Below are 57,671 nucleotides of genomic sequence, written 5' to 3'. Positions count from 1 at the left end.
TTGTTCAGCAATGACTGCCTGGTGTGTTCGTCGATTATCGAAGCGATCTTGATCACCTTCCGTCGACGGTTCAGCCGAACTGAAAATCCTTAGCCCACAAAGCTTCAGTGCACCGGCTTCGCTCTGCGGCGCGAGCTCACGCCGCCGTCTGCGTGGATGGTAGATCCGGATCTTCAGCCCATCCCCTTCCATAGCCGGTGAACTTGCTTCTTGTTCACCGCCATGCCTGATCGCTCAGGTGCGGCTAGGCGCGACGAAGACCGCGCAATGGATGCGAGCGGGCAACTTGTGCAGCGCCGCGTCAGAGTCGGCGGGTGTTTCGGCTGTCGGGGTATGCGCGGAGGTAGAGCGGGCTAGCCCAAGTGCTGAGCAGGCCAGACGTTTCGACATCGAGTCGAGCGGCATACGCCGACGGCCAGGCGGTGACTCGATCCCGTGACGGGGTATATTCTTCTGGCCGAGAGGCGTTGCAACGGGTCCGGTCCCCCGGTATCCGCCACGCTCGGCGAGTTAAGGACGCCTTCCGCGATGGAAGGAACCACGTGAGCTCCTTTGTGCCGAACATCCGCCCGGACTGCGCCGACGAGCTAACGGCTGCTCTCCACCGGCGGATCGTAGTGATCGACGGCGCGATGGGAACCGCGATCCAGCGGGACCGGCCGGACGAGGACGGCTACCGCGGCGAGCGGTTCGCGGAGTGGCCCACGGCTCTCCAGGGCAACAACGACCTGCTCACCCTGACGCAGCCGCGAATCATCGAGGGGATCCACCGCGAATACCTTGAGGCGGGCGCCGACATCATAGAGACGAACACGTTCAACGCGAACGCGGTCTCGCTCTCCGACTACAACATGGCGGAGCTGGGCTACGAGCTAAACTTCGCCGGCGCTGCTCTGGCCCGCAGGACCTGCGATGAGTTCAGTACCCCGAAGAAGCCCCGCTATGTCGCCGGCGTCCTCGGGCCGACGACGCGGACCGCGTCGATCTCGCCGGAGGTCAACGACCCAGGAGCCCGCAACGTCTCCTACGACCAGCTGGGCGCCGCCTACCTCGAAGCCGTCACCGGCCTCGTCGACGGTGGTTCTGACCTCATCCTCATCGAGACAATCTTCGATTCGCTGAACGCCAAGGCTGCGGTGTTCGCCGTCGAGACGCTATTCGAGGATCGTGGGCGACGCTGGCCGGTGATCATCTCCGGCACCATCACCGATGGTTCTGGCCGGACGTTGTCCGGTCAGGTCACCGAAGCATTCTGGAACGCGATCAGGCACGCGAAGCCGATCGCGGTGGGTCTCAACTGCGCCCTGGGCGCACCGGAGATGAGGCCCTACATCGCCGAGATGGCGCGGATCTCGGACACTTTTGTCTCCTGCTACCCGAACGCCGGTCTGCCGAACGCCTTCGGCGAGTACGACGAGTCCCCGGAGCGCCAGGCCGGCTACATCGCCGAGTTCGCTGAAGCCGGCCTGGTAAACCTGGTTGGTGGTTGCTGCGGGACGACGCCGGCGCACATCGCCGAGATCGTGAAGGTCGTCGAGGGCAAACCGCAGCGCGAGCTGCCGAAGATCGAGGTGGCTACTCGGCTCTCGGGCATGGAGCCTCTCAACATCACCAACGACTCCCTGTTCGTGAACATCGGTGAGCGCACCAACATCACCGGCTCCGCCCGGTTCCGCAACCTGATCAAGGCCGAGGACTACGACACCGCCCTGTCGGTCGCCCTGCAGCAAGTCGAGGCCGGGGCGCAGCTCATCGACATCAACATGGACGAGGGCATGATCGACGGCGTGGCCGCGATGGACCGGTTCACCAAGCTGATCGCGGCCGAGCCGGACATCAGCCGCGTCCCGGTGATGATCGACTCCTCCAAGTGGGAGGTCATCGAGGCGGGCTTGAAGAACGTGCAGGGCAAGCCGATCGTCAACTCGATCTCCATGAAGGAGGGCGAGGAAAAGTTCATTCGCGAGGCACGGCTGTGCCGCAAGTATGGTGCAGCCGTTGTCGTGATGGCGTTCGACGAGAAGGGGCAGGCTGACAATCTGGAGCGCCGCAAGGAGATTTGCGGGCGCGCCTACCGGATTCTGACCGAAGAGGTCAGCTTCCCGGCCGAGGACATCATCTTCGACCCGAACTGCTTCGCGCTGGCGACCGGTATCGAGGAACACGCGACGTACGGGGTCGATTTCATCGCGGCCTGCGCCTGGATCAAGGCGAACCTTCCCGGGGCGCGCATCTCCGGCGGTATCTCGAACGTGTCTTTCTCGTTCCGGGGCAACAACCCGGTCCGTGAGGCGATCCACGCGGTGTTCCTGTTCCACGCCATCAAGGCAGGCCTGGACATGGGCATCGTCAACGCTGGTGCGTTGGTGCCCTACGACTCGATCGATCCCGAACTGCGGGATCGGATCGAGGACGTCGTCCTGAACCGTCGCGAGGACGCGGCCGATAGGCTGCTTGAGATCGCCAAACGGTTCAACAGCCCGGAGAAGGTAGACGACCCGGTGGCAGCCGAATGGCGCAGCCTCCCGGTCCGCGAGCGCATCACGCACGCCCTGGTCAAAGGCGTAGATGCCGACGTTGAGTCCGACACCGAGGAATTGCGGGCCGAGATCGCCGCCGCGGGTGGTCGCCCGATCGAGGTGATTGAGGGTCCCCTGATGGATGGCATGAACGTCGTCGGTGACCTTTTCGGCGCAGGCAAGATGTTCCTTCCGCAGGTTGTGAAGTCGGCCCGGGTGATGAAGAAGGCTGTTGCGTACCTGTTGCCGTTCATCGAGGCGGAGAAAGAACAGTCCGGCGACTATGCAGCCGGGGACACAACGAACGGCACGATCGTGATGGCGACCGTGAAGGGCGATGTCCACGACATCGGCAAGAACATCGTCGGGGTCGTCCTGCAGTGCAACAACTACACGGTGATCGACCTCGGTGTGATGGTGCCTGCCCAGAAGATCCTGGACGCCGCGAAAGAGCACAACGCCGACATCATCGGGCTGTCCGGCCTGATCACCCCTTCCCTGGACGAGATGGTCAACTTCGCCGTCGAGATGGAACGCCAGGGGCTGATGATCCCGCTGTTGATCGGTGGCGCGACCACCTCACGCGCCCACACGGCCGTGAAGGTGTCGCCGCGCCGTAGTGGTCCGGTGGTCTGGGTCAAGGACGCTTCCCGCTCGGTGCCGGTCGCTGCTGCGCTCCTCGACGATAAGCAGCGGCCAGTGCTGCTGGAGGCCACCGAGAAAGACTATGCAGCCCTGCGCGAACGGTATGCCCAGAAGAGCGAGCGCCGGATGCTGACGCTGGTGAAGGCCCGCGCGAACCGAACGCCGATCGAGTGGGCCGGCTATACGCCGCCGGTACCCGCCCAGCGCCTCGGCGTACAAGAGTTCGACGACTACGACCTTCCCGAGCTGCGCCAGTACATCGACTGGCAGCCGTTTTTCAACGCATGGGAGATGAAGGGCAGGTTCCCCGACATCCTCAATAACCCAGTCTCCGGCGAGACTGCCCGCAAGCTCTACGACGACGCCCAGGAGATGCTCGACACCCTGATCAAAGAGAAGTGGCTGACTGCCACCGGGGTGATCGGGTTCTTCCCGGCCAATGCGGTCGGCGATGACATCGAGGTCTACACCGACGAGACCCGTACCGAGGTGATGACGACGTTGCATAACCTGCGCCAGCAGGGCGAGCATCGGGACGGAATCCCGAACCGGTCGCTGGGGGACTATATTGCGCCAAAGGACACTGGTCTGGCTGACTACGTCGGCGCCTTCGCGGTTACCGCGGGGCTCGGCAGCCAGGACAAGATTATCGAGTTCAAGGCTGCTAGCGACGACTACAGCGCGATCCTGCTGGAGTCGCTCGCCGACCGGCTGGCAGAGGCGTTCGCCGAACGGATGCACCAACGGGTTCGCAAGGAGTTCTGGGGATTCCAGCCCGACGAGCAGCTGGACAACGGGGCGCTCATCGGCGAGAAGTACGTGGGAATCCGCCCTGCCCCCGGCTACCCGGCCTGCCCGGAGCACACCGAGAAGGCGACGCTCTGGGAAATGATGGACGTCTACGAGCGGACCGGCATCAAGCTGACCGAGTCAATGGCGATGTGGCCTGGCGCGGCCGTCAGCGGCTGGTACTTTTCGCACCCGCAGTCGCAGTACTTCGTGGTCGGCCGGTTGGCGCAGGACCAGGTCGCCGACTACGCGAAGCGCAAGGGCTGGACTATGGAGGAAGCCGAGCGTTGGCTTGGTCCCAACCTCGGCTACAACCCGGAGGACTGAGACCCCCACGTCGCTTGAGGAGTGAGGCGCTCGCGTCACAAAACCCGTCTCCTCAAACCGAGGCGCGCTGCCTCGAAGTGGGTGTCCTGCTTATCGGAACTTGTCGTATAGCTGTCCGCAGACCAAATCGGCGTCGTGCTTGGCATCTACGGGCGGGCTACGACGAACCAGCGCGAGGATCAGCAGCAAGCTTCAGCCGTCTCGGAGCGGAGATGACCGTCCGGCGCTAGCCTGGCGTCGCGCCGTTTGAGCAGGAGTTGTCCGACTGGCGGGTGTATTCGGCTGAGGGTCGGTCGGCTACGACGAGCCGGTAGACAGTATCGAGGCGTGCCAGCTTGTCGTCGACGAGCTGGTGGCCAGCGGTTGGTGGCTGGAGCAATTCGCCGCGACCCCGCCAGTCGTCGATGGCGGTTGGGATGATCGTGAACTCGGGTTATGCGCGTCGTATGCGCGGATTCTTGGCTATCCCACGCCGAAACGGTGGGAAATCTCAATGCATCCCTCGTTGTTGCGGAAACGCGTCTTACTCGCTCCCTTCTGGGGGTCGTGTGCACTCGATCGCGCGACGATGCGTGCGGTCGGTCCGATTCCGGCGCAGTTCACCGCCTCGAGCCAGTTGGCCACCCACCTCGGAGCCGCATCGATCGTGGCCGGGGACGCATCGATCGTCATTGCCGGGGGCGTGGAGTCTCTGAGCCGGGTTCCGATGGGCGTCTCGACCACTGCGGGCGAAGAGGGTCCGTTCTCTACCAATCTGAAAGCGCTCTGGGATATGCCGCACCAAGGTGAGGCTGCCGAGCGGGCCGCGGACAAGTACGGCATCAAGCTCGACGCGTGCAACGAATTCGGCGTCCGCTCACACCACGCCGTACACCCAGCCTGGGAACGCGGCGCATTCGACAACGAAATCGTCCACGTCAGGGTCGACGACACCGTTCTGCTCGAACGCGACGAAGGCATCAGGCCGGACTCCAGCGTCGAACGTTCGCTGATCTGCCAAACTCGAGCACTCTGTCGGCGGGTTCGTTGGCGAGCGCGCCGGCCGGGCTTGGGCGCGATCCGGGCGAAACCTTTCGGTGATGGCCGAAGGGGCAGATACCGTCTTGATAGGTTTACTGCTCGCGTAGTCTTGGTCAATTTTATTGGAGCGCGGCAACTGGAAGTCGTCACATCAACAACCCAGTGGAAGCGACAAACGACTCGGCCGGCTGCCTCGCTCGAAGTGGCCAGGCAACGGAGACGGAGTCTGAATAGAGTTCGCCCATTCCGGTCACCTGATTCTCGCACTTGTTATCGTTGGGCTGCTTGCTCAATTCAGATGTCATCTCGGTTGCAGCTGACGTTCGTCGCGTTCGGCAACCTAGTTGTGGCTACAAGGAGAGAGTCCAGTGCCCTCCTAACAGGTGCGCGCCTTGGATCGGCGCCTGGAGCAAAACGACGTGCTACGGGTCACTTGGTCCGTGATGATCCGCCGATGTACAACACGGTCCACACCCATGCACTCGGGCTTGATCGGTTGAAGCTCGGTGTCACGAGTCGGTACGATCGGGCATGGACTCACCCGGACTGCGACACACGAAAACTGTTGCGAATAGATAAATCTCGTGTCCAGCGAGGTTCAGGTAAATCCACTTCCAGGGGCTTGAAATCCGCACAGTGTCGGTTCGATTCCGACTGGGGCACCAGAGTCCAGATGGATCCACAATAGGTTGCAAGACAGTGCATTTCGAGGGGCGTCGATACTGGATGTACACGAGAGCCCCAGCCTATTTTGACAAGTTACCGTAGGTAAAGTTAGAGTTACTATCGGTATAGTACGGCCGGCAGCCACACAAGAACTCGGGAGTCGCGATGTCAACATGGGAAACACTCACCGGTGCGCCTGGGCGTGCGGCGTCGAACGTGCCGCTCTGCAACGCGATCGCGCAAGACAATGCCAACATGGTGCAGACGGAGTTCATCCTATGAGCCCTCGCAAGATGGCTACTGCGCTCGCCATCGGCGTGCTGTTCGCTACGGTCGGCGGTTCTGTGCCGGCCCAGGCATCCCCTGCCGTCAACGCAGCGGGCGTGGACGAAACGAAGTCGTACACCAGCGCCGAAGGCACGCTTTCCTACCAGGTTCACCTGCCGCCGGCTTTTTCTGCGGGACAACCACTTCCGGTGGTCGTCTCCTTGCACGGTTGCGGAATGACCGGCTTCGGGTTCAATTCGATGAAGGATCTGACAAATCTGAATGCGGTGGCCGACGAGAAGGGCTTCATCGTGGTGTACCCGACGCAGGACCTGTTGCGCGGGCTTCCACTGAACTGCTGGAACGGTGACGAACCCGAGCATCAGCGCCGCGACCACGGCGAACCCGCTCTGATTGCTGGACTCACCCGGCAGGTAGTCAGTGACTACGGTGCCGACCCCAAGCGGGTGCACGTCAACGGTGCGTCCTCGGGTGCGGGTACCGCAGTCATCATGGGCGTCACCTACCCGGATCTCTTTGCCTCGGTCACATCGATGGCCGGTGCGGAATACGCTGTGAACGAGGCGAACCCGCTGAATCCAGACGAGGTAGGTCCAGTGGACACCGCCAAGCGGGCATGGGCACAGATGGGTAACCGCGCGCGGCCCGTACCCGTCCTCGTGGCGCAAGGTGATCAGGACGAGCCGGTGCCGCCGTTCCTCGCGGATCGACTCGTGACTCATTGGGCCACCATCGACGATCTTGCGTTGAACGGCGTTCTCGATGGAGACATGGACGACACGGCCGATAAAACCGTCGATGTCGCTCTGCCGGGACTGAAGCCGTACACACACCGTTCGTACTTTCCGGAGGACGGCGGCGACTCGCTGATCGAGTACATTTTCGTCACAGGTATGGGGCACACATGGCCGGGTCCTGGCAGCGGGCCGCTCGTCGACAACGACGGCCCGGACCTCGCCCGGATCATGTGGGACTTCGCCGCCGATCGGCAGCTTTCATGACACGATTCGATCATGACCGATCGCCACCGCGGAACCGTTCAGGAGGGCGTCGCCAGAATGACCAGTCGAGACCCCGTGGAGCGCCGAACGCGCATGTCCCGTGAGTCCCGCGCGAGCCAGCTACTCGACGTGGCCGAGGAGCTGTTCGCAACCGCCGGCTTCGAGGGCACGTCGATGGAAGATATAGCCCGCGAAGCCGGCGTCACCAAGCCTGTGGTCTACTCCCATTATCCGACCAAGGACATCGTTTTTCTCGAATGTGTTCGCCGTGCGCGCACCGAACTCGAGCTGAGGATTCGAGAGCCCGAGATCATGATCTCGGCCGGGGCGGGCGTCGAGGCAGTCATGGAGCGAGCGGGCGACATCTTGTTCTCGATGCTGGAGCGCGACCCTCAGCGGTGGATGGTTCTGTTCAACCCGAGCACTGCGTTGTCGAAAGAACTGTCCCACCAGCTCACCGAAATGCGTCGGCACACCATCGACAGGATCGCGGAGATGCTTCGGCACTTTTCGGCGGCCGACCAAGAGCAGGACGACGCATTCGCCTATGCAGTCAGTGGCGTGGGCGAACAGCTCGGTCGCTGGTGGATCGCCAATCCCGACGTTCCGCGTTCACGCGTTGTGGAACTGTACCGGGACTTCATCACCGGTGGGCTGACGGCGTCGCTGCAGACGGCTGGCGATAGGACCGTCGGACCGAGCTAGACCGCGGGCTCCACGGTTGGTGCAGCAATGATGTGGCAGTCGTTGCAACACTGATGATCAAGCATGGTCGCGCCCGATGCGTTCGTAGAGCGCAACCACCGCTGCGCCTCCGAGGCCGATGTTGTGTTGAAGGGCGAGTCCTGCCTTGTCCACCTGACGGCCTTCTGCCTGGCCACGTAGTTGCCAGGTCAATTCGGCGCACTGCGCCAGACCAGTGGCACCCAGCGGGTGTCCTTTCGACAGCAGGCCACCCGATGGGTTGGTCACGACACGGCCGCCGTACGTGTTCTGACCGTCTGCGACGAACCTTTCGGCGCTTCCCTCAGGGGTGAGCCCGAGAGCTTCGTAGGTGATCAACTCGTTGGTGGTGAAGCAGTCGTGGAGTTCGACAACAGGGATGTCCTCCGGACCGATCCCGGCAGTCTCGTACACCTGCATCGCCGCGGTGCGTGTCATGTCGTAACCGACCAAACGCAGCAAGTCACCGGAGAAGCTGTCTGGGGTGTCGGTTGCCATGGCCATCGCTGTGATTGCCACGTCGGCGGAGAGTCCGCGGCTCCGGGCAAAGTCTTCCGACACGATGACTGCGGCTGCCGCACCGCATGTCGGAGGGCAACATTGGAGGCGCGTCAGCGGGCCGAACACATGTGGCGAGGCCAAGACTTCCTCGATCGTGACCGGTTCACGGAACACCGCATAAGGGTTGTTCGCAGCGTGGCGGCGTGCCTTCACCGAAATTTGGGCGAAGACAGCGGGATCGGCGTTGTAACGCTCGCGCCAGGTGTCGCCTGCGCCTCCGAAGAATTGCGCCGTCACGGGTACATAAGGCACATCGCCGAACGTGTCGTGAACCACCGCGCCGAATCGGTCGAACGGGCTCGGTCGGTCGGTCCAATGGCTGCGTAGCGAGCCGCGCAGCATCTGTTCGAATCCGAACGCCAGAACACAGTCGGCCGCGCCCGACGAGACTGCCTGCCGCGCGAGAAGGAGCGCGCTCGATCCCGTCGAGCAATTGTTGTTGACGTTGAAAATCGGGATTCCGGTCTGGCCGACTCGGTAGAGAGCGTGCTGCCCACTGGTCGAGTCGCCGAAAACGAAACCGGCATAGGCCTGTTGGACGTCGGCGAGATCGATACCGCAGTCGGTGAGAGCGGCGCGTACTGCAGTCTCTGCGAGTTCGTCGTACGGTTTACTGCGGCTGGGGGTGCTGAAAGGGACCATGCCAACTCCGGCTACCAAAGCACGAGATGTCATGTGTTCAGCCTTCCCAGCCGCCGCCGCAGACCAAGGTCTGCCCGGTGATGTAGTCGGCTTCGGGCGTGCACAGTAGAAAGACCGCGCCCGCCGCTTCTCCCGGGAGGCCCGGCCTGCCCAGTGGTATGAGCGACGCTGCTGCGTCGAGGACATCGGGGTTGACGCCTACTTCGATTCTGCGTCCCTCGACCTCGATCGAGGCCGACCTGTTCGCGGCGGTGGTCAGTCGCGTCGAGATGAGGCCGAATGCGACGGTGTTGACGGTGATGTTGTACCGACCCCATTCACGAGCCAACGTGCGAGACAGGCCGGTCACGCCGGCTTTGGCAGAGGCGTACGCCGCCTGGCCCGGGTTTCCGGCCATGCCCGCGACAGACGAGATGTTGACGATCTTGCGGCACCGGGCTGTGCCGTGTGCTGCGATCTCCGCTTTCGCGGAGGCGGACATCACCGGCTGGGCGGCACGTAGGATTCGGAACGGCGCTGCGAGGTGTACGTCGAGCATCGCGGTGAATTGCTCGTCGGTGGTCTTCTGGATCACGCTGTCCCAGGTGTAGCCGGCGTTGTTGACGACGATGTCGAGTCCGCCGAAGTTCTTCACCGCAGTGTCGACGAGTTCCTCGGCGAAGCCGTTCTCGGTGACGCTCCCGGAGTGGACCACGGCCTCGCCGCCTGCGGAGCGGATGGCCTCGGCGGTCTCCTGCGCAGGGGTCGTGTCGAGATCGTTGACGATGACCCGTGCACCTTCGGAAGCGAGCTTGAGTGCGATCTCTCGGCCGATGCCGCGGCCGGAGCCTGTGACGACTGCTGCGGCATTGTTGAGTTTCACGTTCTGTTTCCTGCTTTCTGAGTTCGATCGGCCAAGAACTCCAGCACGTCGACGTTGGCACGTGCGCCGACATCGACGAGATAGTTGTGGCCGGCACCTTCATAGGTGACGAGTCGAGCGTTGGGCAGTGTCTCGGTCAGCTTCACGGCGGCAGCGTGAGGTACTGCCTCATCTGCCGTGCCATGAAGTACGAGCGCGGGCTGGGGCAGAGTCGCGATTCTGTCGGGTGTCATGTCGTAGCCGGCAATGGCGAGGTCCTGGGCATAGACCCCGCGAGCGGAGAAGCGCATCCGGCAGAGCACGTCGAGGTCGCACTCGACCGCAGCCGGCGGGGCGATCGGACCGTAAAGTCGCTTGCGTAGAACGGGTTTCAGCATGCGGGTGGGAACTCGGTACTTCAGCTGGCGGGCCAGAAATCCAGGAGGCCGAGGCAGCGGATATTCAGGACTGCGCATCGCGGTACAGCCGAGCACCATCGAGCGCACCCGCGTGGGCGAGTCTTCGGCGAGCTGCAGGACGATCCCACCGCCCATGCTCACGCCGTAGACGTGTGCACTCTCGACATCAGCGGCGTCCATGACCGCAGTGACGTCGGAGGCCATGTCGGCGACGGACGCGGTGCTGGTGGCACTGCTCCTGCCGGTGCCTCGGTTGTCGAAGTAGATCACTCGGTAGTGCTCGGCCAGTGCAGGAATCGCCGGATACCACATGTCGCCCGAGAAGAGGTGGCCCATCACCAGCACCACGGGTTCGCCGGAACCTTGTGCGCCCCAGTGCAGTCGCACCCTCCCCGTAGGGGTGTCACTGATCGCCCAGGGCATTGGCTACTCCTTCAAGTCGTTGGGCGCGTAGCGCCGAGCGGCGCATCTTGCCTGCGTCGTCGCGCAACTGATGGGCGACGACCTCCAGGCTTCGCGGTAATTTGTACGAGGAAAGGCGCTCGCGCAGAAACGGAAGGACGTAGTCCAGGTCCACCTGTGCGGATGACTGCACGATTGCGTGCGGGACGGCTCCGAGATCCTCGTGCGGCAGCCCGACAACGCACGCATCATCGATGTCGGGATGCTCGACAAGAGCAGCCTCCACCTCGGCAGGGTAGACGTTCGACCCACCTACCAAAACGACATCGGTGTCGCGGTCGGTGAGGTAGAGATAGCCGTCCTCGTCGAGACTGCCCAGGTCGCCGAGCGACTCCCAGCCGCCTTCGCGTGTGCGGGCAGTTCCGCCGATGTAGGTGTAGGCGGGTGGGGCGTCCGCGCCCCGACGTACCCACACTTCGCCGACGTCGCCGGGCCGTAGCGGTGCGCCGTCGGGCCCGAGCACTGTGAACTCACCGACCACCGCCGGCCCGACGGATCCGGGATGTTGAAGCCAGTCGGTACCGGTGATTGCGCTGGCGGCTTGTGCTTCTGTACCGGCATAGACTTCGAGAACTCGTTCGCCGCCCAGCCAGTCGATCCACTCCCGCTTGAGCCAGGGCGGACACGGGGCCGCCATGTGCACTACGAGTTCAAGGGTCGAAACATCGTGCGCGTCAATCACTTCAGGGCCGAGACGCCAGATGCGTTGCATCATCGTGGGTACGGCGTAGAGCCATTGAACGCCGTGGGAAACGATATCGGCCAGTAGTGCCTCGGCGTCGAATCTGCCCTGTAGGACCACGTGAGAACCACGCAGCATCGCCAGTGCAGTGAACATGAAGGGCGCGTTGTGGTGCAACGGTCCGGGTACGGCGACCGTACCGGCGGTGGGGATGCGGAGAACATCGGCGAACGCGCTTACTTCCTCGAGTGCTGCGGCGTTGCCGGACACGACCACCTTGGGGCGGCCGGTGCTTCCGCCGGACGTGGGTGCCTTCCATGATGGAGCGATCCGTGGCGGCAGTGGTTCGGCGGATTCTGTTGTCTCGGGTACCGATGGCAGCGTTGTCCAATCGTTCGCGGCCGGACCCATGGACTCGGGTAGCCCCACGACACCAGCCGGGGCTACGACTTCGAGGATGGCACGTAACTCTGCTGGCGTAAGTCGTGAAGAGAGGGGCTGAGGCACGGCGCCGAGCTTCCATGATGCGAACGCAGCCGTCATGAAAGCCGGTGAGTTGGCAAGCATGATCGAGATAAACGAGCCTGCAGTGACGCCGAGCCGGGACCACGTGTGTGCCAGCCGATTGCTGTCGCGTTCCAACTCGGCCCAGGTAAGGGAGTCGGTACTGCAGGTGATGGCAGGAGCATCTGGGCGCGCCGCAGCGAGAGAGGCGAGCGCCTCTCCGAACGTCGTCGATGAGATGGTCATGGGTCGCTCCTCTTCGCGGCAGCGGGGGAGGGCGAGTGTTGGATTCTCATGCTGCCTCCGAGCGGGCTGCCTTGCGGGTGTCGCGTTCGATGGTGGTCATCGCGCCGGCAATGCCTATGGCTCCCACCAGGCAGGACAGCGGGAGTAGCCATGACATGCTGGTGTGCAGACCGGCTGCGGACGCGCTGATCTCTGCCGTGGCCGTTGCGCTCGCCGCGAAGTGCTCCGACAGTGCGCCTGTCAGCAGGGGCCCGAATGCGCCGCCGAGCAAATAGAAGGCTGCGAAGTAGATCGCGACAGCGGAGGCACGCAAGCGCGCTGCGACAATTTCGGAGACTGCCGGAAGCGCAACGGGCTGCACCATATTGATCAGAACCGATGCGCAGGAGAGCAGCAGGACGAACATGACTGCGCTACTTGGGGGTAGCCCGAACGCGGCGAACGCAAACGGAGCCGCGACGGCCATGCCGATGGCTGCGACCGAGAGTCGCGCGGCCGATGAGCGTCGTCGGGCCCTGTCGGCAATCGGGCCGGCGAGCAGTAGCCCTATCAGACCCGCGACGCCGGTCACGAGACCCGCGCCGGTACCGGCCTCGGAGAGGCTCAATCCGAAATAGCGCTGCAAGAGCGGCACCAGAAAAGTCGCGATGGAATAGCTGGCGATCTGCAGGCCGATACCCGCCAGGATGAGCCACCACATCGTTGGAATTCGCGCCAACGTCCAGAAGACCCTGGCACCACGCTCCTGTTCGCGCTGTTGAGCGGTTGCCCGTGGCTGCTCGGGCATCGGCGTGATCAGTAGGAGCGCGGCGAGCACGAGGCCGGGGATCGCCGCCAAGTAGAAGGGTGCCCGCCAGGTGCCGAATGCCTCGACCAGTGGGCCAGTAGTGAAGAACGCCAGTAGCAACCCCAGCGGCACGCCCAGTTGCAGCACTGCAGTAGCCCGCGAGCGCTTCTCCACCGGGAACATGTCGAAGACGGTGGCGTTGGCGGCGGGGGCGTAGGAAGCCTCCCCGACCCCGACACCGAGTCGGAAGATCAGCAGCGATGCAAAGCTCCAGGCTCCCCCGCTGGCTGCAGTGAGGAGGCTCCACACCACGAGACCGATGGCCATGACCAGGCGGCGGGAACGCCGGTCCGCCATCCGTCCGAGCGCGATGCCCGCGACGGCGTAGACGACGGTAAATCCGCTCATCAGCAGACCGAGCTGCGTATCGGTAAGTGCGAACTCGGCTTTGATGTTCTCGGCCACAATCGTCGGGAGGGCGCGGTCGTAGATGTTCAGGACGTTCGCCGCGGCAAACAGAGCAACGAGCCGCCAGGCATACGGGGGGATGGCTTTCGATTGGTCCTTGCCGACGTCCACCTCGCTGATCGGGTCGGGTGGTGGGACTGTCCTGTCGATTGCCATGAAGTCTCCGTCGTTTATGTGACTGCCATCACCGTAACTTTACGAGACGTAACTATAAGTATTCAGATCGTAAACTTCAATACTTCTCACCGTCTTTGTGTTCCGCATTCGCTGCCGAGGTTCCGGTGAGTCGTGTGAGCAGCCATGAAGGGTCGACCGATGGTCACGCAACCGAAGCCCCGATAGACACGGCTCCAACTCGACGGTGCCGACGCTGTCGCAGATGCCGTTGCGTCAGAGGGCGTTGTCACCGACTGTCTCGAGTCGGTATCGACCGGGCGTGGACCTGCCCGGACGTAGGTGCGCGGAGAGGGTTTTGAAAATACCGACTGGTTGTCCATGGCCACAGCGAGAGTGATCGCCCTCTGGCCCAATGGTTCTCGCGAAAGTCAGTCGCCTGCCGCCCGAGCGCGGTGCCGTCGGGCTTTCATCTTGTTGCCACACGTGGCCATCGAGCACCACCGCGCGGTGCCCGCGCGCGAGCGATCCAGTAGAAACAGGCGGCACTCGTCATTCGCGCACGGACGCAGTGCGCCGGGGAGACTCTCGCGAATCTCTGCCCAGGCCAGCACAATCCGCGAGGCCAGTCGGCGATCGTCGGCCACCTGCAGAACCCAGTGGAGGGCGTCATCGGTCAACACCGGCACCTGTGAGAGGCCGTCCAGATACCTGCCCAGCGATGACGGTGACGTTGCACCCCGCACCACCCGCTGAAGGTCGTCACGCACGGCGCGGCTCACCCGAAGTTCCTCGGCGCTTCCGGTCCCGCCGCGCATACTCAGCCAGTCGCAGCCGTCTGCATCGTCTGCCAGAAGATCGATCGGCTGATCCTCGACCACAGGCGTGGTGTTGAGCAGGTCGATCAGCAGCGCTTCGTCGATGGCCCGCGCCTCCTCCGTGTTCATGTAACCACCATAACTCACTTGACAGGTTACGACCACTGTGGTTCCGTCATGGGAGTAACCACATCAACTACGCATAGGGGTTATCCATGGTCGCCGTTCACCACCACACCATCACCGTCGACGGACTCGAAGTCTTCTACCGCGAGGCCGGCAATCCGTCCGATCCCACCATCGTGCTGCTGCACGGAACCCCCTCGAGCTCCTTCATGTTCCGCAACCTCATCCCTCTGTTGGGCAACAGTTTTCACGTGATCGCACCCGACCTCATCGGCTTCGGAAACTCGGCAGCTCCATCCGTCGACGACTTCGACTACACCTTCGACACGCTCACAACCGTCACTGAGCACCTCCTCGACCAACTGGGTCTCGACCGGTACGCGATCTACACCCAGGACTACGGCGCACCCGTCGGATGGCGTCTCGCCCTCAATCATCCTGATCGAATCACCGCCATCGTCACCCAGAACGGCAATGCCTACGAGGAAGGGTTCGTGGACTCGTTCTGGGCACCACTCTGGGCCTACGCGAAAAACCGCACACCAGAAAACGCTGCGCCGCTGCGCGAAGCACTCGAACTCGACGCGGTCCGATGGCAGTACGTTCACGGCGTCTCCGATACGACGCTCCTGAGCCCCGACACCTGGATCCACGACCACGCGCTGCTCACCCGTCCCGGCAACGACGAGATCCAACTGAAGCTCTTCGCCGACTATCCAACGAACGTCCGCCTGTACCCCGCTGTGCAGCGCTACTTTCGCGATTCACGTCCCCCGCTCCTCGCCGTCTGGGGGAAGAACGACGAGATCTTCGGACCCGACGGTGCCCGTGCGTTCCTGCGCGACCTTCCCGACGCGGACATTCACCTGCTGGACGGTGGCCACTTCCTCCTCGAAAGCCACCTCGACGAAGTCGCCTCCCTGATCACCACCTTCCTGCATCGATTCTCCGGAGCACGACATGCAGCCTGATTACGACCGTGTGCTGAGCGAGTGGCATCCAGGGGAAGAGGCGATGCACCGTCTTCTGCAGGTGCCCTACGAGGACAACCCCACTGCTCCAGGTCTGCCCGCCGCGTACGGACTCTGGATGAGCCAGAGCCCACTCGTGGCGCTCGGAACGATCGGCATCGACGGCCGTGTGTGGACAACGCTGCTCGGGGGTGCTCCTGGAACAGCAACCGCGGCCGCGGACAGTGTTCTGCGAGTGAAGTTTCAGACCCGGCTCGAATCTCGCCCCGCAGAGCCGGGCGATCGATGGACGGGTACCGACCCAGTACTCGAGGGGCTCTTGTGCGACGAAGACACGGACGGACGAGGAAGGCTGGTCTCGGGCCTCGTCATCGATCTCGAGCACAGGGGCCGGGTCAAGATCGCAGGACGGCTGCTCGGCGGGATCATGGTGGAAAGGCTCACGAAGACACCGCCTTCGGAGGCCGACGAACCCGTCGACGTAGAGGTGAACGTCGCAGTCGACGAAACCCTCGGAAACTGCCCCAAGTATCTGAACAAGAGGGTGATAACACCCTACGAATCATCTCCGCAGTTGATCACCGATTCACTCCCGCTGTCAGCCGAGGCGATCGCCCTCATCGGCAGATCCGACACGTTCCTCATCTCCAGCCGGCACGGTGACCACAGCATGGACACCAACATCCGCGGGGGAGCACCAGGATTCGTCCGGGTCTTCAGCAACTCCGAGACGGAGGGCGTGACGCTGGTGTACCCGGAGTACTCGGGGAACCGCCTCTACCAGACGTTGGGGAACATCACCTCCGACCGGGCAGTGGGAGTCACCTTTCCCGATTTTGACACCGGCGACGTTCTCTACCTGGCGGGACGCGCGGAGGTACTGATCGGCGATGCTGCGCAAAGTGTTCTGCCGCATAGTAATATCGCTGTGCGGATCGAAATCGAGGCAGTGCACTTGGTGAGAGACGGTCTTCCGTTCCGAGGTACGCTGCTCGACCCGTCGCCGTACAACCCTCCGGTTCGGAGATTGGCCCGCGAGGTCGGCGATTCGAGCCAGCAGCCCAGATCAGCGGACAGATTGGTTGCCTCGCTGATCCACAAACTACCGATCACACCGACGATATCGCGGTACACATTCCGATTTCCTCCGGGCGAATCGTCGACGCCGGTGCAATGGCGTGCAGGGCAACACGTCTCCCTCGACTTCTCGGATCGACTCGATCGTGGCTGGTCGCACATGCGCGATCACGACCCCAGCTCCCTCAACGACGACTTCATCAGAACGTTCACGGTGTCCAGCGAACCGAACGCTCTGGGCAGCAACGTATTCGAGATCACCGTTCGGGAGCACGGACCGGTCACCCGCCTGCTGTCGCGGTGGACACCAGGGTCGGACCTGGCTGTCACTGTCGTGGGCTTCGGCGGCGAGGATGACACCAGATATGCCAATACGCAGCCCGACGCCGACGACGTAGTGGTCGTGGCATCGGGGATCGGGATCACGCCATTCATGGCGCAGGCGCATGCAGCCCACGAATCCGGACTCTCGCTGACCCTGCTGTGGAGTGTCCGCGCAGAGGACCTGCCTCTCGCCGTCGACGTCATCGAGCAGGTCGGCCAATTGGGGATGGCGATCACGGTGTTCCTCACCGGACACTTGGACACCGACGGGGATGCCCAGCTACGCACTCTCGAACAGCTCGGAGCCCGAACACACACCCGAAGGATGACCGAGGCCGACATCAAAGCCGTAGGCCGCGTTGGACGAAGGCAATTCTACGTGTGCACTACTCCGCCTCTGCACGACGCAGTTGTGGAGTGGCTGGCCGGTGAAGACATCAGGTTCGAGGCGTTCGACTACTGAACGCTGCATCTAGGACGGCGGTGCTGCCTTGTAGTCCGTCTCGGGCTGTTCGTTGTCAGGCGGGCGCGTGCCTGACTCTGCGCAGCCATGAATGTGCCGTCGCGCAACCGTTCACGCGTCTGAGCATCGGTGCGACCAGTCCGGCAAAGTTACTCGCGCCGCTGGTGCCAGACCTCACTGCGCGGAGGGGGTGTCCGCGCGGGTGTCGCTGGTCCAGTTGGGGTCGTCGAAGTCGGACCGAGCGCCCACGACGTGAGCCGATAGGTCGTCGAGGAGCGCGATGTTGGCGGGGTGCAGGGTGATGTCGAGCGCTCCGACATTCTCGTCGATGCGCGCCGTTCGCCTGGTGCCGGGGATGGGGACGACTGGCAGGCCGTGGCGACGGCCGGCCGCGTAGAGCCAGGCCAGGGCGATCTGAGCCGCAGTGGCGTCGTGCTCGGCGGCGATGGCGCTGAGCGCTTCGACGACCGCTTGGTTGCGTTCGAACGCGTCGCCGTTGAAGCGGGTGAGGCCGGCGCGCCAGTCGTCGGCGAACGTCGCGGGATCAGTAAGGGTTCCCGTCAGGAATCCACGCCCGAGCGGAGAGTACGGAACAAAGCCGACGCCGAGGCGTGCGGCTGTCGGGACGACGGCCAGCTCCACGTCCCGGCTCCAAACCGACCATTCGCTCTGGACGGCTGCGATGGGGTGGACCGTATGAGCAGCTTCGAGCTCGGCAGCAGTGACTTCGGACAGCCCGAGGTACCGAACCTTGCCTGCTGCGACGAGCTCGGCCATGGCGCCCACGGTCTCTTCGATCGGTACCGTCACCTGCCGCCGGTGCAGGTAGTACAGGTCGATTACGTCGGTGCCGAGGCGTTCGAGGCTGGCGTCGACGGATTCGCGCACGTAGGCGGAATCGTTACGCGCCTGCATCGTCTTGTCCGCGATGCTGCCTGCGATACCGAATTTCGTCGCAAGCACGACTTCGTCGCGCCGACCCTTCAGGAGCTTCGAGATGAGGACCTCGTTGCTGCCGGCCCCGTAGACGTCGGCGGTGTCGATGAAGGACACCCCCACATCGACGGCGTGGTGAAGAGTGGCCAGGGCGTCGTCGTCGCTGGTCGCGCCGTAGACGCCTGAGAGCGTCATGGCACCGAAACCAACCGCGCTGACGGAGAGGTCGTTGCCGAGAGTCGTGATGGGAACTGTTGTCATGATGCGGATCCGTTCGTCGTTGGGTGAGCCTGGAGGAAAGCGACTTCGGGAGAGACGGGCGCACCGTCGCAATCGAGACCGGCCTCGATCAGCTTCCGGTAGTGCCCTGCTTTCTCGTCGAGAGCGGCCAGGCCCGCGGTCAGCACCGCCTGGCGAGCACGGATCCGTTGACGGTGGAGCTCGAGGATTGCGAGGCGCCTGCCGTGTGTCGCGGCGCCCCCCGCCACGAGGCGGGAGAACTCGCGCATGTCCTCGGTGGGCATTCCTGTGCTCCGGAGCTTTGCGAGCATGACCACGAATGCCGCCTCTCGTTCGCTGTACCTCCGTCGCCGATCACTGCCTCTCGTGACGGGCGGTACGAGTCCTTCGCGCTCCCACCATCGGAGGGTCTCGGGGGTCAGGCCACTCATCTCAGCGACGTCGGCGATCCCGAGGGGTGCGGTGGGAGGCACGGCCTCGGGGCAAGCTTCGATGGTCATGGATCCAACGCTATGTCTTGGAGTCCACTCCAACGCAACAGGTGAGGAGCGTAGCGAACTGGCCTGGATGAAAACAACGAGCTCGGTGTAGGCCCAGGGGTAGGGACCGTGGCATGGCAGAGGTTTTCGATGCCTATCCCGTGAGTCGTGCAGATGGCCGGGTCCTGGGCGAGTGCCAGCACCCAGGCCTGGAAATCGATCTCGACGAGCTCGCCGTGATCGAGATCGATTTCGGCCCACCCGACCATGCTCAGTACCGGGTTCCGACGGCGACGGGTGCAGCGTCGAGCTCGGCGAGGTCAACTGGAGTGAGTTCCAGTTCAACCGCGGCGATGTTGGCGTCGAGGTTGCGCACCTTGGTGGTGCCGGGGATCGGGACGATGTGCTCGCCCTGAGCCAGAACCCACGCGAGGGCCACAGCTGATGCGGTGTTGTCGTGGCGTGCAGCGACCGCTCGTACGAGATCGACGATGCGGTCGTTGGCCGCGGCCGCATCGTCGGCGAATCGTGGAAGAGTCGTGCGGTAGTCGCGGGAGTCGAGGGCGGATCGGTCGAGGGTGCCGGTGAGAAATCCTCGCCCCAGCGGAGAGAACGGCACGAAAATGGCGTCGTGTGCGGCCGTCCAGCCGATGACGTCGCCGGTCTCGGCGCCGTCGGAGGTGGTGCCCAGACCTTGTGGGTCGCGGGTCCACAGGGAGAACTCCGACTGTATTGCGGCGACAGGGTGGATGGCATGTGCCTCGGCGGCCTGAGCAGTGGTGACCTCGCTGAGCCCCAGTGCGCGCACCTTGCCGGCAGTGACCAGCTCGGCCAGGGCACCCCAGCTCTCGGCCAGCGGAACCTCGGGGTCGACCCGGTGCAAGTAGTACAGGTCGATGGTGTCGACGCCCAGCCGCGCGAGGCTCGCGTCGACGGCCGCGCGGATGTGCTCAGGGTGGGCGTTGCGGGTGAGGCGTGGTCCTTGCGGTGTCTGCTCTCCGATCAACCCGACCTTGGTCGCCACGATGGCGTCCGAGCGGCGCCGTGACAGCGCACGTCCGACAACCTGCTCGTTGTGGCCGGCTCCGTATGCGTCGCTGGTGTCCAGTAGGGTCACGCCGGCATCGAGCGCGCGGGAAATCACGGCGACAGAGGTGTCGACGTCGCGGTCATCCGGTGAGCCGTAGGCCCAGCTCATGCCCATGCATCCCAGGCCGATCGAGCCGACGGTCGTGTCGAGAGCGGGGATCGTGCGTTGCTTCATCGGGTCTCCTCGTTGTTGTGTCGCTTGTCAGTGAAGGGAGCGCCGTGGCAGTCGAGTCCACGGTTCAGCACGTCCTGTAGTGAGCGGTCTTCGTCTCGCGCGCCCGCGGGGCCCCGAGTGCTCGACCATCTGTGCGATGGTCAGCCGCACGGGCAACGCCTGCGTTTCGGTCATGAGCACGACGCTAGAGATTGGAGTGCGCTCCAACGCAAGTCCTGGATCCCGCGGCGTCTGCTTGCGCCGCGCTCCGACTCCCTTCCGTCACGCCTTGCGCACGAGTTGACTCAGTTCGGGGGATGCCTTCGAGGGGAGGAATTCTTCGATCCTGTACTCGGCGATCCCGTTGAGCTGGAAGGGGTCTCGCTCCATACGTCGTTCCAAATCGGTGCGGTCCAGATCGGCGGCGATGATCATCCCGCCTGTGCGTGGCTCCCGGCGGCCGGACAGCACGAAGGCCCCCGCGGCGTACTGCTCGTCGAGCCAGTCGACGTGCGCAGGAATAAGCGCTTCCACCTCGGCCAGGGGACGGATATAGGTCAGCTCGATGATGAACATGGTCATGATCCCTTCGGGTGAGCTCCGTTGTCGGGCAGGATCTTTCCGCCGGGTGCCACCGCGCGCCAGCTGACTGACGGCGGTACCTGCGTCCTCCAGGCCCAGGATCTCGCAACGGTCGACGTGAGTTGGCCTTGCGCGCCACGGTTCGCCGAGCTCGCCCGCACGGCAACGACCGCCTGATCCGGACGCGGTGTCGGGACCGGCACGTCAGCCGGCGCAACGTGTCCATCGGTTGTTGCAGAGATGCTCAGCAACATCGATCCTCTCGGTCATTGGTTGTGGTCATGCGGACGCCCCTTCGATGTTCATGACTCCACCTCACCACCGATTTTTCCGGCCATCGAGGGGCAGATCTAGACGGGTCCTATCGATGTCATCGATACTTCACGAGTGGAGATCCGACAGGTGAAGTACGCGGTGGCAGTGGCGGATGCCGGTTCGTTCGCCCGAGCTGCCACTGATCTGGTGATGGCCCAGTCGACGGTGAGTCAGCAGGTCGCGCGCCTCGAGCGTGAGCTGGGGGCACAGCTGTTCGATCGGAGCAGGCGCAACATCCGGTTGACCGCAGCGGGCAGGCTGTTCCTGCCGGCCGGCCGCGCGCTGCTCGATGCGGAGCAGGAGGTCCGTGAATCGGTGGTGGCGACTCGGCGCGCCGTGCGCATGACATTTCCAACGGGATTCCGCACTCACGCCGCGTCGCTGCGCGAGGTGTGGGACGACATGATGGCCGGTCAACCGACGGAAGGCGCAGCGCTCACCCAGATCGACTCGGGCGGGGACGACCCGGCCGACCTGGTGGCGGACGGAACCATCGATGCTGCGATCGTTCACGGCACTGTCGATCGAGCAGGCGTGACGTCACATCGCCTCGCCGATGACCCCTTGGTGATCCTCGTGGCGGGTGCGAGCGGCGCGCAACTATCGGGTCTCGCAAGCCTCGCGGATCGGCCTCTGCTGCTGCATGTCTCGGCCCGTGGCAGCGCATTGGCCGAGGTCCTGGTCCGGGAATCGCGTCGCGCCGGGCACGACCCGCGCATCGACTATTTCACCCACCACGCCGGACCGTTCGCCGCGCTGGCGGAGCAAGATCGCGGCTGGTCGGCGCTCTACGCGCGCCAAGCCTCGGTGTTCGATCTAACGACCTTGGGCGTCGCCGTCGTCGAGACAGAGGCTGCCATCGGCGTTCCGACGACCTTGCTGACCCGGCCAGAGGACGACCGTCTGGCGAGCCTGTTGCTCGCAGCCTTGGACGGGACCATTCAACCAGGCTTCCCCGTACAAAAGGACCTCTCTCGCTGATCGAGGGGGACAGAATCGGCGGATTGCACTGTCGCACAGTGGCTGCGAGCCAAGGAGTCGCCGGACAGGGGGTGACTCAGACGGCTCTCCTGGGTGGGCGAAGGCCGTCGAAGGTATCGGCCATCAAGGTCATCTCCTTGTTGGTCACGCCGTTCGATGCCGCCACCTCGCGCCACTGCTGTGTGGCGTCGAACATGTCGGACAGTGCGCGTTCGGCGTCTGAGCGGCTGAGGCCGAACGACGGCGCTGCGACTCTCAACCCCTCGAGCTCGTCGTCGCGTGCGTGAGCGGTCCCGATGCTCACGTGTCGTTGGGCGCCGATGTCGGGGTTCGGGTTGACGTCGAACAGCGGGGACAAAGTCCAGCCGCCGATGCCGCGAATGAAACCGTGGTTGCGCAGGTGGTCGTCGGTGTTGTGGATGACGACGGAGAACAGGACACGTTTCCACAGTTCGACCAGGTCGGAATCGATGGTTGTGCTGCCGTGTTCCGCGAGGGTCTCGGCGAGGTCGATGTAGTCGAACTGGTCGCTTGCCCCGTCTCTCGCGGTCAGCAGGGTCATCGCTGAGACGTACGGGATACGCGCACCGTTCTCGGTTCGGTCGAACCGGTCGAGCAGAAGGACCGACTTTCCTTCGACCCGGGCAAGAGAACGGGTCGGTACCCGAAGGCCTGCGCGTTCGGCCAGGTCGAGTGCGGTCTTCTCCCAGGCTATGACGTCCCAGTCGTCTCGGGGGCTACTGAATTTGGCGACTACGAGGCGGGCGCCGTCGCGTACTGACGCTTTCGGTCGTGCGCCGCCGAGTGAGCCTGTGCCTGCGTCCAGTAGTTCCTTGACGGCGTCGAGGCCTTCGTCGACGCCGGAGTCTTCTACCCGCTCGGCCGCACGCATGAGGCGGGGAAGCTCGAGCAGCTTCGGGATGCCCGGGTCGACGGCGAGATATGGGCCATCGGGACCCGCGTCGGGCTCGGTGAATCTCAGTGCGCCCTGCCGGGTCAGGTCCGTGACGCCGAGGAGGTAGTCGACGTCCGTGACGGTGCGTGGGGTTCGGCCTGCCTCGAGGTCGGCAGCCCGCAAGCGTTTGCTGATGAGGTTGCGCCCCCACCGGTCCGGGGCGCAGTCGGTGAAGCAGTACGGGAGCCCGTCAGCGGTGGCGTGTCCGCCTTCGAACAGGTCCAACGCTGGGTCGAGCGCGAACGAGCCCCTGTTGGCCAGGTAGGACGTGTCGTATCTGAACGTGGTCGAGATGCCCTTGGGCGCTGTGGAGAAGAACGCCCGGCCCACCAGCGTGTCTTCACCCGTGTCCGACCGACCGCGTCCGAGGACGTGCGCCGGCATATAGATGTCGACGTGACGGTTCACTGTCGTACCCGTTTGGGTAGAGAAAGGTTCTGCTCAGCGAGGGCCTGACCCAGTGCAGTCTCGTATGGGTTCATGCCTTCTGTGACGAAGTCGAGTGCACCGAGAACTCGGCACACTTCGAGGAAGACGTCCAGGCCGACGCTGGCGTCGCCGTGTTCGAGGCGGCGAAGTGTCTCTCTGTTGATGCCTGCCCGGTCGGCCACTTGAACAGCCGTGAGTCCTTGTAGACGTCGAAAGGTCGACAAATACTCGCCGAGGGTGCGTGCCGTACGTTGCGATCGGCTCGACAGTGGACGCTTACTCATTCTTCCCTCCTTTAATGCTGGTCTGATCCATCATATTAGTCCCAGACGCTTGCTGCAGCCAGCATTATCTCGTCCGGACCTCGACTGCTGTCAGTAGAGATCGTCGGCGCTCGTGATCAATGTGTCGGGAGGGTGTTTGGTCTATCGAGCTCAGACGCGACCGTCGCTGCCTGCGGTGGGAACGGGGGTCCGTTAGGGTCCGGCGACACTACGAGAAGTAACCCGGTGTATCGGAGGCAAAAGTCCACTGGGCCCCATGGTCCCGCCGGGCCGGAGAATCGTCGGGCTCGCTGGCCGTCATCGGCAGCACCGAGTCTCTCCGGCGACGCCAAAGGGCCACCTCCGGCACCGGATCCGACGACGATGAAGTCGAACTCTTCTGATGTCTCGGTGGTGTCGTTCATCGATGTTCTCCCGGTGGGCGAAGCGTCGAGGTCAGGTATTTCGATTGTGTCAGCGGTGAGGAGGCCGATGGTCGTATCCGGCGGAGAGGTAATCAGGAGCGGGGATAGCCACTGGCGAGATCCGACAAGGCTTCGTGCACGCCACGACGCAGCTTTCATTGGGTTGATCGAGATCCCAGGTTCGGTCAATCAGGGCGGCGGCCGGGGTTCGCGTGTGTTGGCCGGACCGCGCTCTCGGCGGAGGCGAAGGCGTGCCGTCTCGGTTACGCGTTCGAGCACGATCTGGGGCAACTTTCGTCGATACTCCTCGCTGTCGGCCAACGCCAGTACTTCTTCGAAGAACGCGGTCACCGTCAGCCCGTGGACAGCTTCGATGTCGCGGGTTGTCCCGCCGCCGAACGGCGCCCACTCGATAGCTGAGGCCATCCGCTTGTCGAAATCGGCTACGGCAGAGTTGGGTTCGTGTTCGGCGCTAATCGGTGAGGACTCGATACTTCGATACGGACCCGAGTGTCTACGGGGCCGTCCGCTTCGATGTGCGGAAGTAGGGATGCCTCTGCACGCGAGTACGAGTTGCTGTTCGAGAACGCACTGCATATTTCTCCTCCATCCGACACGTTCAGGGCTGGTGCCAGATGCCGGGTAGAGGGGGGCGGCTGCCGTGCCATCACTGGTGCCTGGGATCTGCTCGGAGGTGCCGGTTTTGCGCTGCTCGTGCCGAGGGCCACCAGATTCGGTTTCCGAGTAGGTGCAGTGCGGCGGGGACGATGATGGTGCGCACCACGGCGATGTCGATCAGCAGTCCAACACCGATGGTGAAGCCGGTCTGCAACAGCAGTACCACCGATCCTGACATCAGGGCGAACATGGTGACTGCGAATACCACTCCGGCAGTGGTGATCACGCTGCCGGTGGTCCCGAACGTTCGCAAAATCCCACTGGTGGTGCCGCCGGCGCTGGCATCGCGAACCCGGGACGCGAACAGCATGCTGTAGTCGGCTCCGACGGCGACCAGGCACATGAACGACACCGGTAGAACCGACCAGTGCAGGCCGATACCGATCAGGTGCTGCCACAGTAGGACGCTGATACCGGCGGCCGAAGCGAAGGACAGCAACACGGTTGCCACGAGCAGAGCGGGTGCGACAAGGCTGCGGAGCAAACCGGCGAGAATGGCGAAGACCGCGACCGCTGCGACGATCGCGATCAGCAGGAAATCGCGTTCTGCTTGATCGATGATGTCGGCCGTGATCGAAGTCAGGCCGGTGGAGCCGACTTCGGAGTCCTCGAGAGTACTGCCCTGCAACGAGTTTCGTGCAGCCTGCGAAATGTCACCGACAGCAGCGATGTTGTCGGCACTGTAAGGGTTTCCCTCCTGCATCACCAACATACGTGCGACGTGACCGTCCGGCGACATCAGCAACTTCGCTCCGGTGACGAACCGTTGGTCCTGTAAAGCGCTAGCGGGCAGATAGAACCCCGACCCGGGTCCGGTAGTGGTGTCTTGGCTCATGGACGCCAGATAGTTGGCGGCCTCGCCGAGGCCGTCGGAGAGTTGCCCGGTCAGCTCTACCGTGGTGTCGGTCCCTTCTTTGGCCTGCGAGAGACCACTGGCTATCTGGTCCATTCCAGTTGCCAGTGAAGACATGCCGTCTTGGAGTCGCCCGAGATCGAACCGGATCGACTCCGGTGTGCGGCCGTCGAGAGATGCTACGAGCGAGTCGATCTCGCCGAGTCCGGTACGAAGAGTCGGGAGCACTTCCTCGATGGTGCCGACGGTATCGGGCGGAAGCGCGGTGACAGCCTCTGATGCGGACAGGGCTGCGGTCAGAGCTCCCGAGGTTGCGGCGTCGAGCTGGTGGAATAATGCGTGCCCGGCTGAGCAGCCCGGATTTACAGCGCACTGCGGCGACGGATCGGCAGAAGCGAACGGTGTCAACGCAGTCTGGAAATCGTTCACCGCCTGTTGGTTCGCCTGGACGGCAGAGACGAGGGTTCCGAGCGTGCCGGTCAGCGACTGGACTTGGCCGAGTACTTGATCGAGGGTCCGGCCGTCGGCGGTGGTCGTGGTGGTCAGGGCGGCGGCAGTAGGCAACAGGTCGACAACCGAATTAGACAGTGCAACAACTTGGTTGGTCCCGTCGCGCAGTTGTGGTAGTTGCTTCTGAGCATCGAGCGCGCCGTCCCGCAATTGGGTGATGCCGGACGCCAATCGCTCGAGGTCGGGTTGGGCGTTGGCGATTTGGCCCTGCGCCGCACCCAGGCGGCTTCCGATCAGACCGGTTTGGTATCCGATGGCCGCCTCCGGGAGCGGTTCGCCGTTCGGTCGGGTCAACGACCGTACGTACGCAACGTTCGGTAGGTCCGCAACTGCGGCGGCGGCGCGGTCCAATGCTGCGAGATCGGTGGTGTTTCGCAGGTCGTGGTCTGCGCGAACGACCAAGTATTCGGGCACTATTTCGTTGGCCGGAAAGTGGTCGTAGACCGTCTCGTATCCTGCCGTGGAGTCGGCGTCGCCCATGATCATGGCACTGTCGTCACCGTTGGGAACAAGGCTCAGCGCTGGGGCAGCCAACGCAACGAGCGCGAGCACCGACACCGCGGTGAGGGCACCTGCGTGGCGGAGGATGCGGGTGCCGCGCTTGCGCCATTGCCGTTCGCGAGAGACTCGGGGTTCGATCCATCCGCGGCGTCCCAAGATCGCGATCAACGCAGGGGTGAAGGTCACAGACACGGCGAGGGTGACCATCAACCCGATGGCGATCGCAGGGCCAGAGGTGGTGAACATGCCGTTTTTGGCGAAGATCATCGACATCGCTGCGGCGGCGACGGTCAATGCCGATGCTGTCAGAACGGCTCCCACGTTCGAGCCGGCAGCGACGACCGACCGCAGCGGACTTTCACCACGCCTTCGTGCGTCGTGAAAGGCCGCCGTCTGGAAGATGGCGTAGTCCGTCCCCGCTGCGAGGACGAGTGCTGTCATCAAGGTGACTGTCAGGGTCGAGACCGGGAGCACCGCATTCCATCCCAAGGCGGATACAACCGCGCGCGACGCTGCCAGTGCGATGCCGATCGTCAGGAGGGGAATCAGCGCGGCGATTACCGACCGGAACGCGATGACCAGCATCAACGTGATCAGCAGCACCGACACCGCCGTGATCAGGACCATCGAACTATCCACCGCAGTGAACTCGTCGACCACCGTCGGTGCCGGGCCCGAGAAGTGAACATCCAACCCCTCGGGCGCCGCCACATCTGCAATCGTCGAACGGATGGCCTCGGTGGATCGGTGCGCGTCGGCGGTACCGATATCGCCCTGCTCACCGACCGTGACCGTGACGGCCTTGCCATCGGGACTGACCGCGAAGTCCCGGGTCGCGGGATCGCCGTACATATCGAGAACGAAAGCCACATGATCGCGGTCCGCCAACAGGCGGGCGATCAGTTCGGAGTAGTACTTCTGCTCCTGCTCACCGAACCCGCTGTCGCTGGCAAGCACAACAGCACCGACAGCCGTCGATGCGGGCGTGTCGAAGTCGTCCGCCATCCGAACCAGGGCTTGGGTCGAGGGCATATCCGAGGGAACGATCGCTGCCGACTTCTCGGTCGCCGTTTGTTCGAGCTGCGGCGCAACCACATTGAGAGCGGCGACCGCGATCAGCCAGATCCCGACCACCCACCAGGAATGCCTAGCGGCGACTGCGGTGACCGCACGAAAAGGAGTTCTACCCACTGCTCGACGATCCATCGAATGCCTTCCGTAGTGAGACATCGATACGCAATGTGTCTCAGTGTCGGTGACGTTAGCATCGAAGAACGACAGTCACAAGACAGGCTGTCGAGCTGTTATGTCGTCTGCTCGACCATGTTTGCCCAGGGCGCAGGCCACGCGTCAGGGAGGGGCCATCGAAACTAAAACGCGTTCGGAGCTACTGCAGCGGGCAGGGCTATGCCTGGTCGAGATCCGTAGGCGGGCGGAATAGAGGCAGCAGATACCGCTGAACGTAGGCACGGGACGCGTCGGGTGCGGTGAAGTCGACGACGGTTTGTGGGTTGGCGATCAACGACAACGTCAGCCGGGTGGTGATCTCACTGACTGTCCGAAGGTGCGTCATGACAGATTCGTCCACCGAGGCCTCGCCGTGAAGCTGGGTCTTCCACAGCTGAGCGGAGAATTCACGTCCCATAACGATCAGGTCGTCGTCGAACAAGGCCTCCAAGAGCATTTCTCGGTCGGTTTCGCGGAGCCTGTTCAGCATGCGGTTGTCGCGGACGAATTCGAGCGTAATCGCCAGCGACGAGGTCAGCGCATCCTCCACGGACGCTGGGCTGGTCCTCGCTGCTGTGGACGCGTCCATGAAGCGGTTGACCTCCCGCAGGAAGATGGCATCGCGTAGTTCATCTTTGGAGGCGAAGTAGCGGTACAGCGTCGCGCGTCCTATCCGGCCGCGTTTGGCCACATCGCTCATCGTCATACGACGCCAACCGAGAACCGCGATCGCCTCGATCGCCTCGTCGACGATTCGCGCGGCAGCCGGATCGTCCAACGAACGCTGAGCAGTCGGATCAGCACCCAGTAGCGACCGAAATACGCACTGCACCTGCTTCACGAACATTCCTGCCCTGTCGGTTCTTCACGACCCAGACCGCGAAGACTACCCGAGCGCCCGCATCACAGCAGTCGCGGCGAGATCACCGGCGGTGCGCTACTCACCGGCTCTGGGCTCGGAATCGGGGGACGCCGCAGGCACTGACGGTTGTGGCCTCGCAGTGGTTGCACTCGGGATCGTGCCGGACGCGTTGGTCGATGCGGTGACTGCGAACCCGGTCTCGCCCTGGCAGGGTATTGGCCATGCGCTCGTTCCCTCTTGTTCTGCATCCGAGTTCGGTGCATGGGACGGCGGGCCTTCGGACGCGGCTGTTGAGGTACTTTTTGCTGGCCACGACCGGTCTGTATGCAGTCGGGGTGATCCTCACGCTGCTGCCTCACGGTGACCGAGTGACGTCCGACGTCGCCGGTGGTGTCGTGGCGATCTGTGTGGGAACGGCCGGCATCGTGGTGCTGTGGGTCTGCCCCGGTACTGAGGTGGCGCTTCGGGTTGGATTGGCCGCAGCGATGGTCGCGACGCCGGCGGTGATGGCGTTCCACCGACTCGCGGCGGCGCAGAGCCAGTGCTTGATCGCGGCGATGTTTCTGGCGATGTACATCCGGGCGTTCCATCGAGACCGGCTCGGCAGAGTGTTGGTCGGGGTGCTCGTGATGGCTGTGCTGTCAGCGGTATGGGTGTCGCCTGCTTCGATGTATCCGATTTCGTACCTGATCTTCGGTGTCGCGGTGATTGCCGCGGGCGAGGCGTTCGGTGTGGTGACCAAGGCCCTTATCGTCGCGTCGTGCACCGACCCGCTCACCGGAGTATTCAACCGGGCGGGGTGGGAGATGGCCACGGCGGAGGCGACGCGCAGCAGAACAGCGGGACTGTCGGTTGCGGTGGTGATCGTCGACGTCGACGATTTCAAAGCCGTCAATGATTCGGCCGGACATCGGGCGGGTGACGAGTTGTTGATCGATCTGGCGCGATCCTGGACACAAGCAGCTCCTCCTAATGCAGTGATCGCTCGCCTGGGTGGCGACGAGTTCGCGGCACTCTTGACCGGGCCCGGCCGAGGTGTGGTCGACGAATTCGTCCGGGTCACATCCGAGTCGTTGCCCTACGCAAGTGTCGGAACTGCGGAGTCCACGGATCCGGATGAGCCGGTGTCGGACATCCTCGCCCGCGCCGATGAAAGTTTGTACGGCGTCAAACGTGCTCGCCGACAGCGCCGTTGAGAAGCGAGGCGTAGTTCCAGCTGCATCGTCCTGGACTTTCAATGCCAGGAAACCCGCCGGAGTTCGACTACTGACCAACCGATCGCAGAGATGCAGGCGTATCGGCCAGTTGCGTCAGACGCCGGAAGTTCGACATCGCGGGCGATTCAGATGCATCGACGCGTCGAACGAACATCGTTTCTGCGCGCGCCTGGTCGGGTGGGAGGTGGTACATCCTCAGCCGAGAGGCGGCGGGTGAGGACGCGACCACGGGGACCGGCAACAGCGTACTGCCCATGCCCGCCGCGACGCATCCGAGAATGCCCTCCAAGCTGCCGAATTCGAGGATCTGAGGGTGCGCGACGTCGTTGTCGGCGAATATCTGTTCGAGTCGGGCGCGGTAGGCACACCCGCTGCGCAGTACCAGGATTCTCTGCGGTTCTGCGAAAGCTTCACGGACGTCGGCCGTCCGTTGAGTTGTGACGAGTGCGAGTTCCTCCACAAACGCAAGTTCGGCGACGAGCTCAGGGTGATCCACCGGTCCGCAGACGAACGCGCCATCGAGGTGATGTTCGATCACCATGTCGATGAGATCGGCGGATGTACCGGTTCGCAGCGTGAGGTCGACATGCGGACACTCAGAGGTGTACGACGCCAGAATGTCCGGCAGCCGCAACCCCGCCGTGGTCTCCATCGATCCGATGGCCAGTGAGCCGGTCGGATCGGCTTCGTTGCCGACGACGTGCGCCGCTTCTCGCATCAGTGCCGTAGCCCGTTCGGCGAACGGTAGGAATGCCTGGCCTGCGTTGGTCAGCGATACCCCTCTCGCGTGCCGTCGAAAGAGCTCTACGCCAAGTTCTTCTTCGAGAGAGCGGATTCGAGTACTGATGTTCGATTGAACGGTATGCAACTTCGTCGAGGCGCGAGAGATACCACCTGATTCTGCCACGGCGAGAAAGAAGTTCAGGTCTGTGATTTCCATTGTGTAGCTCCGCTTCGCGCAAGGAACCTAGGGCCCGCTGCCGTGAGGCGCGCGGTTTGTTTGTGGTGAGTCGGTCACGCTCGGGCACCGGCAGAGCATTTACTCTACCGGCACGACACCGACCTGCGTCGAGAGAGAAAAGAATCAGTTCGCGGCGCGCGACGGGATTGCAAGCTCACCGGTGATGTACTGGGCTGCACCGAATCCGAAAGACCAATCCGACGGTGAATTTTCCGAGACCGAGATGAAGAGGTCCTCCTTGCCGACTCCGACGGCGACGAGCGCTGCCGACATCATGCTGAACAGGTGTTGCTTGGTCTCTGTGGATCGGCCGGTCTGGGTGAAGATGTGCACGATCACCACGTCGGAGGAGCGATCGAAGCCGAGGCCGGCATCGTCGGCGATGATGTGGTCAGCCTCGTGGGCGGTGATGATTTGGAACCGGTCCTGGATGGGGATGTTCAGAACCTCCACCAACGAAGTGTGTATCGCGTCTGCGATTGCACGGCGCTGCGGGGGTAGGCGGTCGGTGGTCAGGTCGATACGTACGAGCGGCATGGCTGGTCTCGTTTCGTGAAGTCAGTGGGTGCTGTTGAGGTCGCGGTCGTTCGTTGTCGAAGGTTTGGCAACCTGGTCCCAGGCCCGACGGACTACGGGACTCGAGGTCCCGTGGCGAAGCAGTATTCCGAATGCCACTGCCGAGAGCGCGGTGATGGCGATCGGGTAGACGACACCGGCGAGTTGATTTCCGGTTGCTGTGACCACACTCAGGGCGATCAGAGGCGTGAATCCACCGAATACGCCGGTTCCGACGTGGTAGGCCAGAGATAGGCCGGTGTAGCGGATCTGTGGTGGAAAGAGTTCGGACAGAAAGGCTGCGGTCGGTCCGTACACCATGGCGACAAGAATGACTTGAATGGTGAGGGCCACCACCAGCTGCACGTTCTGACCGTTCACTGCCGCTTCCCGTATCCAGGCGAACAGTGGCAGGTAGCCGATGGCCGAGAGAACGAGACCTCCAACGATGAACCGCGGACGCCCATACGTATCGGAGAGGCGGCCGAAGACAACGAAGAACGGCGTGGCGATGACCAATGCAATACCGATGCAGAGGTTGGCGGTGAGGAAATCGATCTTCAACACCGTCTGCAAGAAGTAGAGGGTGTAGAACTGGCTCGTGTACCACGCGACCCCGAGTCCGGCGGTTACCGAAACCAGGACGGTCATCAGCAGTGACAGGCTCGGACGGTTCGCCACTGCGTCTTTGATCGGGGACTTCGACAGGCTTCCACTGCGACGCATTTCCTCGAACACGGGCGACTCGTGCATCTTCATCCGGATCTTGAGGGAGAACAACACCAAGACTGCAGAGAGCAGGAACGGGATACGCCAACCCCACGATTCGAATGCGTCGTCACCGAGAGCCAGACGGCACACCACGATGACACTGATCGACAGCAGCAGTCCGCCTGTGGCAGTCGTCTGCAGCACGCTGGTGAACAGTCCGCGTTTGGCTGCGGGTGAGTTCTCCGCGATGTAGACCACGGCACCGCCGTACTCTCCACCGATTGCAAGACCCTGCAGCAAACGCAGAACCACCAGGAGAATTGGTGCGGCTATGCCGATGTGGTCGTAGGTGGGCATCAGACCGAGCATCGTCGTGGCACCACCCATGAGCAACAGGGTGGTCATGAATGTCTTCTTCCGTCCCACTCGGTCGCCCATCCGGCCGAAGACGACGGCACCAATGGGGCGAACGACGAAGCCTGTGCCGAATGCCGCGATGGTAACCAGAAGCGCTGCAGTGGAATTGCCACCGGGGAAGAACATGCCCGAGAACACCACAGCCAAGCTGCCGTAAATATAGAAGTCGTACCACTCGATAAGGGTTCCGACACTCGACGCGGCGATGATTTTACGTATCTTGTTGGGTGGCAATGTTTCCGATAGTGCGTCGGCGTCTATCTTGCCGGAGGTGGATGTGCTCATGAGGTGTCCTATTCGTTCGAAATTCGAAGATGAAGTGTGCGGGGGCCGGGGGAGTCGTGGGCCGCGCGCGTGTGAAAACGGTCAGTTGCTCGGGGCCAGCGCGGGGGCACGACGCGTGAGAATTGCTTCGGCGTCCGCGGACATGTCGCCGATGATCTCGGCGGCGCTCTGCACGCTCGTGATCTGACCGATGCCCTCGCCGACAATCATGTTGGCGGTGTCGTAGTCTTCGGCCTCGACTGCTGCATGAAAGCGCTCCCGTGTTGCTGAGATGTTCTCGCGCAGTGCTGTTTCGCTACCATTCCACTGACGGACGAAGTCGTTGTGCAGTACGCGGCCGGTGTACTGCGCCGGCCAGTTCTTTCCGCGGACCACGTCGTAGACGCGTTGTCTGATCGTGTGATCTCCGCTGAGCTCGAGAGCCCTCTGCTGCGCGGCACGTGGGATGGCGGCCTCGTGCGCTGCCCAGAAGCGCGTCCCGACGAGTACGCCGTCGGCACCGAGAGTGAGGGCGGCGGCTAGTCCCCGGCCGTCGCTTACGCCGCCGGCCGCCACGAGCAACACCTCGGGTGCGCGCTCGTTCAGCAGATCCGCGATCTCGGGCACCAAGGTGAAGGTGGACCTCGTACCCAGACCGTGTCCGCCCGCTTCGCCGCCCTGCGCGGCCACGACGTTTGCGCCGCAGTCGATTGCCCTGCGCGCTTGCTCGAGGTTGTGTACTTGGCAGATCAGTGGAACACCGGCAGTCCGAATGGCCGGTGCGTAGGGGGCGGGATCTGCAAAGGACAGAAAAATCGCTGCCGGACGGCGTTCGAGCACGTGGTCGAGCACATGCTCATTGCCTTTCAGCGTCCATGTGATGAAACCGCACCCCACCGACTCGGAGGCGACGGCGTCGAACTGTGACCGGATCCATGCTTCGTCGACGTAGCCGCCGCCCAGCAATCCGAGGCCGCCAGCAGCGGCGACGGCGCCGGCAAGGCGCGCGTCGGAGACGTAGTCCATCGGTGCCAGAACGATCGAGTGTTCGATTCCGAAGTTTTGGGTCAAACGGGTTGTCAAGCTCATGAGCAACTCCTGCACGGGGTGTGATGCGCGACACTGAATTGCCAAAACGATAGGACCGCCCAAGTACCACGGTCCAACAGTTTGTAGCGATGGGAGCGTTCTCGAAAACAGAACACTCGAATGCGGACGATCCGCACAGCAGATGGTGCGATACCTGACACGGACTACCGCACTACTGCCTCTTCATGCGTCTCACGTATGAATTTGACGTATCTACGCATTTCACAACCGCCGAGTGGGCCCATAACCTCGAACTATGGTTTCGAGTACGAGGGTGGCGACAACGAACAATTCAGGTATCGGTGCACCGCGACCCATAGTGGCGTCGGCGACGTCGGGACTTGCGGCAGCGATGGGGATCGGGCGGTTCGTCTACACGCCGATACTGCCGGTGATGGCGAAAGCAGTCGGTGTCAGCGCCGGCGAGAGCGCGCTGGTGGCAACGTCGAACTACGCAGGTTATCTGGTAGCGGCCATCGTATTGTCCCTTCGCCCGCGGTGGCGAGGGAGAACGATGATTCGCACTCTGACGGCATCGCTGGTGGTGAGCGAAGCGGCAATGGCCGCCACCACCAATGTCGAAGTGTGGGCCGCTCTGCGATTCATCGCAGGTGCCTCCAGCGCCGGTTTGTTCATCTCGTGCGTCGGGGCGGTCACCGCGCTGGTCGCGTCGAAAACCGTCTCGCCCGTCATGGCTGCGGTGGCATTTTCCGGCGTGGGTGTCGGGATCGGATTGACCGGCCTGTTGGCGTTGGCGACCGAAGACAATGCCACCTGGCAGCAAATGTGGCTCGGTTCCTCCGTGCTGACCGCCCTGCTCTTGCTTCCGCTCTGGTTCTCCGCGCAACCGCGTTCAGTCGAAAAGGCCCCTCGGACAACGGACATCGTCTCGACCAAAGGAGGCGGGCGCCCTCGATCCAAGATCGCGATGGCTTTGATGGCGACCTACTTTCTCGAAGGCCTCGGCTACATCGTCGTCGGGACCTTCCTCGTGGCTGCAGTAGGAGACGCGAAAACCTCTACGGGCCCGACCGTGTGGGCAATCGTGGGAATCGCTGCCGTCCCGGCCACCCTGTTGTGGGCAGCTCTTGCTCGCCGAGTGGGCTGGCCGATTGCACTGGCAATAGCACTGGGGGTTCAAACTCTGGGGACGATTCTGCCCGTGCTCGACGGTTCCAGCATCACCGCGATAGTGACCGCCGCACTGTTCGGCGCCACCTTCATGGGAATCTGCATGCTCACCATGGAATGTGGACAATCACTGATCGGGCCGAACTCCGCAGCACCCCTGACCGCCGTCTACGGCTTGGGTCAGATGCTCGGACCGCTCATGGTCGCGCCGGTAATCGGCGATGGCTACGGAGTGGCATTCACCATCGCGTTCGTCGTACTCGCCTGCGCTACCGTGGTGTCCGCGCTCATCGCACGTAACACACTTCCCCGGAAATGAGACTGGAAGCGAGCCTGGAAAGCATCATGACCTCACGTTACGAACGTCTGATCTTCGGCACACATGCACTGAGTCGCCAAGGCAGAGCCGACGACTACTCGACCGATCTGCTGAATTCGCCGATCGCCGACAGCGAAGTGCAGAAGCTCGGCGGCCGCGAAATCGCCATGGTGACCGAGGCCTTCCAAGTCCATCTGGCTACCGTCAGCCCAGCCGGATGGCCGTACGTGCAATACCGCAGCGGCCCAGGGGGTTTCATTCGTCACCTCGGCGACCAAACCATCGCCTTCGCAGACCATCAAGGCAATCGGCAGTTCGCGTCGGTCGGAAACATCGAGTCCAATGGCAAGGTAGCACTGTTCATCGCGGACATGCCGCTGAGGAAACGTCTCAAACTGCTTGGAACAGCACGGGTCATCGACGCCTCCACGGACCCGGAATTGTTGGAGAGGCTCTCTCGCCTCGACGATGGTGCGAGGATTGCCGCTCGGGGCGAACGCAGCATAGTCATCGAGGTCGAGGCCTTCGATTGGAACTGCTCGCGCAGCCTCATTCCGCAGTACACCGAGGATCAGGTGAAGCAGCGGATCACACCTTTGGTCGATGAAATTCACCAATTGCGTGCGCAGGTCGAGCAACTCGAGCGCGGGGCCATTCAGTGAAAGCGACGTCGAGAAACCATTGAACGGCTCGTGGCGGCATAGGTCCATCCCGCCATGCCAGCCGCACCTGGGTCGGCGGAGCGCCGTCGATAGGCAGAAACCGTAGGCCGGGGTGAGAGATCCGTCGTGCGGCTAGTTCCGGAACGATGCCGATTCCGCGTCCAGCAGCGATTATTTCGAGCCATTCCTCGAAGTTTCGGCAGGTGATCACCACTCGTGGTTCACCGTCTTCGGCTACAGGAATAGAGTCAGCTGTGGTGGAACCGGAAAGCGTGTTGACCACCAAGGGGCCGGGAGGGAGCGCATCCCACCGCACCTCGGTCGCATCACCGAAGGACAGGTTCGATCGGCTCACCGCGAGAATCCGTCGTTCGGTGCCGACCTGACGAGTCACCGTGCCGGGGGTCAGATGATGCGGGCGGTTTCGGTAGAGCGCCACATCGACTTCGCGCGCATCCAAAGCTGCGAGAGGGTCGTCGACCCGGCGCACGTCCACGTCTGCGTCGTATTGACGCACGAGAGAGTCACGCGTGGCGGCAAACCATTGGTCGGGGAGCAACCATGCAAAGCCCAACCGCACAACTGGGTGGTCGTCGAGATCGGCAATCAACGCATCCACCTCTCGGACGATTCTGCGTGCACGTGCCAGCACAACCAATCCGTCCTCGGTCAGATCGGCAGAGCGGGACTCGATCAGTTGACGCCCGCAACGCTGTTCGAGTTGACGAACCGAACGCGTCAGCGTCGGTTGCGACACTCGTAGTTCAGCGGCAGCAGCAGTGTGTGTGCCACAGTCCGCAAGAGCGACCAACGCACGCAGGTGTCTCAGCTCGACCTCCATACGTCCAGCGTATATCGACCGGCGCTCCGCGTATTGGCCTGCTGCGCCGCTGGCTCCTACCCTCGAACTCAACCGCCCATATTCTTCTCGAGGAGATTCTTATGTTCCGTTACGAGTCGTTGCAGGTGCCTATCGTCGGTGCGCCGATGGCGGGAGGCCCGTCGACCCCCGGGTTGGTTGCAGCGGTAGCGAATGCAGGCGGTCTGGGATTCCTTGCCGCCGGGTATCTCACTCCGGAAAAGTTGACCGCGGACATCGCTGCCGTTCGCAGCGCTGGGATCAAAACGTTCGGGGTGAATCTGTTCGTCCCGGAGGACGGGCAGGTGCTCGACACCGAGGACATTGCGCGGTACCGCGCACTACTGCAGCCCTACGCCGATGACCTGGGCGTCGAGCTTCCCTCCGACAGCGCACTTGCCGAGAACATCGACGACTACTGGGCAGAGAAGCTCGACATTGTCGCGTCCGAAGCCGTTCCTGTCGTGTCGTTCACCTTCGGGTGCCCGAGTCCCGACGTCATCGCCCGGCTGCACGACGCCGGCAGTGCCGTCACCGTCACCGTCACCAACGAAGACGACGCCCGTGCGGCGGTCGATGCCGGCGCCGACTCCCTGTGCGTGCAAGGCCCCGATGCAGGCGGGCACCGCTCGACCTTCCGCATCGACGCCGAGAGTTCGGAAGTCGCGCTCGACGAGTTGATTCCTGCGGTACGCCGAGCTGTGTCGGTTCCTCTCGTGGCCGCAGGGGGGATCACCACCGCGTCCGATGTCCGTCGAGTCCTCGGCTACGGGGCAGTGGCGGCTCAGGTCGGGACAGCCCTGCTGCGGTCACCGGAAGCGGGGACAAAGCCTGCCCACGCCGCCGCCTTGGTCGATCCTCAGTTCACCGAAACAGTGGTCACTCGTGCCTTCAGCGGCCGTCCCGCCCGAGCTTTGCGCAACAAGTTCGTCGACCGGTTCGATGCGGGATCCTCACGCCAATACCCGGCCGTGAATACGCTGACCGGCAGTATCCGGAAAGCAGCAGCGAACGATCCTCACGGCATCAACCTGTGGGCCGGTGCCGGACACCGCAGCGCCTCCGCTGACCCGGCAGCAGGAGTGATCGAAGTATTGGCCTCGGAGTTGTGACAAGAATGCCCTGGTGTAAAAACCGCACAGATCGTGGTGTTTGAACCCACGCTCGAAAACGCGCATCGTGGGTGCGGAATTAAGTACCGTCGTAGACATGCAACTGACTCGCTTCAGCGATCTGGCCCTACGGGCGATGATGTTGCTGGCCGCCGCCGGCCCGGAGGGCCCTCGGATGACCACCGGAGCCATCGCATTTCGGGTCAACGCGTCCGAACACCATGTAGCGAAAGCGATTACACGCTTGGTCGGCTTGGGCTGCGTCCGTGCGCAGCGTGGCCGCACCGGCGGGCTCTTCCTCACTGACACGGGCCGATCGATATCGGTGGGTCACCTGATCCGTCAACTCGAAGGCGATCGCGAAGTCGTCGAGTGCGTAGGGGACCGGCCCTGCCCCCTTCTTGCGGCCTGCCGACTGCGGCATGCCCTGGCCGTCGCCAAAGAAGCGTTCTATGGCGAACTCGACCGCTACACGATCGACGATCTTGCCGCGTCCCCGACGATTCCCCTCGCAATGGTCGCTTTCCCCTCGCCCTGACCTGCCATTTCTATGGTGGCGGTCTTTTGGAAGGAACACCTATGTCCACATTCGGCCCCCTCACCGTCGATCACGAGCTCCAACCCGCTCACGTCGACGTAGTCAGAGCGACGTTGCCGCTGGTGGGCGCCAATATTGACGCCATCACGCAGATTTTCTACGCGCGTATGTTCGACGCCCGACCGGAGCTATTGCGGAATCTGTTCAACCGCGGGAATCAGGCACAGGGGGCGCAGCAACGCGCCTTGGCCGCGTCGATCGCAACGTACGCCACCCATCTGGTGGATCCGACGCTGCCGCACCCGGATGAGTTGCTGTCCCGGATCGGGCACAAGCACGCATCCCTCGGAATCACCGCCGACCAGTACTCGATCGTCTACGAGCACCTCTTCGCTGCGATCGTCGACGTACTCGGCGCCGAGACAGTCACGACCGAGGTCGCCGAAGCCTGGGACCGGGTGTATTGGATGATGGCCAACACTCTCGTCGATCTCGAGAACCGGCTCTACGAGAGCGCGGGAGTCGTTGCCGGACAAGTCTTTCACCGTGGCATCGTCACCACGCGCACCGAAGATCCGTCCGGGGCAGTGGTGATCGGGGTGACCTGCGACTGGCCCGAGCTCCGAAACAATCACCCGGGTCGGTACGTCTCGGTTGGGATAACTCTGCCCGACGGCGCGCGACAGATCCGCCAGTACAGCCTCATCTCCGATACTGACGCAGGCGAAGTAACTTTTGCCGTCAAACCGATCGCAGCCAGCGGTGGCTGCCCGGCAGGTGAAGTCTCGAATTGGATCGCAAGCAGACTACGCACGGGAGACCTCGTCGATATCAGCATCCCGTTCGGCGATCTTCCGACAGCCGAGATCAACACGGGGCCAACCGTATTGATCTCGGCTGGTATCGGCATCACACCCATGAACGGGATCCTGGAACACCTGAACAACCGCGGGACGCGATCCGAGGTCGTGGTTCTTCACGCGGACCGCTCACCTGCCTGCCATCCGCTTCGGGCGCGTCAGCGGCAGCTGGTCGACGGCTTGCCGAATGCCGTCCTGGAACTCTGGTACGAAGAGCCCGGTGATTGCGCCGACGCGCACCAAGGCCGATTGGATCTTACGTTCGTGGATCTTCCTGAGGGTGCGTCGTTCTACGTCTGCGGCAGCAGCGGTTTCGTACAAGCCGTCAGATCGCAACTTGTCGCCAGTGGTGTGGACCAGTCGCGTGTCCATTGCGAACTCTTCGCCCCCGACGAGTGGTTGCTCGGCTGAAGCGTCGGCCGGTAGCCGCTCCGGCGTCTACTCGAGAACCTGCCACAGTGGATCGTCGAACCCGATGTCGAAGGTGCATTCGCCCGGACGTGGGTCGGGAACGAAAGCCCACAAGAGCGCCCCGGCTGAACCTGCAGTGCGCTGGCCGTCGATCTTCGTTTGGATGTGCGCGGCGCGATCGGTGAGCGACACGCACGACCCGGCCAGCTCGCCGATCTCGGCGACCAACAAGGGCTTGCCGACTTCCCCCGACTGGGTGATACGACGAGCGAGCCCGTTCCACTGATCGCCGGGAAGGGGTACGCCGTCGGCGCCGTAGTCGTGGTACTGCAGGACGTCGACGACGGGGGATTCTCCGAGATATTTGTATTCGTCGCCCTGGCTCCCGCATTGGCCGCCACCGGTGAGTCCTGCGGTGATCAGGGTACGAGTGTCGAGGGCACGGATCTGAGCTCCGGCGGTGTCGAAGAACGAGCGCAGAATTTGGGCAGCGTCTGGAGTGCACGTGCGGGTCGACCAGTGGCATGCGGCGTCCGTGCACGTACTGGTTTCGGGTTCGCCCACCAGTTCCCATGCCGCCAGGGCGGGTGAGTTCTTCCAGCGGTCGACGGCTACGGCTGTCCAATCCTGAAAGCTCAGACCTGAGGTGGGGGTGGTGCTCCAGCCGTCGAGGTACCACTGGCGGTCCTTGAATACATCGCCCTCGCAAGCGCCGTCCTGGGCAGCCAGTACAGGTACGACGAGCTGGTCGTGGGCTTCGGCGGCCGCGAACACTGCGTCCATCGGTCCGAAATCGAGGTGCCCTGTGAATTTGTTCGTCGCCAGCGCCTGGAACGCGTTGAAGCGGGTCATCGAATGTGCGGGGAGGGTGGAAAAGTACCGGTCCAGGTCGACCATCGCGCCACAGCCGTAGTTGACCGACCAGTTCGTAGCCAATTGGTACGCGTTGAACCCCGTCGGCCACCAGGGGGATCCGTCGAGCTTCAGGGTCGTACCGTCGACGGTCACTCGCGCGCCCGGTGCTGGGGTGGCAGCAGCCGGAACCATCCCGAGCGCAGGAACACCGACCAGAGCGGCGGCGCATCCGATCACGGCAGCACGCAGCCATCGATCTTTCCAGGTCATGTACGCATGCTAGCGAGTGGAAATGTCTATCGACAATCTCCAATTTCGAACGTGCAGAGTGTTTTTCGCCGAGCACGTTACTCGCATTCCACACCCGGAAAAGTAAGGTTTCTCGGCGGATTAGCAGGGTGTGCGCGTGCCGGCGGCGCCCGATTGTCGACCTTTGGTCTTCTTTCCGATCGACGAGGGATGTGCGTGGTGTAGGTCACGGCCAAGTGAGCTCGAAGCCAGGGCGAGACTGGTCATAATCACAGCAAACGGTCTGTCGTCTTCGTGGTCACTCACATCCGCTGGGAGCTTTGCGCATGTTCGGTCGCCTTCGCGCGTCATATCCATCACGTCGTATCGTCGCGACGAGGTTCGGTCGAGTGCTTCTCGTCTCGGGGGCCGTCGTATTCGGGGTTCTGTGCCCACCGGTGGGTTTCGCGCAGGATATCGACGACGAGCCGGTGTCTTCGGAGGGCGCCGCGGACGTGTTCACATTGACGCTCGGCGATGTGGGCTTGGGTGAATCACTGAGGCTGCAGGGTGTCGACGGGCGCGCCCAGATCACCGTGCCGGTGCCGACGGGCGTGGTGCCGCGTGCGCTGAACGCGACTCTGACGGTTCCGCCTTGGCTCGATCGCGGATGGATCGACGTCGAATCGAACGATCGGCCGATCTTCCGCGTCGATCTCAGCGGCGACGCGCAGACGGTGCCGGTGTCGATCCCCCTCGGGGCAGCCGCCATCGTCGGTGGTGCAGTGACGCTCGAGTTTTCGTCGACGCTCATTCCCGACGCCGGGTATTGCCCGGCCCCATCAGGAGATCCGGTGCGCATCATCGACGCCGCGGTCGACTACAGCGGAGTACCGGCAATCCCCCGGACAATCTCCGAATTCCTCCCACCTGTTCTGCGGCAACTGACCGTGTTCGTACCCGCCGAGCCCGGCACGGACGTCATCGATGCGGTTTTGACGCTGACCACGTCGGTGACCGAGTCCTTCGGCGCCCAGAATGTTCGCATGGTCGTCCGCCCCGACACCGACCTTCGGAGTGCACCGCCGAGCGGTCCGTTCGAACGGACGGTGGTCCTGTCCGACAACACCGACGCCGGAGCCGAACTTATCTTCCCGGTTCCCGACACACCGCCCCAGCTCTACATCACCGGCTCCGGCAGTGAACTCCTCGATCAAACCCGGTTGATCACCAGCCCCGTCGCCGACCTCGCGGTGACCCGTGGGGCGCTCGCAGGCCCGCGTGTTCCACCGGCCGTCCTCGCGCCGAACTCGACGACGCTCGACGCCCTCGACATCGGCACCGTCACTGGCGCTCCTACCGCATCGGTCGCATTGGACCAGACTCGGCTGGGACGCTCGGCCGCCGACGTTTCGGTACATCTGACGGGCAGCTACACACCCGGAGCAGGCTCGTTGACCGCCACCATCGGTGACAGAACCCTTGCGGTGTGGACTGCTGACGACACCGGTCGACTGGATCAGTGGATCGACATCCCGAACGCCGAGCTCGATCGAATCACCACCCTCGACGTCACCGTTTCCCGCTCGAGCGAGGGCAGCGGCTCAGCGTGCGGAGCGCAGTCCGCGTCGACCGTGACGATCGACGGCGCGTCGGTCATCGAGTCGTCCGACTCTGCATCGCCTGTTCCACTCGGATTTGGTTCGCTCCCACAAGCATTGACGCCTCGCGTCGGGGTGGCCCTGGCCGAGAACTCGTTCGTCAACACCGTTCGAGCGGTATCCCTAGTCAACGGTCTGCAGCGGATGTCCACACGATTGATGCAACCGCACGTCGTCGAGGTCGACGAGGCATTGAACGGCACCGAACCGGCGATCGTGATCGCCCCCGACGGCAATCTTCCCGATACGCTCGAACTCCCCGTGAGCTCGAACGGCGCCGCGACCTTGTCGGTGACCGCCACCGATACCAGCGGCTCGGAAACCCTGCTCACGCTCGACACCGCCGTGCCATTCGGGACAGTGCAGGTGGCCTCCAACCCGAACGGTGCTGCACTGATGGTGGCCTCGTCCAACGGTGCGCCCGCGCAGCTCGACGACCTCATCGCCTGGCTCGACGCCGGCACGAATCGATGGTTCGGGTTGAGCGGCGACGTCCTGTTCGGAACCCCGGGCGCCGAGCCACTGACGCTCTCCAGCAACGATCTAACCGGTCCCCAAACCGACACCGCAGCCCAGTCGCAGACCTCGAACAAGCTGGTGGTGTTCTTCGCCGGCGTGGGCGTGGTGTTGATCCTCTCAGGACTGATTGTCGCAGCGATCATCGTGGTGAGGTCGCGGCGACGCTCTCAGCGCGGTAACGGCCCGGTAGAACCGTGACGACGCAGACCGATACCCCTGACGCCGAGCAGACTTCCACTGGTAAGGCTGCGGCGCGTAATCCCGCCTGGGTCATCGCGACAAGGTGGGCCGTACTCCTCGGTTGCGTGGTTCTCGCATTCTTCCCGACGTGGGTGCGTCTCGCCGAGGAGGCCGCCGACGGCGCAATCACGACGTACATCTTCGTGCTGCCGGTCCTGGCAGCGGTTGCGGCGCAAGGAATTGCGCGTCGTCGATCGGGTGAGCTCCCGATCCACGATCGACAGACGGATATCATCGTCGGCGGTCTCGCCCTGCTGGCTGCGGTCGCGATCAAAGCGCTGTGGTTACCGCGCTACGTCGACCAGTACGAGCTCGCCCATCTCGACGTCCTCGCCGGACTGATCTTCTTCCTCGGCGGTGCGATCCTCGTATTCGGTCTGCGGCCGGTCGGACGGTTCTGGTCGGTCTGGTTGCTGCTGTTGGCGTTGGGTCCGCTGACCTACCGTATGGCAGCCATCACCGTCGGAGGTAGCCGATTCGCCTACGGCGCAGTGCTCGTCGTGTTGGCCGGGGCGGCAGGTGCAATCGCAGTCGGGCGCACGCGCCGTCGCGGGTGGCTCGGATTCTTCTGCACTGTCGCAGCCGGGTTCGCAGTACTGGCCATGATGCTGCTCTGGTGGCCGAGCGTCCACATCGCTTGGCTGCAATTGATCTCGACGGCCGGTGCCTCGGTCTTGGTGGCGTTCGGGTTCTACTTCGCTGCACGACGCGGAAAGTCGAAGAGCCCACTGACGGGTGCCGTCGCCCCGGTGACGGCGAAACGATCGTGGAGCTCGTTGGTCATCGTTGTCGTCGCGGCGGCAATCCTGTTCGTGGTTCCGCTGCCAGAGCGGACTGCTATCTCGTCCACTCCGGGACCGCCTGGGGCGCCGTCGGCGCCGCTGGCCGTACCTGCGGGTTGGTCGCAGACGGACCGTCGAACGTTCGACTGGGTCAGGTCGTATTTCGGTCGAACCGCCACGCTTACCCGTCAGACGATACGCGCGGACGAGGGAAATCCATCCTGGGACATCGAGTCCCGACCGCGCACCGTCGTCGTCGACGTGCTGTCCACGGCCAACCGCGCGAGCCTGGCGGTCTATCCCGAGAGCACCCTCTACCGGCTGACGAACACGAGGACCAGCGCCACGCTTCCGGTGAAGCTCGGCCACGACGTCGTGGGCGAGCTGTATACCTCGGTCAGCGATCAACTGCTTTTGACGTGGACCAAGCTGGTGTTCACCTGGGTTCGCAGCGACGTCACCCAACGAGTGACGGTCATCAGCGTCGACAACCACGAGCCCGGCGCGGTGTTCCCGATCCCGACACCGGCTATGGCGTCGAACCTCGGTACGTCACTGGCTACGTTTCTGCGCGGCAACACGATTGCCGTCGACAACAACCCGGACTACAAGGATCGTGAACTGCTGACAGACTTTGGTATCGATCTCGTCGACGCGCAGTGGCCCGAGGACGGAGTCGAACCGTGAAGTACGGATCCCACGTGCCGCCGAGGGTCGGTGACGAGACCGAAGAGTTCCGGATGGCCGCTCTCGACGATGCCGTCAACGGCCTCGCTCGCGGAAATCCGTTGGCGTCGGCAGCCGTTGCGTTCGTGCCGTGGCAGAAGTACACCGCGCTGACGATCGCGGCGATCACTGCAGTGTGTGCCGTGCTCGCGCCGATCGACACGCTGCTCACGATCACCGTTGTGTGCACGTTCGGGTACATCGCGATGATGTGTGATCGGTTGTTGCTGTTCACCCGCGGGCTCGACGCGTCGGCCATCGTCACGGTGACCGACGAACAGGCACGGGCGATTCCGGATGACGAACTGCCGCTCTACACGATTCTCGTTCCGGCGTACGACGAGCCGGAGGTGGTCGGCGATCTCATCGCCGCGATGAGCAGCCTCGACTACCCGCCGGAGAAGTTGCAGGTTCTGCTGCTCCTCGAAGAGGACGACGACGTCACCATCGCAGCTGCGAAGAAGAGTGGCGTCAGCAAGATCGTCGACGTGGTCCTCGTGCCGGCGAGCGATCCGCGCACCAAACCCAAGGCCTGCAACTACGGACTGCACTTCGCGACAGGGGAGATCATCACGATCTTCGACGCCGAGGATCTTCCCGAAATATTGCAGCTACGACGCGTCGTCGCGGCGTTTCGACGGTTGCCCGACACCGTCGCGTGCGTTCAGGCGAAGTTGGCCTTTCACAACGGTTCTCAGAACCTGCTGACCGGATGGTTCACTGCGGACTATGCACTGTGGTTCGGCTACCTGCTGCCAGGCCTGATGAAGAGCACGTCACCGATTCCGTTGGGCGGCACCTCGAACCACCTGCGGGGCGAGGTCATCAAGGAAGTCGGCGCGTGGGACGGATTCAACGTCACCGAGGATGCAGACCTCGGGGTGCGCATCGCTGCGTCGGGTTACTCGACCGCAGTGCTCGATTCGACCACCCTCGAAGAGGCCAACAGCGACGCCATCAACTGGATCCGGCAGCGATCACGCTGGTACAAGGGGTATCTGCAGACATGGCTGGTGCATATGCGTCGACCACTGCAGACGTTCCGCGCAGTCGGGTTCGTCGGCACGTATCGGTTCACGCTGCTGCTGGCTGGGACGCCGATCACCGCGTGTATCAACATGATCTTCTGGTTCACCACTGCCGCATGGATTCTCGGGCAACCGGCGCTGATTGCGGCGCTGTTTCCGACGTACATCTACTATTTCTCGCTGATGTCGTTGATCATCGGCAACGTCGCGACCATCTACATGTATCTGATCGCGAGTCGAGAGAGCAACAACGCGTACCTGCTCGTGCCCAGCCTGACGATGCCGCTGTACTGGCTGATGATGAGCGTCGCGGCGATCAAGGGCTGTTGGCAGTTGGTGCGTAATCCGTCGTATTGGGAGAAAACGTTCCACGGGTTGTCGACGGCGTCGGCCGCCCCCGACGTCGAGCCCGTCAAGTGAAAGCGCCGTGGGTCCTCTTTCTCGCGACGCTCTCCGGTTACCTGGCCGTCGGGCTGACCCTGAGTCTGCGTTTCGGGTACCTCCTCGGCGACGCCCTGTCTCGGACGTCGGCCGCGCAGGCTGTTCTGTTGAGCCGCGATCCGCACGTGTCGGCCATCGGGTTCATCTTCACGCCACTGACCGCGTTGCTGCAGTTGCCGCTGGTGGCGCTGTCGAGATGGTGGCCGGAGATCACGCGGTGGAACATCTCCGGCACTGTCGTCTCGGCAGTGTTCATGGCCGGTGCGGTGGTGATGATCCACGGGATCTGTCGCGACCGAGGTCTGTCGGCCGGCCACAGCACCGCGATCACCCTCGTGTTCGCGCTCAACCCCATGATCGTCTTCTACGGCGCCAACGGGATGAGCGAGGCGGTGTTCCTGTTCTGCACCATCTGGGCGGTCCGCCGGTTGATTCGGTGGATGCACACCGACGACGTGCACGACCTCATCGTCGCCGGAATCGCTTTGGCGCTGGCATATCTGACGCGCTACGACGCCGTCGTGGCCATCGCGGGTGCAGCATTCCTGGTTGCGGGGGTCACGCTGCTGCGCAAGGGACGCGCCTCGTGGCGGACGATGCGTCGGCAGGCGGTCCTCGACGCCGTCCTGGTCGCGGGGCCGGGGTTCGTCGCATTCCTGGTGTGGAGTGCGACCAGCTGGCTGATCACGGGGGAGTTGCTGGCCCAATTGTCCTCGAGCTACGGCAATACGGCGATTCTCGAACAATCCGGCGGCTCGAGCGGGACTCCGCTGACCAATGCACTGTTCGCGGTGACGGCAGTGATCGTGCTCGGGCCTCTGCTGCCGTTGATCCTGCCGATGTCCACGCTGCTCGCCGGACGTCGGCGGGATCTCGAATTCCTCGTCGCGCCGGTCTTGTTCGGGATGGTGCTCGCATTTCAGGCCGCGACGTACATCAGCGGATCGACGTTCGGCTTCCTCAGGTTCTACATCTGCGCGATCCCTCTCGCCGTCGTCGTGGTGGTGCAGTTGGTGCCTGCTCGCGGCAATCCGCGCACGCGTCGGCTGGGTGCGCTGCATCGAGTACGACCCGAGCGTGCACGGGTCTCGCGCGGCCTCGTCTCGACAACCGTCATGCTGTCGGCGCTCGCTGTGCCCGTCACGGGTTGGGCGATGCTGCAGCCGTCGCTGTCGAGCCAGCAGTATGCGTTGGGCCATCTATTCGATTCGTCGCCGGAATCGGAAGATGCGGTGTCCGCGCGGAGCATCATCGCCTCGTTCGAGACCGAACGCATGATCGCGGAGTACCTCGATCAGCAGGACCTGCCCGAGGGTTCGATCCTGGTGGACACCGTCTACGGGTTCGCCGTGCTCGCTGCGTCGGAACACCCGGAGCGGTTCGTCGTACCGTCCGATCAGGATTTCACCACCATTCTCAACGAGCCCGCAGCCGCGGGCGTGGAGTTTCTCCTGACCGTCCCCAACACGGGCCGCGGGCAGTCCGACGCGATCAATCGCCGCTACCCAACCATCTACGAGGGCGGCGGGACCATAGCGACCCTGGACGTCGAGGTGCCGAACGACGGCGCCGACCAGCCGGATTGGCGGATATACCGGGTTGTCGGCACAGAGCCAGGTCAGGCGTGACAACCATGCCGTACTGGTCGACCGCACACGGCGGCGTCGTTACGGCCCTCTCCCGGGGCAACAGGGGTCGCTTGCGGTTCAGCGGTAGAACTCGGTGATCGCTGCGGCAACGGCCTCCGGGTTCTCGAGCGTCGGGAAGTGGGTCTGGCCCGGAATGTGCTGCGGGTCGAACCATGGGTTCTGACTGGCGAAGTCCTCCTGATATTCGCGGTACTCGGAGGAAAGCGGTTGTGAGTAGATGTGCCGTACGTCGAGGCGTTCGGACAGCGGTGTCATTCGTTTGAGCGGGTCACCCCACGTGGCGTAGGCCTTCTCGATCTCTCGGCATGCGCGTCGCCACATCTCGCCACCGAACCAGGTCATTTCTCGGTTGACGTGATCGACCACATCGAGGTTGTCCGTCGATGCTGTCCACTCGTCGAACATGCTGCGTCGGGCAGCGTAGTACGTAGCCTCCTGATGTCCTTCGCGGATCTGGCGATGGAATTCGTCGAATGGAGCCATCAGCCAGTCGATTACGACGGTTTTGCCCAAGCTGGCATCTCCCAGCCGATCGTGAACGTCGATGTTGACCCAACAACCGTGGGAAGTCGATACCAGTCGAACGTCCGTCAAGGAGAGGTGTTCGATGATGGCCAGGACGTCCGATGCCATGTCCGACGCAGTGAAGTCGCCGTTGTCGGTCAACAGTCCGTCGTGTCCTCTGAAGTTCACGCGGAGCACGCGAAATTCCTGGGCAAGAATGGGTTCCAGGTTCTTGAACAATCTGTGGTCCTGTGCCCAGCCGGTGAGCAAGATCAGGGTGCGTTCGTGCTCGGTGCCGGAGTCGGTGTATTCGATAGGCCAGCCGTCGACGGTGAGAGTCTTCATGGTGTGGGTTCCTTTCGTGGTGAGGTATTACGGAGGGGCGATGTATTACAGAGTGGCGCTGGTAGTCAGTGGGGTGTCGAGCGGTCGTGTGGCTCGCCGGGGCGTGGCGAGGGCAATGCAGGCGCACGCGGAACTCACCGCTGCGAGGCACACCCAGGCAGTGGTGTAACCCAGGGCTGGAACGAGAAGTCCGAACGCCCACGGCACAACGAAGCCACCGACGCCGGCGATCGTGAGCATCAGTCCTACAGCCGTCGCTATATGGTGTGGCGGTATCGAGACGTCCTCTCCCGGAACGGTTTGCCAGACCGCGAAGCAGCCGTTGAACCCGAACCCGATCAAGAAGGCGGCGGCCCACAGCCACGAGGGAGCGATGAATGGAACTAGCATCAAACCAGCTGACATCAACAGTAGCTGTCCGATGACGAAGGTTGTTCGCTGGCGTAAACGGTCTGACAGCCAGCCTACGAGGATGCTTCCGGGGATTCCTGCGAGTCCGACCACCAGCGATGCGATGTTGGCCTGACCAACGTCGATACCCCGCTCATCGACGGCATAGCTGGAAATCAACTGTGACGCAGCAAAGTACGCACCGTAACCCCCGAAAAATGCCAGGCCGAACACCCACAAGTTTCGGTTCTGGAGAATCTGCCGAATCTCGCTGCTGGACAACGCGGTTCCGTGTAGAGATCGAGACCCAGCAGGTACCCGGTAGAAAACGGCAATAGCCAAGCCCGAGATGATGCACAGGACACCGCCGATGATCAGCGCTGTCCGCCAATCGGTCGCGGCTACGAGATCGGCCCAGGTGTAAAGACCGATTGCAACTCCGAGGCTGAAAGCTGCGGACACCAGACCCAGCGCCAACGCGTGCGCGCGGCCGACGAACCAGATGCTGACTGCGGCGATACCGAGTCCCGCGTAGACGGACGCACCGACGCCGCTGACTATGCGCAGTGCAAGCAGTTGTTCGTAATTGCGCGCAAGGCCAGAGCCAGCTGCAGTCACCCCCTGCAGCACGAGTCCCGCAGCCAAGGCGGTTCGAAGTCCGATCTTGGCAGCAAGAAAGCCGGCCGGGACGTGCATCAAGCCGTACCCGACGACGAAAGCCGAGATCAACAACGCAAGCGAGGGGATACCGACATCGAATTCGGTAGCAAGGTCTCCGAAGGTGGTGGAGATATTGAACCAGTTCAAGGTCATCATGACGAAGCCGACGGTTACCAGGGCCAGCATGGCCCATGCTTTGGCGCCTGCCGGACGCGGTTCTGTGGGTCGGGAGCCCACGACAGAATTGTGCATGTTCTGGAGTCCGATTCTGTAGGAAGTGCATCGAAAGACGAAGGCTCGCAAGGATCTTTTCCTCGCAGCGGCGTGCAGTAATCGATGCGTCCGGCAGGGACGCCCACGTAGGAACGTGCTAGGTGGTTGCTACGTCGACCTCAGGCTCCACAGCAGCTGAAGTCCACGCCTGAAAGCTATACCGCAATGTAGACGATCGTCAAGAGGGCGTCATGTTACTTCTGGAAGTCAGCGTTCGGCGATCTGGTCTTCGATTATCGCCGTCAACTCGCGAAGCATCTCCACTACCTCCACGCGGCGGTCCGGGGCGAATCTCAGGAGTGCGTCCCTCTGGAAGTACCGGAGCAGTGCGCGTTTGGATTCCCACAATTGCCGGCCCGATTCGGTGAGCTCGACAAGAACGGCACGCTCGTCCTGTGGGGAGGGAGAACGCACAACCACGCCTTGCTTTTCGAGAGCGTTGAGCATGCGGGACACAGTCGGTTGCGCAACTCCGGCCTGGTCGGCGATCGCTTTGACGCCCAGAGGGCCGTTCTTGGCGACCGATTCGAGCATGGCGATCTGCGCCTCGCTCAAAGACGCACCGTCCGCTCTGGTGCCGACGGTGCCACGGCCCCTCTTGAGCACGAGGAACAGCGCGTTGCACGCATCTCCGAATGCTTCGTCGAGGTCGTGATCGGTTCCCAGTAGTTCTGACACGGACCGAGTGTACCGAGGGTTCGACTACCAGTTTGTGTAAAAACCACATTACATAGCTTGCTATCTATTAGGGTGATGCGTAGCGTCCGACCTGTTGCGTGAGGCAGTCCCACAGCGAGACCTCAACGGCCATGGCAATTTTCGGCAGGATCTTGCCCCGGTCGAACGTCACCCTGCGTTATTCGAGCTGTGAAAGGGAATCAATGAAACAGCAACCACGTAGAGCCGAAGTCATAGGCGGCGGGGTCGGCGGACTGACCGCCGCGGCTGCTCTGGCGCGCCAAGGCTGGTCTGTCACCCTGCACGAGCGGGATCCGGAGATACGAGCCTTCGGTTCGGGAATCTACCTCTGGAGTAACGGGCTAGCCGTCCTCGACCGGCTGGGTGTCCATGACCAGGTTATCGATGGCGCCCACTACGGCCAAGCCATCGAAACCCGCAACAACCACAACACCACTCTCGCGTCGATTCCCGTCAATGGCGCGGGCGGAGTCAAGGTTCTGACCGTACTGCGCGAAAACCTGATCAATGGCTTGGTAGACGCCGGCCGTGCCTACGGCGTCGAGTTCGAAACGGGATCGGCGGCTGTCGCTGTGACGCCCGAGGGGTCCGTGACGTTCGAGTCCGGACGCACGGTGTCCGCGGATCTCGTTGTCGTCGCCGACGGAATCAACTCCAGGCTGCGGGACGGACTCGGACTACTGAGTCGTAGGCGCAGCATCGGACAGCGCTGCGCGCGGGTACTGATCGACAGGGCACCCGGACTGGTGCCGGATGCAGACGAAGCCAACTATGTCGAGTACATGTCCGGCAAGCGCTTCTTGCTCTACACCCCCAGCAGCGCGACTCAGGTCTACATCGCATTCGTCTGCCCGACGGACGATACGTCAGCACAAGGCCCGGTGCTGCCCCGAAATCAGTGGATCAGTTCGTTCCCTCACCTACGACCACTCATCGAGGCGACGGAAGGAAAGCTCAGGTGGGACGAATTCGAGCAGACCGAGCTTCGGTCCTGGTCGTCGGGAAAGGTGGCAGTACTCGGTGACGCAGCCCATGCGCAACCGCCTTATCTCGGTCAAGGCGGTGGCTGCGCAATGACCAACGCGTTCGGCCTTGCGCACGCGGTGAGCCACACGAACGATTCGCTGGCTGTTGGACTGGCGCAGTGGGAGGCAACCGAACGACCGCTTATCGAGCACACGCAACGGTTCTCGTGTCGAGTCGCTCGATTGAACAACGTCCCCAACTTGCCCCGCACCGCCCTGATGACCGTACTGAGCAAGTCCTCGGCCCTGGGCCGCTCGCGCCTGCGCGCTGCCACCTCGGTGCCAACAGGCTTTTCGGCATAGGGATTGGGGGACGCCCGCAGGAGTCCCCCAATCCCTTGTCTCACATAGGCTTCAGCTCAACGAATGCTCGATCGCCCGCACGATGTCCAGCCATATTGCAGAATCTGGATCGATGACATGGAAGTGTCCGCCTACGCCTTCCACCACCTGTACCTGATCGGCCGTTGTCAGTGCGGCTGCGCAGTAGGCGCGGCTGGTCTCGAGCAGGTTCGGATCGTCCGACAGTGCGCACGCCACCACCTGCGGAATGCCAAGTGGAAGAAGCGATATGGGCGAGGATTCATCGTAGATGGCAGGCTTGTCGGTGTATCTTCCGCCGATGGCCGCTGATACAGCCCCTTCACCGAGCCACCGTTCGTCCCCGAGTTTCAAATCCAGAACCCCGGCGAGGCTCACAGCCAATGCTGGTGCGACTCGGGAATCGACCGCGTGCGCCGCCAGGTGCAGAGCGAGTTGTCCACCGGCGGAGTGGCCCATAACGACTATTCGTCCCAGATCCAGTTCAGCGGGCGCAGCCTCCACGGCGGCGAGCGCGGCAGCAACGTCGGCGGTCATCGCCTCCCATCCATGCTCGTCCGGACGTCTGTATTCGACGTTCCACGTGGCGTAACCGCGTGCGGTCAGATCCACCGCCAGTGCATCCATCAAGTCGAACTCCCACCGCGAGCGCCAATAGCCTCCGTGCAGCAGCATCACAACAGGAAACGGCCCATCACCTTCCGGCGTGCGCAGTTCTGCGTGCTGGTCAGGGTGATCGCCGTACTCGACGATGGTTCCGGGGTGGAAGCGATGGAAATACACACTGTCGATAGCGAACCGGAGTCCGTCGAGACCACGTCCGCGGATATGGGTACGGACACCATCACTACGGTCGGGCGGGCATTGCCCGAGATCTACCCGGACGACACTGTCGTAACCTGTTGTATCGCACGGCTTTCCCGCGCCAGGAACGATGATGACCTCATCCGTCCCGCTCGGAGCGTCCGTGATCCCACCGCTGAGTCCGCGCGCGGCGAGTGCTCGTGCGATCAGGGCTTCGGCCGTACCGGCATCGGCGAACACGTCGGGCCCGATCAGCACGTCGATCTTCTTCGAGGGTTCAGTCATGGTGTGGTTCTCCCTGTGTATGTCATGTACATAGACCCTCTCGTCCCACTACAGTCTCTTGTGCCGCACAGTATGCTCCATCTATGACGGTCGCCGGATAGGCGCCATAATTAGTTAACCTCATGCTTGTGATGCGTCGCAAGCAAATCGCTGGATTGTCGTGCGTATATGTCGAGCGTAGAGGGCGTGCACACAACGTCCGTGGTGAAAAAGAACCGATCGATGCACCGACCTCGCCGGAAGTCCAGCCTCTGCCGGCAGCGATGTGGTGTGGGATTGCGTGTCTCGCGGAGAGGCCGATCTACGTCAGGACATAATCGACTGATGACCGAAGTGCGAAGAATATCGATTGTTGTGTTCGATGGATTCGAATTGCTCGACGTGTTCGGTCCCGTCGGCCTCTTCGGCCAGTTACCGGACCTGATTTCGGTGGAGTTCGTCGGCCCGGCCGCGGGGCCAGTGCGGAGTAGCCAGGGCACCGAAATCGTGGCGACCGTGAGTTACGACGAGGCGGCGACACCTGATGTCGTGCTGGTCCCCGGCGGCAAAGGGACGCGCAGCCTTGTAAGCAACGACTCGTTCGTCACGTGGCTCGGATCCTGGGCGAAGAATGCGGAGATGGTGACCTCGGTATGTACGGGCTCGGCTCTGTTGGCCGCATCCGGGTTGCTCGACGGTTACCGTGCGACTACGAACAAGCGCGCATTCGAATGGGCTACGTCGCAAAGCCAGGCTGTCGAGTGGGTTGCGCAAGCGCGGTGGGTCGAGGATCGCGACCGATGGACCTCGTCCGGCGTGGCAGCTGGAATGGACATGGCTGCAGCCCTTCTCGCGCACTTCTTCGGTGAAGCAGTGGCCGGGCAGGTTAGTGGCGCGATCGAATTGGAAGTACACACCGATTCGACATGGGATCCTTTCGCGGCTGCGAACGGCCTCGCCTGACGACGAAGCCGAAGATTTCGCCGAGTGTGTGATGCGCTGCTCGGAAGGGTAGAGCGCGGTGCGCTGTGCCAGCGAGGGTATTAGGTCACTTTCCTTGCGGCAGAAAGCGATTTACATCGCTCAGGGGAGAGGGGCCGACCACGAGATCTTCGTCCCTCCTGCCGCATTCGCGGGACCGATGGTCATGTGTCCGCCGTTCTCGTGTGCCCGTGACTGCATGTTCTTCAGCCCGCTCGTGGCCACCCCGTCCGGTATACCCACGCCGTCGTCGGTGATCTCGATGCCGAGGTTGTCGGCGACGTCGAACGCGACGACGAGCGTGTGGGCATGCGCGTGACGAACACAGTTGCTGATGGCCTCGCGTAGGACGGAGAGGGCATGTGTGGCGAGTGCGGGATCGACGACCGAGAGGGGACCGGTGACGCGTACCGACGTGCGCAGGTCGGTGCCTGCGGTCATTTCCTCGACGATGTCGTTGATCTGGCGTCTGAGCCCCAGTGTGGCGGCGTCCGGTGACTGGAGGTCGAAGATGGCCGATCTGATGTCGTGCACGGTGTCCTGCAGGTCGTCGATGGTGGTGGACAGGCGGGCCTGTATGGAGGGATCGGTTGACCGTTGAACGGTACTTTGAAGTGAGAGTCCGGCGGCAAAGATTCGCTGGATGACACGGTCGTGGAGGTCTCGGGCAATACGGTCGCGTTCGGCAAGAACATCCAGTTCGCGGAGTCTGCGCGAGTCGGTGGCCAGTCGAACAGCAACTGCGGCTTGGTCAGCGAACGAGGAGACCAGTTCGAGCTGGTCGTCCTCGAAGGGCGTTCTGGTGGATGCGCGAAGGACGACCAGTACTCCGGTAACTCGATCCGACGCCTGCAGCGGCGCGATGAGAGCGGGACCGTAGTTGGTCTGCACAGCCTCGGTGACGTTGTATTCGAGTCGGTCGACGCGGATGGACGTGCGACTGCGAAACGCCGTCCCCGATGTTGATCCATAGACTGGCAGCGCGAACCCGAGGACACCGTCCTCGGGTTCTGCCCGAGGAGCGGATGCGATCCCGATCACCAGTTCGGTGACGTCCTCGGGTGTCGCGTCCGGGTCGCTGGGTGTGGCGATGAACGCGAGATCGCCATCGGTCAGCTCTCGTGCCTTGTCGGCGACGGTTTGCAGGACCACGTCGGTGTCGGTGCCGCCGAGAAGTTCGGTGGCGATGTCCCTGGTGGCTTCGAGCCACGACTGACGGGTACGTGCCTCGTTGTACAAGCGTGCGTTTTCGATAGCGATGCCCGCCGCGGACGCCAACGCGACGATGAGAGCCTCATCGTCCTCGGTGAACGAGAGCCCGTTGTTCTTCTCGGTGAGATAGATGTTGCCGAAAACCTCGTCTCGCACGCGAATCGGGGCTCCGAGAAACGACGTCATCGGTGGGTGGCCGGGTGGGAATCCGATCGACGACGGGTGATCGGCAAGGCAGTCGAGACGGATGGCGCGTGGTTCGTCGATGAGCAGACCGAGAACTCCACCGCCGATCGGTAGGGGACCGATCCGTGCTGCGGTTTCGTCGTCGATCCCATGAACGATGAAGGCGCTCAGCTGGTGATTATTGTCGCGCACTCCGAGCGCCCCATACCGAGCGTCGACGAGCTCCACCGCCGAAACGACGATCGTGCGCAACGTTTCTTCCAGATCGAGCCCCTTGGACACCACGAGCATCGCATTCAGCAAGCCGTCGAAATGCTCTCGTGCGTCGACGATTTTGCCTATGCGTTCCTGAACTTCGCTCAGAAGTTCGCGTAGACGCAGTTGCGAGAGCGTGCCGCTCAGTTCATCGGAGGAGCTCAGTCCAGAATCGTTCGGGTTGCCGACCACGCGGACAGTATGCGCGCCATGTTCCTCCGACATCGGCGTACGCAGCTACGAATCCAGTTTGGACGCGTAGACCGCTGCCTGTGTACGCCGTTCCATGCCAAGTTTCGCGAGAAGGCGGGAGACGTAGTTCTTGACTGTTTTCTCCGCGAGAAACATCCGCCCGGCTATCTGACGGTTGGTCAGACCCTCGCCGAGCAAGGCCAGCAATGTCCGTTCCTGCTCGGTCAACGACGCGAGTGGTCCCGGCAGCGGGACATCCTGCGATGCCCGTAATTTCTCCATCAACACTGCCGCTGCGCGGTTGTCGAGCAGCGACTTGCCCTGACCCACGTCCTTGATGGCAGTGGTCAAGTCCATGCCGGTGATGTCCTTGACGATATAGCCTTTGGCGCCGGCGAGGATGGCGTCGAGCATTGCCTGGTCCTCGGTGTAGGACGTAAGCATCAGACAGCGAAGCTCGGGTTCGGCCGACATCAGTTCGCGACAGAGCTCGATGCCGTTACCGTCGGGTAGCTGTACGTCGAGTACCGCCACGTCGGGCCGTAGGGCCGGTATCCGCGCAAGGGCGTTGCTCACGGTTCCGGCTTCGCCGACTACGGTCAGTTCCGGGTCGGAGTCGATGAGATCGATGAGACCACGTCGGACTATTTCATGGTCGTCGACAAGGAAAACGGTGATCACGGCTATTCCTTACTGTCTCGGTATCGCCAGCATACTGTCGATGACCGTGTGAGCGGCCCGGTCCAAAGCCCTTCGAATCGAGGACGATCGGCCCTGCCGAACAGTGTCGCCGTACGGCGAGAGTAGACCCCGACAGCGTTATTGGATTCGCGTACAAGGGGTCTTCCATGGTTTCTCATCCAGATGCAGCGGTAGTGGAGATGCTCATCGAGCTCGCCTGCCGCGCGCCATCGGTGCACAACAGTCAACCGTGGAAGTGGAGTTACGTCGACGGGTACCTCGATCTCCACACGGACCGAACCAGGTTGCTCAACGCCATCGACCCCACCGGGCGCCAGCTCGTGATCAGTTGTGGTGCTGCGCTCGATCATTTGCAGCGTGCCGCGGTCACCTTCCGATGGTCCGTGGAGGTCGAAGAGCTTCCCACACCCGGCGCACCCGATCACCTGGCGCGCGTTCGTCTGGTGCACGGCGCCCACCCGCAGTCGCATGAGTTCGACGTGTTGACCGCAATCAATCGGCGACGCTCGGATCGACGACCGTTCACCCGAGTACCCGACCGACAAATTATCGGTGCAGCCACGCGCGCCGACGCTGCTCGGCGCGGTACGACGATCACCGTCCTGTCGCCGCAGTCACGGAAGATCCTTTCCACCGCATCGAGGTTGAGCGCAGGAGTGCG

Annotated in this window: 47 protein-coding genes (1 of these 47 only partly in view); 20 read left to right on the top strand and 27 right to left on the bottom strand. The window is 63.0% G+C overall.

Annotated elements, in window-relative coordinates; translation table 11 throughout:
• Positions 1-542 precede the first annotated feature (542 nt).
• The 4 genes from metH to D8W71_RS02145 all read left to right on the top strand — a co-directional run bounded on the left by metH (position 543) and on the right by D8W71_RS02145 (position 7,960).
• A complete protein-coding gene (gene metH / locus D8W71_RS02160; protein WP_201265227.1) occupies positions 543-4,280 on the top strand; it encodes a methionine synthase in 3,738 nt (1,245 codons plus the stop codon).
• 493 nt (positions 4,281-4,773) lie between these two features.
• Positions 4,774-5,988: a hypothetical protein gene (locus tag D8W71_RS28330; protein ID WP_121110614.1), complete on the top strand. Its 1,215-nt coding sequence runs from the start codon at positions 4,774-4,776 to the stop codon at positions 5,986-5,988.
• Positions 5,989-6,244: 256 nt separating this feature from the next.
• The gene (locus D8W71_RS02150; protein WP_161965387.1) at positions 6,245-7,255 is read left to right on the top strand and encodes an extracellular catalytic domain type 1 short-chain-length polyhydroxyalkanoate depolymerase; all 1,011 of its coding nucleotides are present in this window, start codon (positions 6,245-6,247) and stop codon (positions 7,253-7,255) included.
• Positions 7,256-7,267: 12 nt separating this feature from the next.
• Positions 7,268-7,960, top strand: coding sequence for a TetR/AcrR family transcriptional regulator (locus D8W71_RS02145; RefSeq protein ID WP_121110610.1), 693 nt, complete (start codon positions 7,268-7,270; stop codon positions 7,958-7,960).
• A 57-nt stretch (positions 7,961-8,017) separates the two neighbouring features.
• On the opposite strand, the gene D8W71_RS02140 is transcribed toward D8W71_RS02145, so the two are convergent.
• From D8W71_RS02140 to D8W71_RS02115, 6 genes are all read right to left on the bottom strand, one after another.
• Complete coding sequence (locus D8W71_RS02140) at positions 8,018-9,214, bottom strand: lipid-transfer protein (protein WP_121110608.1); 1,197 nt, start codon at positions 9,212-9,214, stop codon at positions 8,018-8,020.
• Positions 9,215-9,218: 4 nt separating this feature from the next.
• Positions 9,219-10,043 carry an SDR family NAD(P)-dependent oxidoreductase gene (locus tag D8W71_RS02135; protein WP_121110606.1) on the bottom strand — a complete coding sequence of 275 codons (825 nt, stop codon included), beginning with the start codon at positions 10,041-10,043 and terminating at the stop codon, positions 9,219-9,221.
• Positions 10,040-10,864 carry an alpha/beta fold hydrolase gene (locus D8W71_RS02130; RefSeq protein ID WP_121110604.1) on the bottom strand — a complete coding sequence of 275 codons (825 nt, stop codon included), beginning with the start codon at positions 10,862-10,864 and terminating at the stop codon, positions 10,040-10,042. Before D8W71_RS02130 ends, D8W71_RS02135 begins: the two co-directional genes overlap by 4 nt.
• On the bottom strand, positions 10,845-12,335 hold the full coding sequence (locus tag D8W71_RS02125) for an AMP-binding protein (RefSeq protein WP_121110602.1): 1,491 nt from the start codon (positions 12,333-12,335) through the stop codon (positions 10,845-10,847). The genes D8W71_RS02130 and D8W71_RS02125 overlap by 20 nt, the downstream gene beginning before the upstream one ends.
• A 46-nt stretch (positions 12,336-12,381) precedes the next feature.
• Positions 12,382-13,746, bottom strand: coding sequence for a spinster family MFS transporter (locus tag D8W71_RS02120; protein WP_121110600.1), 1,365 nt, complete (start codon positions 13,744-13,746; stop codon positions 12,382-12,384).
• Between the two features lie 389 nt (positions 13,747-14,135).
• Positions 14,136-14,651: a CGNR zinc finger domain-containing protein gene (locus tag D8W71_RS02115; protein ID WP_121110598.1), complete on the bottom strand. Its 516-nt coding sequence runs from the start codon at positions 14,649-14,651 to the stop codon at positions 14,136-14,138.
• Between the two features lie 86 nt (positions 14,652-14,737).
• Here D8W71_RS02115 and D8W71_RS02110 point away from each other — a divergent pair, with 86 nt between their 5' ends.
• Entirely contained in the window at positions 14,738-15,619 is an 882-nt protein-coding gene (locus tag D8W71_RS02110) for an alpha/beta fold hydrolase (RefSeq protein WP_121110596.1), read from the top strand.
• A complete protein-coding gene (locus D8W71_RS02105) occupies positions 15,609-17,483 on the top strand; it encodes a pyridoxamine 5'-phosphate oxidase family protein (RefSeq protein WP_121110594.1) in 1,875 nt (624 codons plus the stop codon). Before D8W71_RS02110 ends, D8W71_RS02105 begins: the two co-directional genes overlap by 11 nt.
• Before the next feature lie 174 nt (positions 17,484-17,657).
• Here the strand turns inward: D8W71_RS02105 and D8W71_RS02100 are convergent, their stop codons facing one another.
• From D8W71_RS02100 to D8W71_RS02080, 4 genes are all read right to left on the bottom strand, one after another.
• A complete protein-coding gene (locus tag D8W71_RS02100) occupies positions 17,658-18,680 on the bottom strand; it encodes an aldo/keto reductase (protein WP_121110592.1) in 1,023 nt (340 codons plus the stop codon).
• Entirely contained in the window at positions 18,677-19,159 is a 483-nt protein-coding gene (locus tag D8W71_RS02095) for a MerR family transcriptional regulator (RefSeq protein WP_121110590.1), read from the bottom strand. Before D8W71_RS02095 ends, D8W71_RS02100 begins: the two co-directional genes overlap by 4 nt.
• Before the next feature lie 250 nt (positions 19,160-19,409).
• On the bottom strand, positions 19,410-20,402 hold the full coding sequence (locus D8W71_RS02085) for an aldo/keto reductase (RefSeq protein WP_121110586.1): 993 nt from the start codon (positions 20,400-20,402) through the stop codon (positions 19,410-19,412).
• A 261-nt stretch (positions 20,403-20,663) separates the two neighbouring features.
• A complete protein-coding gene (locus D8W71_RS02080) occupies positions 20,664-20,957 on the bottom strand; it encodes a YciI family protein (RefSeq protein ID WP_121110584.1) in 294 nt (97 codons plus the stop codon).
• A 393-nt stretch (positions 20,958-21,350) separates the two neighbouring features.
• Between D8W71_RS02080 and D8W71_RS02070 the strand changes: the two genes are divergently transcribed.
• A complete protein-coding gene (locus D8W71_RS02070; RefSeq protein WP_121110580.1) occupies positions 21,351-22,259 on the top strand; it encodes a LysR family transcriptional regulator in 909 nt (302 codons plus the stop codon).
• Between the two features lie 76 nt (positions 22,260-22,335).
• On the opposite strand, the gene D8W71_RS02065 is transcribed toward D8W71_RS02070, so the two are convergent.
• The 5 genes from D8W71_RS02065 to D8W71_RS02040 all read right to left on the bottom strand — a co-directional run bounded on the left by D8W71_RS02065 (position 22,336) and on the right by D8W71_RS02040 (position 28,941).
• Complete coding sequence (locus D8W71_RS02065; protein ID WP_121110578.1) at positions 22,336-23,622, bottom strand: type II toxin-antitoxin system HipA family toxin; 1,287 nt, start codon at positions 23,620-23,622, stop codon at positions 22,336-22,338.
• Positions 23,619-23,927, bottom strand: a complete 309-nt coding sequence (locus D8W71_RS02060) for a helix-turn-helix domain-containing protein (RefSeq protein ID WP_121110576.1) — start codon at positions 23,925-23,927, stop codon at positions 23,619-23,621. Before D8W71_RS02060 ends, D8W71_RS02065 begins: the two co-directional genes overlap by 4 nt.
• A 593-nt stretch (positions 23,928-24,520) precedes the next feature.
• Complete coding sequence (locus D8W71_RS02050) at positions 24,521-24,757, bottom strand: hypothetical protein (RefSeq protein WP_121110572.1); 237 nt, start codon at positions 24,755-24,757, stop codon at positions 24,521-24,523.
• Between the two features lie 241 nt (positions 24,758-24,998).
• Complete coding sequence (locus tag D8W71_RS02045) at positions 24,999-28,064, bottom strand: MMPL family transporter (RefSeq protein WP_236077668.1); 3,066 nt, start codon at positions 28,062-28,064, stop codon at positions 24,999-25,001.
• A 214-nt stretch (positions 28,065-28,278) separates the two neighbouring features.
• Entirely contained in the window at positions 28,279-28,941 is a 663-nt protein-coding gene (locus tag D8W71_RS02040; RefSeq protein ID WP_161965386.1) for a TetR/AcrR family transcriptional regulator, read from the bottom strand.
• Between the two features lie 242 nt (positions 28,942-29,183).
• On the opposite strand from D8W71_RS02040, the gene D8W71_RS02035 reads away from it, so the two are divergent.
• A complete protein-coding gene (locus D8W71_RS02035) occupies positions 29,184-30,158 on the top strand; it encodes a GGDEF domain-containing protein (protein ID WP_121110566.1) in 975 nt (324 codons plus the stop codon).
• Positions 30,159-30,225: 67 nt separating this feature from the next.
• On the opposite strand, the gene D8W71_RS02030 is transcribed toward D8W71_RS02035, so the two are convergent.
• The 4 genes from D8W71_RS02030 to D8W71_RS02015 form a co-directional block, all read right to left on the bottom strand.
• Complete coding sequence (locus tag D8W71_RS02030) at positions 30,226-31,119, bottom strand: LysR substrate-binding domain-containing protein (protein WP_121110564.1); 894 nt, start codon at positions 31,117-31,119, stop codon at positions 30,226-30,228.
• Positions 31,120-31,263: 144 nt separating this feature from the next.
• Positions 31,264-31,677: a tautomerase family protein gene (locus D8W71_RS02025; protein ID WP_121110561.1), complete on the bottom strand. Its 414-nt coding sequence runs from the start codon at positions 31,675-31,677 to the stop codon at positions 31,264-31,266.
• A 21-nt stretch (positions 31,678-31,698) separates the two neighbouring features.
• Positions 31,699-33,108 (bottom strand): MFS transporter, encoded by a 1,410-nt coding sequence (locus D8W71_RS02020; protein WP_121110559.1) that lies wholly within the window; start codon positions 33,106-33,108, stop codon positions 31,699-31,701.
• An 81-nt stretch (positions 33,109-33,189) separates the two neighbouring features.
• Positions 33,190-34,176: an NAD(P)H-dependent flavin oxidoreductase gene (locus tag D8W71_RS02015; protein WP_121118406.1), complete on the bottom strand. Its 987-nt coding sequence runs from the start codon at positions 34,174-34,176 to the stop codon at positions 33,190-33,192.
• A gap of 256 nt (positions 34,177-34,432) precedes the next feature.
• On the opposite strand from D8W71_RS02015, the gene D8W71_RS02010 reads away from it, so the two are divergent.
• Positions 34,433-35,626, top strand: a complete 1,194-nt coding sequence (locus D8W71_RS02010) for a YbfB/YjiJ family MFS transporter (RefSeq protein WP_121110557.1) — start codon at positions 34,433-34,435, stop codon at positions 35,624-35,626.
• A 26-nt stretch (positions 35,627-35,652) separates the two neighbouring features.
• Positions 35,653-36,288 (top strand): pyridoxamine 5'-phosphate oxidase family protein, encoded by a 636-nt coding sequence (locus D8W71_RS02005; RefSeq protein ID WP_121118404.1) that lies wholly within the window; start codon positions 35,653-35,655, stop codon positions 36,286-36,288.
• On the opposite strand, the gene D8W71_RS02000 is transcribed toward D8W71_RS02005, so the two are convergent.
• Positions 36,215-37,129, bottom strand: coding sequence for a LysR family transcriptional regulator (locus D8W71_RS02000; RefSeq protein ID WP_121110555.1), 915 nt, complete (start codon positions 37,127-37,129; stop codon positions 36,215-36,217). The genes D8W71_RS02005 and D8W71_RS02000 overlap by 74 nt on opposite strands.
• 101 nt (positions 37,130-37,230) lie before the next feature.
• Here D8W71_RS02000 and D8W71_RS01995 point away from each other — a divergent pair, with 101 nt between their 5' ends.
• The 3 genes from D8W71_RS01995 (at position 37,231) to D8W71_RS01985 (ending at position 40,068) form a co-directional block, all read left to right on the top strand.
• Entirely contained in the window at positions 37,231-38,259 is a 1,029-nt protein-coding gene (locus D8W71_RS01995; protein WP_121110553.1) for a nitronate monooxygenase, read from the top strand.
• Positions 38,260-38,356: 97 nt separating this feature from the next.
• Positions 38,357-38,797 carry an RrF2 family transcriptional regulator gene (locus D8W71_RS01990; protein WP_121110551.1) on the top strand — a complete coding sequence of 147 codons (441 nt, stop codon included), beginning with the start codon at positions 38,357-38,359 and terminating at the stop codon, positions 38,795-38,797.
• Positions 38,798-38,838: 41 nt separating this feature from the next.
• On the top strand, positions 38,839-40,068 hold the full coding sequence (locus D8W71_RS01985; RefSeq protein WP_121110549.1) for an FAD-binding oxidoreductase: 1,230 nt from the start codon (positions 38,839-38,841) through the stop codon (positions 40,066-40,068).
• A gap of 27 nt (positions 40,069-40,095) precedes the next feature.
• On the opposite strand, the gene D8W71_RS01980 is transcribed toward D8W71_RS01985, so the two are convergent.
• Positions 40,096-41,193, bottom strand: a complete 1,098-nt coding sequence (locus D8W71_RS01980; protein ID WP_442972007.1) for a beta-mannosidase — start codon at positions 41,191-41,193, stop codon at positions 40,096-40,098.
• 305 nt (positions 41,194-41,498) lie between these two features.
• Between D8W71_RS01980 and D8W71_RS01975 the strand changes: the two genes are divergently transcribed.
• The 4 genes from D8W71_RS01975 to D8W71_RS01960 are packed head-to-tail and all read left to right on the top strand — an operon-like array spanning position 41,499 to position 48,176.
• Complete coding sequence (locus tag D8W71_RS01975) at positions 41,499-43,529, top strand: hypothetical protein (protein WP_121110547.1); 2,031 nt, start codon at positions 41,499-41,501, stop codon at positions 43,527-43,529.
• Positions 43,526-45,040, top strand: a complete 1,515-nt coding sequence (locus tag D8W71_RS01970) for a hypothetical protein (RefSeq protein ID WP_121110545.1) — start codon at positions 43,526-43,528, stop codon at positions 45,038-45,040. The genes D8W71_RS01975 and D8W71_RS01970 overlap by 4 nt, the downstream gene beginning before the upstream one ends.
• Positions 45,041-45,093: 53 nt before the next feature.
• Positions 45,094-46,527: a glycosyltransferase gene (locus tag D8W71_RS01965; RefSeq protein ID WP_121118400.1), complete on the top strand. Its 1,434-nt coding sequence runs from the start codon at positions 45,094-45,096 to the stop codon at positions 46,525-46,527.
• Positions 46,524-48,176, top strand: a complete 1,653-nt coding sequence (locus tag D8W71_RS01960; protein WP_121110543.1) for an ArnT family glycosyltransferase — start codon at positions 46,524-46,526, stop codon at positions 48,174-48,176. The genes D8W71_RS01965 and D8W71_RS01960 overlap by 4 nt, the downstream gene beginning before the upstream one ends.
• A 78-nt stretch (positions 48,177-48,254) precedes the next feature.
• Here D8W71_RS01960 and D8W71_RS01955 read toward each other — a convergent pair whose 3' ends face one another.
• The 3 genes from D8W71_RS01955 to D8W71_RS01945 all read right to left on the bottom strand — a co-directional run bounded on the left by D8W71_RS01955 (position 48,255) and on the right by D8W71_RS01945 (position 51,047).
• Positions 48,255-49,046, bottom strand: a complete 792-nt coding sequence (locus tag D8W71_RS01955; RefSeq protein WP_121110541.1) for an alpha/beta fold hydrolase — start codon at positions 49,044-49,046, stop codon at positions 48,255-48,257.
• Between the two features lie 45 nt (positions 49,047-49,091).
• Complete coding sequence (locus D8W71_RS01950) at positions 49,092-50,333, bottom strand: MFS transporter (protein WP_161965385.1); 1,242 nt, start codon at positions 50,331-50,333, stop codon at positions 49,092-49,094.
• A gap of 243 nt (positions 50,334-50,576) precedes the next feature.
• A complete protein-coding gene (locus tag D8W71_RS01945) occupies positions 50,577-51,047 on the bottom strand; it encodes a MarR family winged helix-turn-helix transcriptional regulator (RefSeq protein ID WP_121110537.1) in 471 nt (156 codons plus the stop codon).
• A 203-nt stretch (positions 51,048-51,250) separates the two neighbouring features.
• Here D8W71_RS01945 and D8W71_RS01940 point away from each other — a divergent pair, with 203 nt between their 5' ends.
• Positions 51,251-52,396 carry an FAD-dependent oxidoreductase gene (locus D8W71_RS01940; protein WP_121110535.1) on the top strand — a complete coding sequence of 382 codons (1,146 nt, stop codon included), beginning with the start codon at positions 51,251-51,253 and terminating at the stop codon, positions 52,394-52,396.
• Between the two features lie 51 nt (positions 52,397-52,447).
• On the opposite strand, the gene D8W71_RS01935 is transcribed toward D8W71_RS01940, so the two are convergent.
• Complete coding sequence (locus D8W71_RS01935) at positions 52,448-53,503, bottom strand: alpha/beta hydrolase (RefSeq protein ID WP_121110533.1); 1,056 nt, start codon at positions 53,501-53,503, stop codon at positions 52,448-52,450.
• A gap of 324 nt (positions 53,504-53,827) precedes the next feature.
• On the opposite strand from D8W71_RS01935, the gene D8W71_RS01930 reads away from it, so the two are divergent.
• The gene (locus D8W71_RS01930) at positions 53,828-54,445 is read left to right on the top strand and encodes a DJ-1/PfpI family protein (protein ID WP_121110531.1); all 618 of its coding nucleotides are present in this window, start codon (positions 53,828-53,830) and stop codon (positions 54,443-54,445) included.
• 120 nt (positions 54,446-54,565) lie between these two features.
• Here the strand turns inward: D8W71_RS01930 and D8W71_RS01925 are convergent, their stop codons facing one another.
• Together D8W71_RS01925 and D8W71_RS01920 are read right to left on the bottom strand one after the other, a co-directional pair.
• Entirely contained in the window at positions 54,566-56,341 is a 1,776-nt protein-coding gene (locus D8W71_RS01925) for a sensor histidine kinase (protein WP_121110529.1), read from the bottom strand.
• A 12-nt stretch (positions 56,342-56,353) separates the two neighbouring features.
• Positions 56,354-56,989, bottom strand: coding sequence for a response regulator (locus D8W71_RS01920; RefSeq protein WP_121110520.1), 636 nt, complete (start codon positions 56,987-56,989; stop codon positions 56,354-56,356).
• A gap of 167 nt (positions 56,990-57,156) precedes the next feature.
• Here D8W71_RS01920 and D8W71_RS01915 point away from each other — a divergent pair, with 167 nt between their 5' ends.
• Positions 57,157-57,671: the 5' portion of an Acg family FMN-binding oxidoreductase gene (locus tag D8W71_RS01915; protein ID WP_121110518.1), read on the top strand. It continues 496 nt past the right edge of the window; only the first 515 of its 1,011 coding nucleotides appear in the window; the start codon lies at positions 57,157-57,159; its stop codon lies off the right edge, out of view.

This window comes from Rhodococcus sp. P1Y (assembly GCF_003641205.1).
In the GTDB taxonomy this organism is placed as follows: Bacteria; Actinomycetota; Actinomycetes; order Mycobacteriales; family Mycobacteriaceae; genus Rhodococcoides.
This window is presented reverse-complemented; position numbering and strand designations above follow the sequence as displayed.

Coding starts and splice junctions, on each gene's coding strand:
- D8W71_RS01935 (WP_121110533.1), bottom strand. CDS start 53,503: ATGACTGAACCCTCGAAGAAGATCGACGTGCTGATCGGGCCCGACGTG.
- D8W71_RS02105 (WP_121110594.1), top strand. CDS start 15,609: ATGCAGCCTGATTACGACCGTGTGCTGAGCGAGTGGCATCCAGGGGAA.
- D8W71_RS02100 (WP_121110592.1), bottom strand. CDS start 18,680: ATGACAACAGTTCCCATCACGACTCTCGGCAACGACCTCTCCGTCAGC.
- D8W71_RS01930 (WP_121110531.1), top strand. CDS start 53,828: ATGACCGAAGTGCGAAGAATATCGATTGTTGTGTTCGATGGATTCGAA.
- D8W71_RS02145 (WP_121110610.1), top strand. CDS start 7,268: ATGACCGATCGCCACCGCGGAACCGTTCAGGAGGGCGTCGCCAGAATG.
- D8W71_RS01995 (WP_121110553.1), top strand. CDS start 37,231: ATGTTCCGTTACGAGTCGTTGCAGGTGCCTATCGTCGGTGCGCCGATG.
- D8W71_RS02110 (WP_121110596.1), top strand. CDS start 14,738: ATGGTCGCCGTTCACCACCACACCATCACCGTCGACGGACTCGAAGTC.
- D8W71_RS02025 (WP_121110561.1), bottom strand. CDS start 31,677: ATGCCGCTCGTACGTATCGACCTGACCACCGACCGCCTACCCCCGCAG.
- D8W71_RS02020 (WP_121110559.1), bottom strand. CDS start 33,108: ATGAGCACATCCACCTCCGGCAAGATAGACGCCGACGCACTATCGGAA.
- D8W71_RS01940 (WP_121110535.1), top strand. CDS start 51,251: ATGAAACAGCAACCACGTAGAGCCGAAGTCATAGGCGGCGGGGTCGGC.
- D8W71_RS02115 (WP_121110598.1), bottom strand. CDS start 14,651: ATGAACACGGAGGAGGCGCGGGCCATCGACGAAGCGCTGCTGATCGAC.
- D8W71_RS01990 (WP_121110551.1), top strand. CDS start 38,357: ATGCAACTGACTCGCTTCAGCGATCTGGCCCTACGGGCGATGATGTTG.
- D8W71_RS02050 (WP_121110572.1), bottom strand. CDS start 24,757: ATGGCCTCAGCTATCGAGTGGGCGCCGTTCGGCGGCGGGACAACCCGC.
- D8W71_RS01980 (WP_442972007.1), bottom strand. CDS start 41,193: ATGACCTGGAAAGATCGATGGCTGCGTGCTGCCGTGATCGGATGCGCC.
- D8W71_RS02095 (WP_121110590.1), bottom strand. CDS start 19,159: ATGACCATCGAAGCTTGCCCCGAGGCCGTGCCTCCCACCGCACCCCTC.
- D8W71_RS01925 (WP_121110529.1), bottom strand. CDS start 56,341: ATGTCGGAGGAACATGGCGCGCATACTGTCCGCGTGGTCGGCAACCCG.
- D8W71_RS01965 (WP_121118400.1), top strand. CDS start 45,094: ATGGCCGCTCTCGACGATGCCGTCAACGGCCTCGCTCGCGGAAATCCG.
- D8W71_RS02150 (WP_161965387.1), top strand. CDS start 6,245: ATGAGCCCTCGCAAGATGGCTACTGCGCTCGCCATCGGCGTGCTGTTC.
- D8W71_RS02005 (WP_121118404.1), top strand. CDS start 35,653: ATGACCTCACGTTACGAACGTCTGATCTTCGGCACACATGCACTGAGT.
- D8W71_RS02035 (WP_121110566.1), top strand. CDS start 29,184: ATGCGCTCGTTCCCTCTTGTTCTGCATCCGAGTTCGGTGCATGGGACG.
- D8W71_RS01985 (WP_121110549.1), top strand. CDS start 38,839: ATGTCCACATTCGGCCCCCTCACCGTCGATCACGAGCTCCAACCCGCT.
- D8W71_RS02130 (WP_121110604.1), bottom strand. CDS start 10,864: ATGCCCTGGGCGATCAGTGACACCCCTACGGGGAGGGTGCGACTGCAC.
- D8W71_RS02000 (WP_121110555.1), bottom strand. CDS start 37,129: ATGGAGGTCGAGCTGAGACACCTGCGTGCGTTGGTCGCTCTTGCGGAC.
- D8W71_RS02030 (WP_121110564.1), bottom strand. CDS start 31,119: ATGGAAATCACAGACCTGAACTTCTTTCTCGCCGTGGCAGAATCAGGT.
- D8W71_RS02010 (WP_121110557.1), top strand. CDS start 34,433: ATGGTTTCGAGTACGAGGGTGGCGACAACGAACAATTCAGGTATCGGT.
- D8W71_RS02060 (WP_121110576.1), bottom strand. CDS start 23,927: ATGAGTAAGCGTCCACTGTCGAGCCGATCGCAACGTACGGCACGCACC.
- D8W71_RS02125 (WP_121110602.1), bottom strand. CDS start 12,335: ATGACCATCTCATCGACGACGTTCGGAGAGGCGCTCGCCTCTCTCGCT.
- D8W71_RS02140 (WP_121110608.1), bottom strand. CDS start 9,214: ATGACATCTCGTGCTTTGGTAGCCGGAGTTGGCATGGTCCCTTTCAGC.
- D8W71_RS02120 (WP_121110600.1), bottom strand. CDS start 13,746: ATGGCAATCGACAGGACAGTCCCACCACCCGACCCGATCAGCGAGGTG.
- D8W71_RS01975 (WP_121110547.1), top strand. CDS start 41,499: ATGTTCGGTCGCCTTCGCGCGTCATATCCATCACGTCGTATCGTCGCG.
- D8W71_RS02015 (WP_121118406.1), bottom strand. CDS start 34,176: ATGAGCTTGACAACCCGTTTGACCCAAAACTTCGGAATCGAACACTCG.
- D8W71_RS01955 (WP_121110541.1), bottom strand. CDS start 49,046: ATGAAGACTCTCACCGTCGACGGCTGGCCTATCGAATACACCGACTCC.
- D8W71_RS02080 (WP_121110584.1), bottom strand. CDS start 20,957: ATGTTCATCATCGAGCTGACCTATATCCGTCCCCTGGCCGAGGTGGAA.
- D8W71_RS02085 (WP_121110586.1), bottom strand. CDS start 20,402: ATGAAGCAACGCACGATCCCCGCTCTCGACACGACCGTCGGCTCGATC.
- D8W71_RS28330 (WP_121110614.1), top strand. CDS start 4,774: ATGCATCCCTCGTTGTTGCGGAAACGCGTCTTACTCGCTCCCTTCTGG.